Genomic DNA, 42,425 nt, shown 5'->3' with positions numbered 1-42,425 from the left:
GAATTCACCACCACTTAATTCACCCAACACTTTGGTGATCGCCGCTGTCAGCGTAGTTTTACCATGGTCAACGTGACCTATGGTGCCCACGTTGACGTGGGGTTTAGAACGTTCAAATTTTGCTTTAGACATGAGTAGTATCCCCGGCACTAAATTTTATTGAGCCAAAAAATCAAAACAGGCAGGAACCCCCTGCCTAAGACAAATTGTGGAGCCCGCAATCAGAATCGAACTGATGACCTCATCCTTACCATGGATGCGCTCTACCGACTGAGCTATGCGGGCCTAAATTCTTCCAATCAAAAATGGAGCGGGTGATGGGAATCGAACCCACGTGATCAGCTTGGAAGGCTGGAGTTCTACCATTGAACTACACCCGCAATTCAGTCATCTTGTTTATTTAATGGTGGAGGGGGAAGGATTCGAACCTTCGAAGGTAGAACCGTCAGATTTACAGTCTGATCCCTTTGGCCGCTCGGGAACCCCTCCACTAAAGACGTGGCATTTTCCGTAAAACTCACACTAATGTCAACACTTAAATCAGTAATTCTCGATTAGCTGAGGTCTGAGTGATTAGCTTGGCTAAATCTGTAGTGTGATTAACTGAAGTATGAAAGCCGTAATAGTATATTATTAGCCGATATAAATCTGTATTAATTTTTACAAAACAGGAGACATTTATGGAGCAGTACCGCGGTACGACCATCCTTTCGTATCGCCGTGACGGTCAGGTCGTCATTGGTGGTGATGGGCAAGTCAGTCTTGGCAACACAATAATGAAAGGTAATGCGCGCAAAGTCCGACGGTTATATCACGGTAAAGTCATTGCTGGTTTCGCCGGTGGCACAGCGGATGCTTTCACACTATTTGAACGGTTTGAAGCAAAATTAGAAAAGCATCAGGGCAATCTGACGCGCAGTGCGCTTGAACTTGCCAAAGATTGGCGCACAGACAGAATGATGCGTCGACTTGAAGCCTTACTTGCTGTTGCAGATAGAGAAGCTTCCCTAATTATTTCTGGTAATGGTGACGTCATTGAACCAGAGCATGGCCTTATTGCTATTGGCTCTGGTGGCCCTTTTGCTCAGGCCGCAGCAACCGCTTTGTTACAAAATACGGCTCTCAGCGCCAGAGAAATTGTGGAAAAAGGCTTGAATATTGCCGCTGACATCTGCATCTATACCAATCACAACCTTACAATCGAAACTCTGGACTCAAACTGATATCTATCATGCAATCATTAACTCCGAAACAAATTGTTAACGAACTCGATAAACGCATCATTGGACAACAGGCAGCTAAAAAAGCCGTCGCCATTGCACTCCGTAACCGCTGGCGTCGTAAGCAGCTCGATGCTGCACTTCAACATGAAGTGACTCCTAAAAATATTCTTATGATTGGTCCCACTGGCGTCGGTAAAACAGAGATCGCCCGAAGACTCGCCGCTTTAGCTAATGCGCCATTCATTAAGGTAGAAGCCACCAAATTTACTGAAGTGGGTTATGTAGGCCGTGATGTCGAATCAATCATTCGTGATCTTGCTGAAACAGCCATGAAAATGCTGCGTGAAGAGGCGATATCATCGGTAAAGAACAAAGCAGAAGATGCCGCTGAAGAACGTATTCTGAATGCCCTGCTTCGCCCTGCCCGCGATGTTGAAACAGAAGATGAATCCACCACTCGGCAACGTTTCCGCAAAATGCTGCGTGAGGGAAAACTTGACGATCGTGAGATAGAACTGGAACTGAATGCCCCTAACGTCGGCGTTGAAATCATGTCGCCTCCAGGCATGGAAGAAATGACCAGCCAGTTACAAGAAATGTTTCAGAGTATGGGCTCACAACGTAAAAGTATGCGCAAAATTACTGTCGCTCATGCCATGCGACTGCTGTCTGAAGAAGAAGCACTGAAACTTATCAATGAAGAAGAATTGAAAGCCAAAGTGTTAGACAGTGTTGAACAAAATGGCATCGTTTTTCTGGATGAAATCGATAAGATTACCGGTCGAGGTGAAAGCAGTAACAATGCAGATGTATCTCGTGCTGGTGTGCAACGTGACCTTTTACCTCTGGTAGAGGGAAGCACTGTTTCGACCAAATATGGCATGATCAAAACCGACCATATTCTGTTTATCGCATCAGGTGCATTCCACTTAAGCAAACCCTCCGACTTAATACCTGAACTGCAAGGTCGCTTACCTATTCGCGTTGAACTGGATGCGCTTTCCTCTGCCGATTTTGTTCGCATTTTGACTGAGCCTGACGCTTCTCTGACGGAGCAATATATTGCGCTTCTGGCAACAGAAGGGGTTGAGTTGAGCTTCACCGACGACGGTATTGAGCGCATTGCTGAGCTGGCATGGGAAGTCAATGAAAAGACAGAAAACATTGGTGCCCGCCGTTTACATACCATGCTAGAAAAGTTGTTAGAACAGATTTCATATGAAGCTGGCAGCGAAGAAAATCTCTCTGTCACCGTCGATAAAGACTATGTCAATGAGCAACTTTCCGTGGTTGCTGAAGACGAAGATTTATCACGTTATATCCTATAAGGCATTCTTGATGGCAGAAATACCACTACCAACAGAGATTACGTTACACAAACAATCCAAGTGTCTATCTCTGAGCTATGGTGATAAGCAGTATCGTTTGTCAGCAGAATATCTCCGTGTCCACTCACCTTCAGCAGAGGTTCGTGGGCATGGTCCCGGACAGGAAGTTTTGCAGACACATAAAGAAAACGTCGGTCTCGATAAAATAGAGCCTGTTGGTCATTATGCACTCAAATTGTTTTTTGATGACGGACATGACAGTGGTCTTTTCACATGGGACTATTTGTACGAACTTGCCATCCATCAGGATTCTTTATGGCAAGACTACCTTAACCGACTTCAGAAAGCCGGTTATCAGCGCCAACAGTAATAGGTCAAGTTATGGAAGCCAAAGACACCACCCATTTCGGTTATAAAGAAGTACCCACGGCCGAAAAAGCCAAACATGTCGCCGAGGTTTTTCACTCGGTTGCAGGTAAATATGATCTGATGAACGACTTAATGTCGCTCGGTATTCATCGCTTCTGGAAGCACTTTACCATCATGAACAGTGGTGTTCGTCGTGGGGCAACCGTATTGGATATTGCCGGCGGTACAGGCGATCTGACCCGACAGTTTTCAAAACTGGTAGGTGATACAGGCAAAGTTGTATTAGCTGATATCAATGCGTCTATGCTTAATGTTGGTCGTGACCGCCTGACGGATGACGGCATTGTTGGGAATATTGAATACGTTCAGGCCAATGCTGAAGCCCTGCCGTTTCCTGACAACAGTTTCAACTGTATTACCATTGCTTTTGGTTTACGTAATGTCACGGATAAAGATAAAGCACTGGCATCAATGTTTCGTGTACTCAAGCCAGGCGGCCAACTGATGGTCTTAGAGTTTTCCAAGCCAGCTGAGTGGATGGCACCGATTTATGATGCTTATTCATTTAAGATTCTGCCGCAGCTGGGCAAAATTTTTACTGGGGACGAAGACAGCTATCGCTATCTGGCTGAATCCATCCGTATGCATCCGGATCAGGAAACCTTAAAACAGATGATGACGGATGTCGGTTTTGAACGTTGTGAATATCACAATATGACCGCCGGTATCGTCTCACTTCATCGCGGTTATAAATTCTAGACTCATGGCCATTTTATTACGTCCAATCGAATTGGCTGTTAATCAGGCATTGAAACAGGACCCTGAAACGCGCGAACGGCTTAATACTTTTGAAAATCGTGTGATCGTGATTCATATTCAGGACTGGCAGCAATATTTACACGTCTCATTTCATCAGTCAGCAATCAAGCTGACTCATAATGATGAAGAAAATGCGGATTTATTAATCACCGCTAATGCGATAAGTCTGCTGAAGCTGGCCAAACACCCAGAGCACTTGTTCTCCAATGAGATACATATCCATGGGAATGTACAATTTGCCAAACAGTTGCAAGACGTTCTCGACGGGTTTGACTTTGACTGGGAACAGCAAATTGCCAATGTCACAGGGGACGTGATTGCTCAGCCGCTAAATTATGCCATCAAACAAGGTTTTTCATGGCTAAATGCGACCCAACGCTCCTTATCGATGTCACTTTCTGAATACCTGAGAGAAGAAGCTCACATCTTGCCAGACAAGATTCAAATCGACGATTTCATGAGTGATGTAGATAAGATCAAGGCAGATATTGATAGGCTTGAGGCACGTATAAACCGCCTGGAAACACATCATTGACGCACTTGAGCATTGACCTCAGCTATATCCATGTAAGGAGCCATTAATGAAGGCTAATCAGTTATCCAGACTGATTCAAATCAATCATGTCCTGGCAAAACATCGCCTGGACGAAGTGATAAAAGCGATTCATCTGTTACGTCCACTTCGATATTTCAGTTTTTTATCTCCTCATCGCTGGCGCAATAAACAATCGACACTTCCCAGAGGCGAAAGATTAAGACTGGCGCTACAAGACTTAGGCCCTATTTTTGTCAAATTTGGTCAGGTGCTTTCCACTCGCCGGGATCTGCTGCCACCGGATATTGCCAACTCACTGGCCAAATTACAGGATCAGGTTGCCCCCTTTCCTGCGGAACAAGCCAAACAACTCATCGATAAAGCGTATGAAGCAGAATCACTGAATGAATTATTCGCTCATATTGAACCAGAGCCTCTTGCCTCAGCCTCTATTGCACAAGTCCATGCCGCGACCTTGAAAAATGGTGAACAAGTTGTAATAAAGCTGGTACGTCCCGGCATAGAACCTATTATTAAACGTGATATTGCCTTGTTATATACTCTGGCATCCTTCGCCGAACGATATTGGTCTGAAGGCAAACGCCTACGTCCGAGAGAAATCGTTGCTGAGCTGGAAAAGAACCTGTTTGATGAACTCGACATGCTGCGTGAAGCATCCTCGGCATCACAACTACAGCGTAATTTTGAAGGCACCACTTTACTCTACGTGCCGAAGATATATTGGAAACTGACAAAACCCAATATTCTGGTTCAAGAACGTATCTATGGCACCCCTATTAGCGATACTGAAGGTTTGATTGCCAAAGGGGTGGATATGGCTAAGCTCGCAGAAATGGGCGTTGAAATATTTTTCACCCAAGTCTTCAAACATAGTTTTTTCCATGCCGATATGCATCCCGGCAATATCATGGTGGATATTCATGATCCAAAAAAACCGAAATATGTGGCTGTCGATTTCGGCATTATGGGAACCTTGTCACCAGATGATCAGCGTTATCTCGCAGAAAACTTTCTTGCCTTTTTTAATCATGATTATCGTCGTGTGGCAGAGTTACATGTGCAATCTGGTTGGGTGCCAGCTGACACACGCTTGGATGAGTTTGAAGCCGCTATACGCAGTGTTTGTGAGCCTATTTTCGCAAGGCCACTAAAAGAAATTTCTTTCGGACAGTTGTTATTAAGACTGTTTCAAACAGCGCGTCGTTTCAATATGGAAGTCCAGCCACAACTGGTTTTACTACAAAAAACCCTACTCAATATTGAAGGCTTGGGCCGTGACCTCTATCCCGATCTGGATCTCTGGAAAACAGCCAAACCGATTTTAGAAACATGGATGAAAGAAAAAATGGGCTGGCAAGCCGCTTTAAGAACATTACAACAAGAAGCGCCACATTGGGCTGAAACCTTACCTGAAATGCCACGTCTATTATATGACTTGAGCAAACGTGCTCAGGAAGGTCAATTCAACGTAAATTTAGCATCAGCCGATATTCAGCAATTACGTAAAGAAATCAAGCAAGCCAGCTACCGTAGTGCCGCTGTTACAGCCGGCGCTGCTTTCCTGGTTGGTGCCGCAGTGATTACCGGGCTTGATGGTTATGCGACGACGATGTTTGCCGGCCTCCCAATTCTCAGCTGGGTGTTTGGTTTATGGGGGCTTGGCCTCATTTATTTTAGTATTTCAAAGAAAAGTTAATCGTTATGTTTAAGTGGATAGGCCTGATTTTAGGCTTCTTATTATTAAGCACCATGAGTGTTGGTTTACTGATTCTGGGTATTTTTGGTGCCCTGATAGGGCTTATATTTGGTGGTTTTGCTGATCGTGTACGGGCTTATGGACTTGGTGGCGCGAATCCTTTTACCAACCAAACTCGTCAAGCCGTCTTCCTGGAAACAGTCTTTGTATTGATGGGGAAATTAGCAAAAGCTGATGGCCGTATCAGTCAAATTGAAATCGACCATGTTGAAGCCTTTATCAAAAAAATGGGCATGTCTGGTGAGCACAGACAAGAAGCTATTCGTCAGTTCAAACGTGGCGCTGAACCCGACTTTGATATCAACGAAACAGTGACGAAATTTAAACAGCACTGCGGCAACACCTTTAATCTAAAACAAGTCTTACTGGTCTATCTGACAGTGATGGCTTTGGCTGATGGTAAACTCGACCCACAAGAAAGACAGATTCTGGAACAGGTTTCATCACAACTGGGTTATAGCCGAGCAGAGTTTAATCGAATCCTCGATATGGTGTTAAGTCAGGCTAATTTTTCAAGCGGCTATCAACAACAATATTCATCTGGCCAGCATCGCTCGTCAGTGAATGATCTTGCGGAAGCCTATAAGGCACTGGGCGTAACAGAACAGAGTTCCAATCAGGAAATTAAACGCGCTTATCGCAAATTAATGAGCCAATACCATCCTGATAAATTAATGGGTCAAGGTGTACCTGAAGATATGATTGCTGTTGCAACTGAGCAAGCAAAAGAAATTCAGCTGGCTTATGATCTCATCAAGAAATCTCGTGGATTGAACTGATTTTCCCAAGCCAGCTTTAACCTTTAATCTACTATTATTTCTATAGTCACACGCCACAGCGGGAGCGTGTGACTTTAAATCAAGAAACTATTTATTGGGTTCTTCTCTCTTACCCCAACCTAGAACTAAATTAGAATAAGCCAACGATTGAACCGTTCTCATCAATATCAATCCGCTCTGCTGCAGGATGTTTTGGTAATCCAGGCATCGTCATCACATCACCACAAAGCACCACCAGAAAACCTGCACCGTTTGACAGACGAACATCACGAATGGTTAGCGTATGATTCTCAGCTGTGCCACGTAAGCTCGGGTCACTGCTAAAGGAATACGGTGTTTTTGCCATACAAACCGGAATATCCCCGTGCTGCTCATTCAGCATGGCGATCTTATCCATCACTTTTTTATCAGCTACGACCTGACCGGTACCATATAAACGTTTAGCGACTTCGTTGATTTTGTCCCAAAGAGGCAAGCTATCCGGGTATAACAACTGACAAGGCTTAGCATCAGCATCCAGCATTTCAACCACACGCTGTGCTAATGCTTCAGCACCAGCACCACCTTCGGCCCAATGGCGAGCAAGAATAGCCTCTGCCCCCATCTCTTTCACCGCGGTTTTAATCAATTCAATCTCAGCATCGCTATCATTGACAAAATGATTGATGGCGACAATACAACGCAAGCCGAACTCGTTTTGTAGATTGCTTAGGTGACGTTTTAAATTAGCCAATCCCGTATTCAGTGCATTAAGATTTTCAGCAGCCAGCTCTTTCAGTTCCAGACCACCGTGATATTTCAGGGCTTTTACTGTGGCGACAACCACAGCCATATCCGGTTTAATTCCCGCTTTACGGCACTTAATATTAATGAATTTTTCTGCACCTAAATCAGCACCAAACCCGGCTTCAGTGACAACATAATCACCCAGTTTTAGTGCCATCTTGGTTGAGATGACAGAATTACAGCCATGCGCGATATTGGCAAAAGGCCCGCCGTGTACAAAGGCCGGGTTATTTTCCAAAGTCTGAACCAGGTTCGGCTTAATCGCTTCTTTCAATAAAGCCGCCATCGCACCATGCGCCATAATGTCACGGGCATAACGAGGCGTCCCATCTACCGAATAAGCGATTAAAATTTCGCCAAGACGTTGCTTCAATTCCTGTAAAGAATTGGACAAACAAAAAATGGCCATCACTTCTGAGGCCACCACAATATCAAAACGCTCTTCACGTAAATAACCGTTAGCAGGGCCACCCATACCAACGACGATGTCCCGCAGCGCACGATCATTCATGTCCATCACTCGTTGCCAGACAATACGTCTAGCATCTAACTGCAGTGCATTGCCATGATGAATATGGTTATCAATCATTGCTGATAATAAATTATGCGCTGAGGCAATCGCATGTAGATCGCCGGTAAAGTGAAGATTAATATCTTCCATCGGCACGACCTGCGCATAACCGCCACCGGCGGCCCCACCTTTCATACCAAAACACGGTCCCATTGATGGTTCGCGCACGCAGACAATCGATTTTTTGCCAATTCGGTTAAGCGCATCACTCAAGCCAATGGTTGTAGTGGTTTTGCCCTCACCTGCCGGCGTCGGGCTAATGGCTGTCACTAAAATCAACTTGCCATCCGCTTTCGATGCCATATCATCCATTACTTCCAAAGAGACTTTGGCTTTGAAACGTCCATACGGGTCAATATGATGTGAGGCAAGACCAAGCTTTTCCTCAGCGAGACTAGTGACTTCCTGCATTGAAGCTTGTTGGGCAATTTCAATATCTGACATGGTTTTCCTGAGTGGCGTTAAATTTGAGCCCTATTATACGTGAGTTACGAGGGAATCCCGAATAGCACATCAGTCTCCCCAACGAGGCATCAGATTATGTTCTATTTTCGCCTGATCCAGTATCCGAGCGACAACAAAGTCGACCAATTCATTCAAGGATGTAGGATTAAAATAAAAGCCGGGATTGGGAGGTAAAATACACACGCCAAGCTTAGCAAGCTTCAGCATATTTTCCAGATGAATCACTGAAAATGGTGCTTCCCTCGGCACTACGATCAATTTGCGATCTTCTTTGAGCATGACGTCGGCAGCGCGGTTTATCAAATTATCACTCTGCCCGCAGGCGATAGCCGATAAGCTCCCCATGGTACATGGACACACAATCATGGTTGGCACGCGATGAGATCCGCTTGCCAATGGTGATGACCATTGCTGTTCACCATACACCAGTAATTGTTCAGGGTGGCAGTTAAGCTCTTGAACTAATTTCGTTTGAACATCACTCGCCCGCGCCGGTAATTTCCAATCAAGCTCATCAGCAAGCACGATTCTGCCTGCAGTGGAAATCATTAAATGCACAGTGAGACCTTGTTGTAACAGCACCTCCAGTAAACGCTTTGCATAAGGTGCACCTGAAGCGCCTGTAATGGCTAATGCGATCTGCTGCTGATCTAACATAATTAGGCAATCGCCTCTAAAATCCGCTGATGAATACCACCAAAACCACCATTACTCATCACTAAAATTTCATCACCAGACTGTGCTTCATTGCTAATTGTTTTAACAATAGCGTCGACAGAATCAAATACACTGACATGATCGCCCAGTGTTTCTGTGACTTGTTTTAGTGACCATTTCAAATCAGCATCCTGAAGCAATAACACTCTGTCTGCCTGAATTAAAGACTGAGCCAATGTCTCCTGATGCACGCCCATTTTCATGGTATTCGAGCGAGGCTCAAGCACAGCAATCAGCCGACGGTTTCCTACTTTGGCTCTTAATCCAGCAATAGTGGTGGCAATGGCTGTTGGGTGATGAGCAAAATCATCATACACTCGAATATTATTAATTTCGCCTTTCAGCTCCAGCCGTCGTTTAACACCGGCAAACACTGATAAAGCTTCACAGGCATGTTCAAGCGTGACACCCACATGATGAGCTGCCGCTATTGCCGCAAGGGCATTACTCACATTATGCTGACCGAGCATATCCCATACAACGCGGCCAGTGGCTTCACCATGGCGTACTTCAAACTCGCTACCATCATTCTTCAATAATGTCGCTTGCCAATCCCCATCAGCGCCCAGTGTTTGGCGTGGCGTCCAACAGCCCATATTGAAGACATGCTCAATTGCTTTCTCTTGTGGCGCAAGAATCAAACCTTGCTCAGGCACAGTCCGAACTAAATGATGAAACTGTTTTTGAATAGCGGCCAAATCATCAAAAATATCAGCATGGTCAAATTCAAGATTATTAATAATCAACGTTCTGGGCATGTAATGGACAAATTTAGAACGCTTATCAAAAAACGCCGTATCGTACTCATCTGCCTCAATTACAAAAAAGGGCGTTTTACCGAGTCTTGCTGTTTCCCCAAAATTATCAGGCACCCCGCCGATAAGGAAACCAGGCGCCATATCGGCATGCTCGAGAATCCAAGCTAATAAACTACTGGTGGTTGTTTTTCCATGTGTACCAGAAACAGCCAACACCCATTTCCCTTGCAGCACATGTTCATTCAGCCACTGTGGACCAGAAACATAGGGAAGACCTTTATTTAAAACATACTCTACAGCCGGATTACCTCGTGACATGGCATTGCCCATCACCACTAAGTCAGGGGCAGGCTCTAAATGTTCAGATTTGTATCCCTCCCTGACATCAATGCCTGCGGCAGCAAGCTGATCACTCATCGGTGGATACACATTGGCATCTGAACCACTCACTGTCATGCCAAGCTCTCTGGCTAAAATGGCAAGTCCACCCATAAACGTGCCACAAATCCCCAGTATATGAATATGCATTAAGCAACTCCTGAAATAGTGAGTCCAACCACAATCAACGAAGCAATGGTATAAACCGTCGTTATAACCGCTGCTAAACCGGGTCGGATATCAAGTGCATACCTGAAGATATGTGCAACAACAAATAAACTCCAGAAAATAACAATAAGTACCAGTAATAAGATAATACTGGTTAGCTGACTATGAGGCTCTACCTGTCGAAATAATACAAAGACTGGCCAGCTAATCATGCCAATTAATGCACCAGTCCCTGCCATAGCCGTTAAGGTTTGCTCGAAGCGAGAAGGCAATCCGCGGATAGATAATAAGCCTTTGGTAACGATAACCAGCATGGCAGTATCAGCCAGTGCCGCCACCAAGCTAATCGTCCAGTTGTGATCAATATGGCTAACCAGCACATCGACGATAAAATACGTGACAATGCTAAAGTTCAGTAATATTGAAGATGCCGGAATATCGGCTGGGCTTGCCTGAAATAAACAAATCTGGAAAAACCGCTGAATCACTTTAATCATCACGGCATAATAACGTGTCACTTAAACGGAACAAAGTATTTAATGATTTTTTTCGTAGAGAAATAAAAAAACCCGGCAAAATAGCCGGGTTTTTGTAGTCAACATACCAATAAAATATTAATCGTCAACAACGACACCCCATGGGAATTTGCCCACTTCGATCGTTTTAATTGTTTTATTTGTTGCTGTGTCTACTACAGAAACGGTGCTACTGACACCATCAGCTGTATATAAACGTGAGCCATCTCGCGTCATACCCAAGCCCCATACACGTTTACCAACAGGTACATTTGCTTTCATTTCCAGTGTTTTAGCATCTAAAACAGCGACGGAGTTACCACGTCCCGTTGTTACATAGATGGTTTTATCATCTGGACTAACAGCAATATCCATAGGCTTGGAGTTAGGTAAGTCGATAGAAGCCTGTTTGATAATTGACAATGATTTTGTATCAATAATCGTCACTTCATTACCTACTTCACTGGTTGAGTAAGCCAACGAGCCGTCACTGTTAAATGCCAGACCACGAGGACGGGCAGCAACTAAAATGTTTTTTACCACTTTATGTTTAGCCGTATCAATCACATGAACCATATTAGTGGATTCACTAGTAACAAGTGCCAAGCTACCATCAGGTGAAACGGCAACACCTTCGGGTTCCAAACCAACAGGAATGACTTCAATGATTTTGCCTGTTTTCGGATCAATAACACTGGCTTGAGCATCATCCTCGTTAGATATATAAATATTGCCATTCGGTGCTACATCAAATGTTTCAGGATCGTCTCCCGCTTCCAACTTTTTCACCACTTTCAGCGTATCTAAATCAACAACGGCTATCGCACCTTCTTCACTAATAGCAACGTAGAGTTGTTTTTGATCCGGTGATAAACCAATCCCTCTTGGCCGCTCCCCAATATTAATGGTGTTTATCACTTCATTGGTTTTTGTATCAATGACGCTGACCGTATTGTCTTTTTCATTAGTGACAAAAACACGGTGTGATGGCTCAGCCCAAACGGTTGTACTGGCCATAATCAATGTGGCTAATAATATATTTTTTAATTTCATCATGTTTCCTTCTTCTCTCTAATTATTTTTTACAGGTAACCATTCCAAGACTATCTAAACCACCTTTTACACCTCTCAATGGTGCTTCGGCGACAATGTTATCGTCCTTGTCAATCAGTAAAACAATCTGACGTAATTGCCCTGTTTCTCTGAATGTCGCGGTATCCCCTTTCTGCCCATCAAATGACAAGTCATTCTTGAGGTAGTTCAACATTCCTGCAGCATCAATTTTTTGCGTTCTGGCAACAGTATCTGACAACATCTTCACCGCTGCCCAACCAGCCCAAGCATCATCATCCATTTGTGTTTTGTGATTTCTGGTGAATCGTTTATTCAATTGTGAAGCAGCAAACTTAACAAAATCATGATGCCATGCATGAGCCGTCACCAATGTATCAGGATTCTTTGCCTGCCATTGAGCGAGTGCATCAGCTTTCATTTGTTTACTCAAAGGGATATTCAATAAATTCGATAAACATGCCTGACGTAATCCATCAGCATCAGAGCTCAGGTTAAACACAGGTACATGGGCTAATTTTTTCATTTTGGCAACGTCGAGAATATGTTTAGCATCTGTTCCCACCAGTACCGCCGTTATTTCAGATTCTGGCAGAGCAGCAAGTTCTTGTTCGGTGACATTTTTGACTTGATAATTTTGTCCTAAAAACTGTCCCTGCAGATTAGCCTCTGTTAGTCCTTGCTGAACCCCAGCCCAAACCTGCCCATCTGTTGGACCAATATAATGAAGAGTGACATTAATTGGGTTGGCAAAGATAATTTGTGGCCAGATAAATAAAACCATAAGGCCCAGCTTTTTTAACTTACTCATAATCTCTCCATCTTTATTTTGCTTCTTATTTTCCACCATACAGAATCAGGAAGCTGATTAAATCAGCAAATTCCTCAATCTTGTAGAGCACTTCTCATTTAGAAAGTTCAACCATCCACACTATTGTGTCAGTAAAACAGGCCGTTACACCTTAGGAGTTTTTCCTGTTTTGTTGATGGCAGCCATTATTGGTTTAAATCAACCATTCTATGAGCAAAGCTTTATATTCAAGAAATCAAAATGAAGGTCGATAGCTTGATTATCACAACAGGTTAGTTTTTTATGAATAAGCAATATCGCCTTCAGGTTCAACAAACACAGGAAAGTCTTGAAGAGTTTGTCACCTTCATGAGTTTCCGTTGTGACTGTAGTGGTGTACGAATATTGTCTATCGAGACAAAAGAGCAAGCCGCCATACGAGATGAAGCAGAACAGTCAGGAAAAGTGGTGTCCATTCAATCACGACGGCGTTCTAAATCATCCACTGTAACGATTAGCAAAGAATTACGTTTTAACGACCAAAATCTTCACTCATAAAAAAAGCCCGATTTCTCGGGCTTTTTTGTTAGACCTGACTACCGTCTTCGCCAATTTCCTGATCGCTGTCTTTCACTGGCGGAAGTAAATCCTCTTTACTCACCCCCATAAACAGTACAGCAGAACTCGCCACATAGATTGAGGAGTAGGTACCAATCATGATGCCCAGCAATAATGCCTCAGCAAATGAATGAATCACCTCACCACCCAGGATAAATAAAGCAAACACCACTAATAACGTTGTGAATGATGTCATTAAGGTTCTGCTCAACGTCTCGTTCAGAGAGGTATCAATCACTTCTTCCGATGTCGCTTTTCGGATTTTAAGGAACCCTTCACGCACCCGGTCAAAAACAACAATCGTATCATTCAATGAATAACCAATAATGGCCAGAACGGCAGCCAACACCGTCAAATCAAATTCGACATGGGTAATTGAGAAGAAACCTAAGGTGATAATGACGTCATGCACCAAGGCAGCGACTGACGCAATCGCAAAGCGATATTCAAAACGGAATGCCACATAAATCAGAATACCAATTAAGGCATATAAAACCGCTAAGCCTCCCTGTTCTGTCAGATCATCTCCGACTTGAGGCCCAACGAACTCGACACGACGAACATCGATCGGACTACCAGAATCAACTTGTAATAAGGAAACGACATTATTACTCATCTCCGCCATGTTCTCGGTTTCAACGATAGGTAAACGAACGAGAACATCATGGATTGAACCAAAATTCTGCACGACTGCTTCTGGATAACCACCATTTTGGAGACTTGAACGAATCTTATCCAAGTTAGCTGGCTCCTGATAACCCAGCTCGATCATGGTGCCGCCAGTAAAATCAATACCAAAGGTCAAACCTTGCGTCACCAATGAGCCTATAGACACAATAAGTAATATGCTTGAAAACGCTATGGCAAACCAGCGTTTGGACATGAATTTGATATGCGTTTGTTTATTAAAAAACTGCATGAACATGATTCCTAAATTGATAGCTTAGGTTTATTTTTACGACCATAGAACAAGTTAACTAAAGCACGTGTTCCCATAATGGCCGTAAACATAGAAGTGATAATGCCGAGTGATAATGTCACAGCAAAACCTTTAATCGCCCCCGTTCCGAAGCCAAATAACACAATGGCTGCAATCAAGGTGGTGATATTCGCATCAGCGATGGTAGAGAACGCTTTATCATAACCGGCGCTGATACTGGCTTGAGGGCTATTACCATTTCGTAGCTCTTCACGAATACGTTCATAAATAAGTACGTTGGCATCAACCGCCATACCCACAGTCAGCACGATACCAGCAATACCGGGCAAGGTCAGTGTTGCCTGTAATAACGAGAGTAATGCCACAATGAAAATAAGGTTCGCGGCTAAAGCGACGTTGGCAAATAAACCAAATACGCGATACCAGACAAGCATAAATACCAGCACCAGTACAAAACCAATAATGACTGACTCAAAGCCTTGTTCGATATTCTGTTGCCCCATGCTTGGTCCAACAGTCCGTTCTTCGACAATTTCAATCGGAGCCGCTAAAGCACCCGCCCGTAACAGCAGCGACAAATCACGCGCTTCTGTTGTGCTGTCTAAACCAGTAATCTGGAATTTTTTACTGAGTTGATCGCGGATGGTGGCGACATTGATAATCTCAGGCACCTGACGTCTGACAGAAACCAATTCACCATCAATCTCTTTTGTTTCCATTTTTGACTCAATGAAAACCACCGCCATTGGATTACCGATATTATCGCGGGTCACATTACTAAATGCTCTCGCACCTTTACCATCCAAGGTGACAGAAACAGCTGGGGTACCAGATTGCGGATCTAAAGTTGATGCCGCATTGATCACATGCTCACCCGTCAGCATGACGCGCTTATCCAGCAAATAAGGACGTCCATCACGGCTGTAATAAAGTTCTGAGTTCGGTGGAACGCGTCCATTCACCGCATCTTTAACATCATGCTCTGTATCAACCAGTCTGAACTCAAGGGTAGCTGTCGCTCCCAGGATCTTCTTCGCTTGCGCAGTATCCTGCACACCAGGCAGTTGAACGACGATTCGGTCATCCCCCTGCTGCTGCACCGTTGGCTCTGCCACACCCAGCTCATTAATACGATTTCTTAATGTAGTGATGTTTTGTTGTAAGGCGAGTTGTTTGGTCTCACGAATACTCTTTTCAGACATATTCATGATGATTTCAGGGCTAGCCTCATTATCAGATACTGTGACCTGAAGATCATTGAAGTTTTTCAGAATCAAAGATTCAGCTTTGTCTCTGTCTTCGGTGTTGCGTAACACCAAAATCAGTTTCTGACCTTCTACTTTGATTTGTTTATAACGAATTTTTTCTTCGCGAAGTGATAAACGAATATCACTGCCATAAGTATCAAGGCTTTGCTTCACAGCGGCGTCCATATCCACTTGCATAAGAAAGTGAACACCACCACGCAAGTCTAAGCCAAGATTCATCGGTTCTGCGCCCAGAGACGCTAACCAATGCGGTGTAGTAGAAGCCAGATTCAACGCAATAATGTAATCGCCTACTAAGGCTTTGCTTAAAGCGTCTTTAGCTTTTAATTGATTGTCTGCGGAGGTTAATCTAATAAGTAACTTGTCATCTTCAAGCTGAGCGCCTTTATATTCAATGCCAGCCGTTTTAAGTGCTTTTTCCGCTTTATCTGCTAAAGCCAAATCCACCGTGGCAGTTCTACCAGCAGAAATCTGCACTGCCGGGTCATCCCCGTATAAATTAGGGAGTGCATATAGTCCTGCGACTAATAACACAATAAGAACAAGTAAGTTTTTCCACAGTGGATATCGGTTCATAATTCATTCCTGACTTTTACTTCAAGCCATCCTTCAGATGGCAAGACCTTATAGTTTTTTCAATGTACCTTTGGGTAAAACAGCATTGACTGATTCACGACGTACTTTTACTTCAACATTTTCAGCAATTTGAACAGTGATCGCATTATCGGTAATTTCAATAATTTTCCCCATCAAACCACCGTCTGTTACCACTTCGTCGCCTTTTGATAAGGCAGATTGCATTGCTTTATGTTCTTTTGCACGTTTTTGCTGAGGTCTGATCAGCATGAAATAAAACAGCACTAACAGAATAATGGGAAAAGCAAAATCCATCAGGCCTGGAGAACCTGCTGTTGTCGTTGCTGCATCAGCAGCGGCAGCTGGAGAGATAAAAAAGTCCATCGTTAATCCTCAAAATCAACAAGAAAAAAGAAACCGATTATGCCACAGCTGACAGGGTGTTCGATAGCATTGAACCGTTTTAAACAATTTCAGTTTCTCTGAGGGCATAAAACTCCTCACGAAATTGCGTGAGTGTATTGTTTTCTATTGCCTGCCTCAGACCACTCATCAATGTCTGGTAGTAATGAAGGTTGTGAATGGTATTCAGTCTCGGCCCCAACATTTCTCCGGTTTTGTCTAAATGATGCAAATAGGCCCGGCTATAGCTCTGACAGGTGTAACAATCACAATAGGGGTCTAATGGTTTAGTGTCCGTCTTAAAGCGGCTATTACGAATCTTAATCACGCCCTGATGCACAAATAAATGACCATTGCGTGCATTACGGGTAGGCATGACACAGTCGAACATATCCACGCCCCGCATCACACCTTCCACTAAATCTTCGGGACGTCCCACGCCCATAAGGTAATGGGGTTTATCGTACGGCATCACCGGCGCCAGAAAGTCGAGTATCCGCAGCATATCTTCTTTCGGTTCACCCACTGATAAGCCACCAATGGCATAACCATCAAAACCAATCTCCATTAGTCCGTCTAAGGATATTTGACGTAATTGCTCATGCATTCCTCCCTGCACAATGCCAAATAATGCTGAAGGATTATCGCCATGCGCTTCTTTACTGCGTTTTGCCCACCGAAGTGATAACTCCATGGATTTTGCTGCGGTATCGACATCAGCAGGATACGGTGTGCATTCATCAAATATCATGACGATATCACTGCCTAAAGCGCGCTGTACCGCCATTGACTCTTCTGGTCCGAGAAAGACCTTACTGCCATTCACTGGTGAACTGAAATGCACACCTTGCTCAGTAATTTTTCGCAGCTCTCCCAGACTAAACACTTGAAAACCGCCGGAGTCAGTCAGGATAGGTCCCTGCCACTGCATAAAGTCATGTAAATCACCATGGGCTGAGATAATCTCTGTCCCAGGGCGCAGCATTAAATGAAATGTATTGCCTAATATTATTTCAGCACCAGTCGCTTTCACCTCTTCGGGTGTCATCGACTTTACTGAACCATAGGTACCAACAGGCATAAACGCAGGGGTTTCTATTGTTCCCCGTTCAAACGTTAATCGTCCCCGACGGGCAAAGCCGTCCTGCGCAAGTAAATCAAATTTCATTCATTTAATCTCAGCAAAAAACGCCAGACAGAATAACATTTTCTTGATATTAACGGCGAAACTGACGCAATTGAGGTAGGATCCCGATCATTGTCAGTTTGGAGAAATCAATGTCAGACCCGAGAATTATTGTTGCCCTTGACTATGCTACAGCCAATGATGCCCTGCAGATGGCCGATCAAATTGATCCAAAGCGTGCACGCGTAAAAGTAGGGAAAGAGTTATTTACCCGCTCTGGTCCAAGTGTAGTCACTGACCTAGTCTCCCGCGGTTTTGATGTGTTTCTTGATCTGAAATATCACGATATTCCTCATACCGTTGCCAAAGCCTGTGCAGCCGCTGCTGATCTGGGTGTCTGGATGCTCAATGTACATACTTTAGGTGGTGCAGCGATGATGGAAGCAGCCAGAGAAGCTGTTGACAGCGCTTCTACTCAACCAATTCTGATTGGTGTTACCTTGCTTACCAGTATGGATCAAACTACGTTTGAGCAAATTGGTCTCAGCGGTAAGATATCTGATACGGTAATTCGTTTGGCAAAAATGGCTAAAAGCAGCGGCTTAGATGGCGTCGTATGTTCTGCTCAGGAAGCTAGTGCGCTTCGTGAAAATCTAGGCGAGGCTTTCCAATTAATCACGCCGGGTATTCGTCCTGCAGGTAGTGATGTTGGAGATCAACATCGGATTATGACACCAAAACAAGCAATAGAAGCTGGAAGCCATTATCTGGTGATTGGCAGACCAATTACCGCGGCAAGTGATCCAATGCAGGCGTTGGCAGATATTGAAAAAAGTCTTCTCTGAATAAAAAAAGCCCGGTAAACCGGGCTTTTTTATCTCTATATTTTAAAGCACATTTATACTTTAAATTTACTTGCCGCTTCTTGTAACTGCGTCGCCAGATTACTCAATGTTTCTACTGCAATAGAAGACTCTCTCGCCCCCTCAGCGGTATGCTCAGCAACCTGACTAATATTCACAATACCACGGTTGATATCTTCAGCCACTGAAGACTGTTCATTCGCTGCACTAGAAATTTGTGCACTCATTTCATCCATGGTGGAAATCATCGCAGTGATTGAATCCAAAGCAGCACCAGCACTGGATGCTTTTTCAACACTGTGTTTTGCTCGCTCACGACCTTCGTTCATGACTTTTACCGCTACCTGAGCACCTTGCTGCAGGCGTTCAACCATCTCTTCTATTTCATGAGTAGATGATTGTGTTCTGGCAGCCAGCGTGCGGACTTCATCGGCGACCACCGCAAAGCCTCGACCGTGTTCACCTGCACGGGCAGCTTCAATAGCTGCGTTCAGTGCAAGTAAGTTGGTTTGTTCAGTAATGCCGCGAATGACATCAACGATTGCACCGATATTGCCGATATCTGATTCCAGGCTGCTCAATTGTTCTGCCGCTTTTTCAACTTCGGTAGCTAGGGAGTCAATAGCCTGCATGGTTTCCATTACCACCTGCTTACCTGCTTTAGCTTCTGTATCTGCATTTCGAGCAGCTTCTGCCGCACTGGAAGCTGTTCGAGCCACTTCTTGAACTGAAGCGGTCATTTCATTCATAGCTGTCGCCACCTGTGTCGTTTCTGACTGTTGGCGTAATACGCCATCAACCGTTTCTTTACTGATAGCTTGCATATTCTGACTAGCTGACGTGAGCTGAGTTACACCACCAACTAGAGTGTGAACCAGGTTAGCAACATTTTTTCTGGCACTGTCCAGTTCAAATGCCATCCAGCTAAAATCACTTTTTCCAGAGATAGCTACTTTATGAGTCAAATCACCTTTTTTGATGTTCTGAATTGTACCAACTAAGGTCATCGCCCGCTTGTCACCGAATCGACCGATGTAGTGTGCAATAGCCACCACTAAAATACTTGCTACCACAACATACATTGCTGCAATGTACAGTGCTTCTATTTCCTTGATACCAGAGTGATACATATAGCCTTCAAGCAGCAGCAGTCCCAATAAGGCAACCACACCAAGACCACCAATGATATACATGCGTTTTCTCAAAGAGAAATTTTCAAGTTTGAACACGTCCGTCTCTCCCGGATTGAACTTAATATTATTATTTTATGCCTCAGACGTACAAACTAAGACCACTTTCTTCTCTAGCAGAACCTAGCGTTTCCTCGGCTTCAGTCATTATATCGTCACTTTGACCACGGGCTTGAGTAAAATTCTGAGAATTCTGTGTTTGCTGTGGCTGATCTTCTCGTTGCTGTTGATGCTGTTGCTGCCCCACCTCAGCATGCGTCAGCTGAATACCATTTTCTGCAAAGCTATCTCGTAATTTTGGCAAAGCCTGTTCCAACGCATCTCTTGTTGTGGAGTGTTGTGCGAGAAAAGTTACACTGGCCTGATCATTTTGTACATGGAGTTTTACTTCAACTGGACCTAAATTAGCCGGGTTCATTTTCAACTCAGCCTGCTGAATACCTTCTTTAGCCATCCAGATGACACGGCTATTCATGACTTGTGACCATGCTGAGCTTTGTATATTCGGCTGAACGGGCAGGTTGACCACAGACGTGCTTGGTGTTGAAGTGGATCCTGTCTGTGATGATGTTGCGCTAATGTTCACAGAGGTCGCAGTAGCCGATGTACTACCTACTATCCGCTCTTGAATTGTTTTATCAGCACGAATACCAAGCAGGTCAACATCTGTTTTATCTTTGTTTTCGGCTTGTGCTGCCATCATATTCCTAACATTAGTAACCTGCTCACCATCACCTCTTTGGCGTTGTCTTTTAATAGCATCCATGATGTCGGCACGAATTTCACTGGTTTTGCCGTCAGCTTCATTCATCGACTGCAGTGCCTTAGCAAAATTGGGCACTTTTTCATCTGTCGAATTTTGAGTTTGTTTAATGACCGCTTTTTCTGTCTCCGTTACCGTAACCAGGCTGGCATCAGCTTGTTTTTTATTAAGCGCATTGGTTTCTGAGTTAGCCTCAGTAGATGATGTTGATTGTTTTTGAGGTTCTAAAGTTGATGTGACAGACGGCGCAGTCACTGATTTTTTTACGGCAGCGTCACCTTCGGCCGCGACATTAACTTCATCGTTGCTGGTTACGGGTACTTTTGTTTCTGGCGATTGGACAACGACAAAAGTTGTTTGCGAAGCTGCTATGTCAGAATCCTCGGAAGGTGATTCCGCATCATTTTTAGTATCAGTATCTTTATCACTGACCTTGTCCTCAGACGGCAATTTCTTGCCGTCATCGTTGTCGCTTTTTTCCGTCTTTTTGTCCGCTTCTGTTGTGACAGACTCATCCTTTTCCGTTTTATCGGTCGCCTTATTATCGCGGCTTTCAACTGATTTTGTTTGCGACTTATTTGACTCGGTAGACCTCTGTTCTGCTGTATTGATATGTTTATCAAGCGTTTCAGAGAAAGAGTTATCCTTCGATACTTCTTTGGTATGTGCTGGCTTAGTGCTGACAACACTATCGGTTTGTATAGAAACACTTTGTGGCATAACGCCTCTCCCTACTCTATCGTCGTTATCGACCTGTTCATGGAGTTAGCAGCAAGCAATGTGCCAGTATTTAGAAGAGTTCGATATCTCCGGCATCGACACTTTTTTGTGAGACCGATTTGTGTTTTGTTTCATCTATTTTATTCTGGAGTTCAGCTACTGTTTTTTTGACCTCTAGAAATTTCTGCTGACATGCTGCTAGATCACCATCGCTATCCGATGACAAGGGTATCTCACTAATTACATTGATAAGTGCTGACACTGTATTTAAACGCTTATCCATATGCTCGCTTAACTGATGACACATATCTTCAAACTGAAGTGATGTTACCGCCTGGTTTACCAAGCCAGATATCTGATGACTAATCTCACTCGTACCAGATATCACGGATTGCGTTTTATCATTCAGTGCTGACATGGTAGTGGTCATTTCTGCTACTTTGGCTTTACTGTTCATTACTAAATCTGTATCGGCAGAGACCAACTCAGAAATGACATCACTTGCCTCGTCAATGGTTGACTTAACCTGCATAGTGATTTTATTTATTTCATCACTAAAGTCATCAGATTTTTGTGATAGTTTTCTGACTTCATCTGCAACAACAGCAAATCCACGCCCGGCATCTCCTGCTCTTGCTGCTTCTATCGCCGCATTTAGGGCTAATAAATTTGTTTGAGATGCGATATCTTTTACGTCGTCTAGCAAAGAAATTACGCCGTCTACTCTCTGATTAATTTCATCCAGTTTATCCATTACCAAACGGCTATCATCTGAATTTTTTAGCAAGGTTTGCACAAGAAAGCTCATAACCGATTCGGTTTCTTTTATGAACTCAGATAGACCTTGCTGACCATCTCTATGATCAACCAAGCTATGAAGCATATCATCCTCATTTGAAGCTTGTTCATTCAAACCTTGGAAACTATCACCCAAAGATTGCACGGCATTTGTCAACAATGCAGAAATTTGCTCATTCTCTGCACGTATATTTTCGATCTGAAGCGTGATATCACCGACTACTTCATTTTTTAAATCATCGATATCCGCCGATGATAGCTGTGTCGTAGCAACCGCTGTCTGCATTTGAACTGACACATTCTCACGCAATAAAAAAAATACTGAAACAGAGGCAAATAGAACCAATAACGCCGCCAGCCAGTTCACGAAAAATAAGGCGGCTATAACAAACCCTATGGACGATAGGAAAGCAATAATATGTTTTTTATCAAACGGATTTTTCATCATATCGTCCTTAATTAACTCTCGCGTATGTATCGAACATTATCGACCCTGTTTCATGATCTCTTGAGCAATTTTATCCAGCGGTAGCATCAATTCCGCCGCCCCCAGCTTGTAGGCCGCGCCGGGCATACCCCAGACAACACTGCTTTTTTCATCCTGAACAATGTTACTCGCCCCATTTTCTTTCATCTCCATCATGCCCCTAGCGCCATCATCGCCCATTCCGGTCAACATAATCCCAATCGCATTTGCTCCAACATTTTGAGCAACCGAACGAAAGAGAACATCAACTGAGGGTTTATGACGTGATACTGCGGGACCATCATTCAATCGACAATAGTAACGAGCTCCACTACGCTCAACTAAAAGATGTTTGTCTCCTGGGGCAATATATACATGTCCAGGCAGTATTTGCTCACCATCTTCAGCCTGACTGACATTCAACGCCGACATTTTATTCACACGGTCCGCAAAAGGCGCACTGAAGCTCGCAGGGATATGTTGGGTAATCACAATACCTGGCGCATTGGCTGGCAATGCACACAAGACCGTCTTTATTGCTTCTGTTCCGCCAGTGGAAGCCCCGATTGCAACAATTTTTTCAGTGGTTTTTAAAGGAATATTTTTTGAACTCTTAGCAATAATCGCATCGGCTGTTAAACGCTCATCTACTTGCAGCATCGCTTTTTGGTTCAATTGTTCAGGTTGAACGCCCGCCGCTGCTTTCACTTTACTGATAATTTCATCGGAGTAGGTGGCCAGAGTTTGAGATAAATCCAATTTGGGTTTTTCTACAAAATCAAATGCGCCCAAGGCCATAGCTTCAAGGGTGATTTGTGCGCCTTTTTCTGTCAGTGTTGACACCATAACTACAGGCATTGGCCTCAACCGCATCAGATTACGTAAAAATGTCACCCCATCCATTTTTGGCATTTCAACATCCAGCGTTAACACATCTGGATTAAACTGTTTAATCTTTTCTCTAGCCTGATATGGGTCTCCAGCTGTCGCAACTACTTCCAGTTCAGGGTCGGAATTGAGGATCTCTGATAGTAGCTTTCTGACTAAAGCTGAATCATCAATGACAATAACAGAAATCTTTTTCATTCCTTCCCTACCTGTCGAATAACTCTACGCCACCACTCTGGGGCGCGGCTTTTAATTGTTCATGATACTGAGACTCCCGCTGGTAAACAGTATCATTGTGAAGTTGTTGAATACGTTTGACATACATCTGTCCGGTGCTGGGGTAATACATCAGTTTTCGAGGATGAATATCTCCAAGATCATAAGCAATCAAAGGGATGCCCTCGGTTTGAGCGAAGCTAAGAATAAAGTCACTATTTTTACGGCCAATATCATTCGATATTCCGTTTATGATGCGAGCCCCACCACAAACCTTCATCTCTAAGTTACAGCGTTCGCCACCAGCCTTTAAAATCTCATTTATCAAAGACTCCATGGCAAAACTGCCATAACGTGTTGCCATGCCTTTCCATGTTTCACTTGGCGCATTTTCTGTCCATGGCAGCATAAAGTGATTTACGCCACCAATACCTTTTATTCGATCACGAATACAAGCCGCAACGCAAGACCCCAAGGTTGTTGAAATCACCTCTTCATCACTACAACTCACATAGAGTTGTCCAGGTAGAATTTTTGCAACCCAGGCTTGAGCGTAGCTATCCCAGTAACGATTAACGTCTTCAAACCCCTTTATTGCAGCTGGTAGAACAGGAAGCAAAGCCATCATGACTGTCGTCTGTATATTGTGTTTCCAACAGAAACGAACTGTTCACTAATGTTAAATAGCGTTTCTGAGTGCCCTATAAACATATAACCACCGGGCAGTATCTTTTCAGAAAATCGATGGAATAAATCTCTTTGAGTGGCTTTGTCAAAATAAATAATGACATTTCGACAAAATATCACATCAAATGGCCCTCGCATTGGGAAGGTGTGTAACAGGTTTAATCTTTTAAAAACAATATAATTCTGTAAGAAACTCTTGACCTTCACTAAGTCAGTATTCACTTTGCCTCGGGTGAACCAAGATTTTTTTTCATTCTCTGAGAACTGGGTGAGACGTTCAATGGCATAGATACCCGACGCAGCTTGCTCTAGAACATTGGCATCTAAGTCGGTTGCCAGAACTTTTACATCCCAGTCTTTTTTGTCATTGAAAAACTCATGTAAGCATATAGCTAAACTGTAAGGCTCTTCTCCAGTCGAACATCCAGCAGACCAGATACGTATTCTTTTAGTCGTTTTATTTTTGAGCATTAGCTCTGGAAAAACATATTGTTTTAAATAATCAAAATGATGCTTTTCCCGAAAAAAAGCTGTCAGATTGGTTGTAATGGCATTGATTAATAGCTCTTTTATTTCATCATCACCATTTTCGATAGCATCGCAAAACGTGTCAAAGCTTCCCTGAAACAATTTCCGAACATGTTTCGATAACCGGCTATACACCATGTCTTTTTTTGCCGGTGGCAATAAAATTCCGGTGTGCGCGGTTACGAAAGCACTTATTTTAGAAAAATGCCTATCCGAGAACTCAAATTCCCGCGCAGTTCTATCCATGAGAATACAGCTCCAGAACCTGACCCGCTGGCCTTAAAACTCTTCCCACTCATCACTTTCTTGATGATTTGACATCACCTGACGACTTGTTGTTTTTGCTGTCGCCATCGACTCCGGCCTTGCTTTGATGGCTTTTACTTCTTTTCTTGGTGCCGCGGCATCAGCTAATACAGCACGTTGTTTGGGGGATGCCGCATCAGAATCTGTTTTGAAAAACATCATCATTTCTTCCAGATGCTTCCCTTGTTCATCTAAGGATTCACTCGCCGCCGCCGCTTGCTCTACTAGCGCTGCATTTTGCTGCGTCATTTCATCCATCTGAGTCACTGCCTGATTAACTTGCTCGATACCTGATGTTTGCTCTATACCGGCAGCGGCGATTTCAGAAATAATGTCCCCAACCTTTTTCGCTCCCTCGACAATTTCTTCTAAGGTTTTGCCAGATTCATTGACTAAAACAGAACCTTCCCTGACTTTTTCACCACTGTCATTAATCAACTCTTTAATTTCTTTTGCCGCAGCGGCTGAACGCTGTGCCAAGTTACGTACTTCTGACGCAACCACGGCAAATCCACGGCCTTGTTCACCTGCTCGAGCCGCTTCTACAGCGGCATTTAATGCGAGCAAGTTAGTTTGAAAGGCGATTTCATCAATAACACCAATAATATCTGCAACGCGCTTACTGGAAGTGCTGATTGCCGCCATCGCTTGAATGGCCTCCTGAATGACGCTTCCCCCTTTTTCAGCCTTACTCCTTGCATCCACGGCAAGCTGGTTAGCCTGACGAGCATTATCGGAGTTTTGTCTGACGGTACTGGTGAGCTCTTCCATACTCGCTGCGGTTTCTTGCAGGGAGGAAGCTTGTTCCTCTGTTCGCTGACTTAAATCAGTATTACCTTGTGAAATTTCACTCGCTGCAGAAGAAATGCTGATCGACGCTTCGATGATGTCCTGCACAATGGATGAAATTTTTGTAATTGAACCATTCACCGCTTGCTGAAGTAGCGCAAACTCGCCCTCAAACTCACCATCCATTAACTTGGTGAGGTCACCTTGCGCCAATGCATTCATCACGGTGGATGTCGCTGATAACGCTTGTTGAACGGCAAACTGCAAGTGTTTTTGATCAGTAATATCTGAAGCGTATTTAACCACTTTATAAGGCTTACCATTTAGATCAAAAATGGGGTTATAGCTGGCTTGTAACCAGATATCTTTTCCATCTTTTCCTACACGTTGATATTCCCCGGCGTCAAACTCTCCACGATTGAGTTTTGCCCAAAACTCTGCATACTCAGGACTTTTCGCTAACTCAGGTGTAGCAAACATACGGTGATGTTTACCCACAACCTCCTCACGCTGATAACCGACAGCATTGAGGAAATTATCATTCACGCTACGAATGGTGCCGTCCATATCGAAACTGATTACACCCATTGCTTTGTTAATGGCAGAAATTTGACCTTCAAAATTGGCGCGCTGCAATTTTGTTTCTGTAATTTCCGTTGCAAATTTAACGACTTTAAAAGGTTTGCCATTAATATCCAGAATAGGATTGTAACTAGCTTGTAGCCAAATATCCTTGCCACCTCTGGCAACCCGTTTATATTCACCACTATCAAATTCGCCACGGTTTAATTTTGCCCAGAACTCAGCATATTCGACGCTTTGAGCAGATTCAGGCGAAACGAACATTCGATGATGCTTCCCTACGACATCCTCACGACTATAGCCCACTACTTTGAGAAAATTATCATTCACATCGATGATGGTACCGTCCAATTCAAAACTGATGACGCCCATCACTTTATTCAAGGCATCAAACTGGCCATGAATATCAGCATTTCGCAGCTTCTCTGCAGTGACATTATGCCATTCGAGCATATTGCCAATGTAGTTGCCTTCTTCATCCATCATCGCCGTGACATTCAGTCTGAAAGCCAGTGGTCCCACTTTAATGTCAGCCTGATGTGGCAGATTATCAGGATTACTAAGCATCTGCCGTTGGTGAGCTGGATTTTTATGAAAAAGATCAATGTTGCTGCCAACCAGACCTTTGACAGAGAATCCAGGATAGACCGATTTTAGGGTTTCTTCATGCTCACCCAACATGTTTAGTGTTGATTGGTTGGCGTACGTAATAGTGAAATCTCTATCAATCATCATCACAGCCGTTACCGCATTATCAAGCGCATTGGCTCTATTTAGGATTTCTTTATCAGCTTTTTGATTAACAGCCATGTCTCTCTCCTCCACGGACTCTTCGTCCGTCGTCATTTTTTTAATAACGCTATCCAGTGTTTCATTCCAGGCTGAAGCAACAGCTTGTGACCAAGCAGATTCAGCATATTTTTCCAGCACAGTGAGCAGGCAATTTTTAACGGCTTGGTAATCCGCCTCTTTCACGCCATATGAAACATGGCGTTTACCTAATTCTGTCAAATAACTGTCCAGTAAAGCTGGATGACGCAGGTTTTGTACCAACAGTACTATCGCTGCTAATAATTTTTTCTGTTGCCCCTGTTGTGACACACCACTAAACAAGCGCTGTAACTGTGGTTGTGATGCAAAAAGTTCACTATAAAAATCAGCAACCAATAGTTCACCTTTAGCGGCGATGAAAGTAAAACTCTCCTCCACTAACTCAATAGGTGTTTTTTCAGGAAGTTCAGTCTCAGTAGATGAATCAACCTCAGCCGCCTGTTCAGTTTCATCAGCATGCACACTTTGAGTCGACGTTTGACTATCAACCGTTAACCAGGCGAGCGGGTCGTTACCCATGACGTTTTTACTCTTGGCCATCAGCCGCTCTCCTGTTTAATACATCGCTGGCCAGAGTGAAGTAATCCTCCGCACCAGCACTTTTTTTCCGATAATCAAAAATTGTTTTACCAAAACTGGGACACTCTGCTAGTGCAACGTTTTCACGAATAGGGGTAAATAACACCCTGCCTGGGAAATATTTAAGCACTCGCTTGCGGACCTCAGCAGTCAATTTCCGACGCAATTGCATACGGGTCGAAACCAGCCAAAGTCGAATGCGATGTCCTGAAATTTCCTCTGACCGTTTTAAAATTTGCATCATACGAGATAAGCCTTGTAGTGACAGGTAATCCCCTGACACTGGAACGATAAGTTCGCTGGAAGCAAACATGGCATTGACACCAAGTAACCCTGAAGAGGGTGGGCAATCTATTAAGACAAAATCATAAGCCGATAACGAGGACTCTTCGATTGCTTTTCGTAGTCGGTGACCACGTTCAACACCACCCTCGTTGATATGTTCGAACTCATTCAAGCGCGGTCCCGCTGGTACTAGATCCAACTTATCTCGTGCCTGGTGCTTGACGACATCAATCGCTTCACCCTCAAGTAAAACAACATCAATTCCTAATTGCTGATTATCCAGGCCCAGGCTTGTCGCCACTTGTCCCTGAGGATCCATATCGATCAACGCCACTTGTTTGCCTTGCAAAGCAAGTGCGTGCCCAAGATTAACGGTGGTAGTGGTTTTCCCCACCCCGCCTTTTTGGTTCATAATGGCAATTACACGAACATGGCCAGTAGTCATCAGCCTACCTGCTCTACACTGAGTAATTTATCGATATCCAATAACATCAGCATATATTCATCGTTACTGGTGATGCCTTTTATAAAACTGGTGTCGACGACAGTGCCTAAGTCAGGTGCGTTTGAAATCATTTGAGGATCCACGTTCTGCGCCTCTGATACCGCATCAACCACAATACCGACAACACGATCAGTGATACCTTCTACTTTCAAAACGACAACCACTGTTGTTTTTGTGTATGGATTAAAAGGCATTTGGAATAACAATCTCAGATCAACAATTGGCACAATCACGCCACGAAGATTCAACACTCCGCAAACATGAGCAGGCGTATTTGGAATCGGCGTCACATTATCCCAGCCTTTAATTTCCTGAACCCGTAGAATTTCAACGCCATAGTGCTCATCTGCAAGTTCAAATGTGAGGTATTGCTGCGCACCATCATCGACACTATCAACAACATCAAGAATATCGAGTATTTCGTTTTCTGTAGTGATTTCAGACATCGCTCAAGCCACCTTTCCTGATGAGTTCTTTTTGACCTGAGAAGGCTCTCTATGCATTGCCATTAATCCTGGAATATCCAGAATCAAAGCGACGGCACCATCGCCTAGAATCGTTGCACCAGCGATACCTTTAACTTTGCGGAAATTGGTCTCCAGGCTTTTGATAACCACTTGCTGCTGTGCCAACAACTCGTCGACAAATAACCCCACCTTATAATCTTCACAGTCAACAATCACCAGTAAGCCAGCCTGCAAATCCTCTATGCCACCCTCTACATTGAAAACATTCGTCAGCCTGATTATTGGCACATACTCATCACGTATTTTATAGAGCTCGCCTTTACCCGTTACTCTGTTGACTCTACCCGCTTCGACTTCAACTGACTCAATAATCGAAATCAATGGAATAATGTACCGTTGATCGGCAACTTGGATAATTTGACCATCCATAATGGCTAAGGTTAATGGCAATCGAATAGTAAATGTAGAACCAATACCAGATTCTGACTTGACCTCAACAGCACCACCTAAGCTATTAATATTTTTTCTAACCACATCCATTCCAACCCCACGACCAGATAAGTCGCTAACTTGGTCTGCTGTAGAAAATCCTGGTAAGAAAATGAGTTCGTGTATTTTTTCTGGGGGGAGTGTTTCGTTCGGATTAACTAAACCTTTCTCGATCGCTTTATTTAAAATTTTGTCTTCGTTTAGACCGGCCCCATCATCACTTATTTCAATGACAATATTGCCACCCTGATGATAGGCATTAAGTTTTAGCGTGCCGGTTTCAGATTTATTAGCAGCTCGACGTTTTTCGGGTGTCTCCAAGCCGTGATCTAATGAATTACGCACCAGATGAACCAAAGGATCACCTATTTTCTCCATCACTGTTTTATCAAGTTCAGTTTGCTCTCCGCTCAGAACTAACTCGACTTGTTTTCCCAACTTACTGGTCATATCGTGCACCAGCCGAGGGAAACGGTTAAAGACAAAACTAATAGGCAACATGCGAATTCGCATGATACTTTCTTGTAGCTCACGGGTATTACGTTCTAACTGTTCAAGACCATCAATCAACTGAGGTAGCATGTTGATATCAAAATTCTCACCAATCTGCCCCAGCATTGACTGAGTAATCACTAACTCACCAACAAGATTAACCAGTGAGTCAACTTTATCTGTGCCAACACGAATAGAAGCATCCGGAGTCACGGCTTTCTTTTTAGGCGAAACTTCATTTTTTTTCGGTGTGAGATGATCAATCTTAGCTGATGTTTTGAGTTGGGCTTCAGTTGCACTTGGCGATGGAACTTCGGGTTCGACTGTTTCACCCTCCGTCAGTGAACTAGGAGGAATCATGGGCTCATGGATATCAATCTGTTCAGATTCATGTGCCGACAGAGCAGGCTCGATATCAGGCACATTTTGTTCAAGCCGCTCAATACTGAGCTCACAATCACCATCCACCCACTCAAAGACTTCGTTTATCGCTGCTTCATCAACGTCACCCGATAAAGTCAGTTGCCAACTCAAATAACAGATTTCAGGATCAAGATCGGTAAACGGAGGTAGCTCCTCCTCATTCACCTCAACAGATAACGCCCCCAACTCCGCTAATTCACGGAACATCCGAATAGGTTCATTTCCCGTCTGGAGCATATGAGATAGAGGTTTGAACTTAATCAGCCACGTTTGAGTTAATGGCTCTGATGCGCTCACATCCGCATCAGAAACCTCATCCATTACCTTGTCGACATCATCAGACGTTGAACCTAGTAAAATTTGCTCAAGCGCCTTCGATACTTGTTTGACTTTTTCTGTATCTACCTCTGAACTATCTTGAACAGCTGTTAACATTTCACGTAGTGTATCTACAGCTGAAAGTAATGTTTCAATCACATCATCCGTTGCTTCGCGTTCGCCATTACGAATTTGATCAAGGAGGGTCTCTAATCCATGTGTAAACTCAGAAATATTGCTAAAGCCAAAGGTGCCAGCCCCTCCTTTGATGGAATGTGCGGCACGAAAGATACCATTGACCGTATCATCATCGATTTCTCCCTGCGACATGCTAAGCAAGCCACTTTCCATAATATCGAGACCTTCGAAGCTTTCTTCGAAGAATATGCTATGAAACTGGGAGACGTCGATGCTCATATGATTAACCCAAGACTTTTTTCACCGTTGCTAACAGCTGTTCAGGATTAAACGGTTTAATCAGCCAGCCTGTTGCACCAGCAGCACGTCCCTCTTGTTTCTTTTCTGGTCCGGCTTCAGTTGTTAGTACGAGTATAGGAATAAACTTAAACGTGGATAATTGGCGTAATTGACGGGTTAAAGTCAAGCCATCCATTACCGGCATATTGACGTCAGTAATGACCAAATCAAAAGACTGTTTTTGAGCTATATCCAGGGCCTGTTTACCATCATCTGCTACGGTGACTTTATGTCCGGCACCTTGCAAAGTGAAGGTGACCATTTGCCGCATTGAGGCAGAATCATCGACTGCGAGAATATTAGCCATAACAAAAAAGCTCCTTCTTTAATATTAGTTTTTTATATTTTATTGTGCGTAAAATGCTTTGATACCCAATCTATCGACAGCATCACAAAAAAGTTGACTGGGATTTGACCAAATGACAACCAGCCCCTGAAGTTGAGCATCACGATAGAACGCATAGAAAAGTTGAATGACCGCTGTATCGATACGTTCAATTTGACCTAAATTAATTTGAATAGCCTGGCCTTCAGCCATCGCCATTAACAGCTGCGCATATATATCTGCAACCTGTGCGATCGTGACCGATTCAGCACAGTTTATTTCGGAAATCGAGTCAGCCATTTTTCTATTCCTTCTATTTCCCTCGGCTATAGCGTCTCAGCTTTATCTTGGCTGATTCATCTTCACTATGCCTTTTACATGTTTTACTGGTATCGGCCTCTTTTCAAAAAAAATTATCTTAATTTTGCAACTATTGAAAATTAGGTATTCATTTTATTTATTTCGGTTTCTCAGCCATACACCGTTTGTATGCTCATCCGTTTCGACTTGTTCTCTTTTTAATTGTTTTTTGAGCTCTGTGGCTTCATACCGTGCCATTAAGGCATCAATAGCCTGCTCCTTATTTCTGGCCTGCAACCACATTTTTTGCTGACGCTGGACTTTTTCATTGGCTGATTTGACTTGTGATTCCTGACTAAGAATAGCTTGGTCTAATTTAGCTAAAAAGCTTCTCAGATCGAGTGCTTTTTTTGCAGTCATCACCATGGGATCTGCTTGTCGAAAGCGCGAGAGATACTCGGCCCGATATTGAAGGAGATCATCCAACTGGAATTGCTCCTGTTGAAGTAAGGCATTTTGTTGACCAAGTTTTTGTAACTCGGACTCTGTTGCTTTCCGAGCCATTTCGATAACAGGATCAAGTTTTCGACTACGACTCATTTATCAACTCCACGCTGAGCAATAATATTAAAAACGGCGAGTATTACCATCCATTAGCATCGGTGTCTGTGCCACATTCTGCTGTTGGTTTTGTAATTGATTTCTTAACTCAAGTACTTGCTTCAATCGCTGATCACTTTGTTGCCAGTTAACCGCTTCATTCATGCCTTGTCTCAACAATTGCCTTAACGCTGGGAACATGGCAATGGATTCATCAATGGCAGGATCACTACCCTTACTATAGGCGCCTACACTAATAAGATCTTGGTTTTGTCTATAAGTTGAGTAAATCTGCTTGAATTGCTGTGCTTGTTTTAAGTGTTCTTCACTTACAATATGAGGCATGACACGACTTATTGATGCTTCTACGTCAATCGCTGGGTAGTGCCCAGACTCGGCTAGCTGCCTAGATAAAACAATATGCCCATCTAATATGGCCCGAGCCGCGTCTGCCACAGGATCCTGCTGATCGTCACCTTCCGTTAATACCGTATAGATAGCCGTAATAGCTCCACCGTCAACAGCTCCATTGCCAGCGCGTTCAACCAATTGTGGTAATAATGAGAATACTGATGGTGGATAGCCTTTCGTTGCGGGTGGCTCACCAATCGCCAAGGCAATTTCACGCTGCGCCTGAGCAAAACGAGTCAAGGAATCCATTAATAATAAAACCTGTTTACCTTGATCCCGGAAGTATTCAGCAATGCTGGTTGCCAGCATGGCACCATGCAGTCGCATTAAGGGGGAATGGTCAGCGGGTGAAGCGACAACAACGGATCTTGCCATGCCTTGTTCACCGAGAATATCTTCAATAAACTCTTTTACTTCTCGGCCACGTTCACCAATCAAGCCAACTACGATAACATCGGCCTCAGTAAATCGTGTCATCATACCTAACAACACACTTTTACCAACACCACTCCCTGCAAACAGCCCCATACGTTGACCTCGGCCAATACTAAGCAAGGCATTAATACTCTGTACCCCAACATCGAGGTGTTGACGAATAGGCGATCGCGCCAACGGATTAACCGGTTCACCGTGTAAAGGCACCTTGTCATGAACTCTTAAAGGACCTTTACCATCGAGTGGTTTACCTGCACCATCCACTACCCGGCCCAGCATGGCTTCACCTACAGGTACTTGTGAATCACTTCGTACAGGTCTGACTTTAGCGTTAGGCACTAATCCACGCATATCGCCTGTGGGCATCAAAAAGGTCGTTTCACCTGAAAATCCGACCACTTCTGCTTCGATGGGCTTTTGTCCTTTGCCAATAATCTCACAGCGGCTGCCAATGGGCACCTGAAAGCCAACGGCTTCGAGCGTTAATCCAACCATCCTGGTCAAACGTCCTTCAATTAAAACACTCTGCTCATCATCCGAATCCAATCGTTGTTGATATTGCATCAACTTATTTTGTAATCGGGACTGACGCTCAATATTGCTCATTGTCAGCATCTCTTTCATCACCAAGCACTTTATTGATGATGCTGTTCAGCCTGGACTCAACCGTGGCGTCGACGCTGGTATCAGGGGTTTCTAAGCGCAGACCACCACGAGTGAGTAAAGGATCTTCTATCCATTGGTATTTGTCTGAATCGTGTTCTAAAGATAACCCTTTCTGGATGATATGCAGATCGTCAGGATGAACATAAATTTTGAGTTGACGATCACTGATCGGTAAGGCTTCAAGCGCCGCTCGCATTGCGCCAATAACGTGTTCTGGTTGATGCTTTAACTCCCGGCGAACTAGCTGCCGCGTCATGGTAATAGCCAGGTTAACTAAATCTTTTTCCAGAATCTCATCCAATTCTGTCAGTGGCTGTTGTAAGGTATTAAGCATCTGCTGAAGCTTTTCGACTTGCAACTGAATATCTTTCAGTCCTGCTTGCTGACCATCGGCAAAACCAGCCTGGTGGCCTTCTTCATAGCCAACTTTGTAGCCTTCTTCCTGTGCTTGTTGTTGTAATGCCTCAATGGCTTTCACATCAAGCACTTGCGGAGCATCCTTATCATCCACATCCGTGACCGCCACCATTCTTGGCGCTTCCCAGCGTTTTATAGCATCAGCAATTTCATCCGCAGATAAGACATCAGCTTGTTTGGTAACAAGCGTGTCATCAGACGAAGTCATCACCTGCACCTCCGCCTAGCATAATTTCGCCTTTATCAGACAAGCTTCGTGCTGTAGCAAGAATGGCTTTTTGCGCTGCTTCTACATCGCTTAAACGAACAGGCCCCATCGCTTCTAAATCATCACGCATCATTTCACCTGCACGTTGTGACATATTGCGTAGGAATTTCTCTTTCAATGCGTCATCAGCACCTTTTAGTGCCAGCTGCAATTGATCAGTCTGAATTTCACGCATCAATGTTTGCATGCCACGATCATCGACATCGATAAGATTTTCAAAGACAAACATAAGATCTTCGATGTTTTGTCCAAGATCGGGCTCGCTCTCTTTGATTTTTTCCATGATGGCCGCTTCAGAAGTACCATCAACAAAGTTAAGGATATCTGCCGCTGTTTTCAGACCTCCCACCATCGTTGATTGTGCGCCTGCTGCACCACTGAATTGTTTTTCCAGAATCTCATTGAGCTCTGTCAACGCAGAAGGCTGAACACCATCAAGCGTGGCAATACGCAATATCACATTCGCCTGATCCCTTGCAGGAAATAAAGACAAGACACCCGCTGCCTGATCCGCATCCAGAAAAGAACATACAATGGCAATGATCTGCGGATGCTCAAGACGAATGATTTCATAAATCCCTCTGGCATCCATCCATTTGAGCTGTTCCAGACCATTGGTGTTACTGCCAGATAAAATACGATCTAATAAACTGCCAGCACGGTCTTCACCTAATGCACCCACCAGCATTTTACGAACATAATCATGAGAACCAATACCAAGGCCAGTTTCTTGTTCGACAGTGGTCACAAAACTGTTTAAGACTGATTGGACTTCTTCGCGCGTCACGTTTTGTAACGTCGCCATGGCCTGACCGACTTTCTGTACCTCTTTCGGCCCCATATGCTTGAGTATTGCTGCCGCTTCCTCTTCACCTATAGAGCGAAGAAAAACAGCTGCTTTTTCCGTGCCTGTTAGTTTTCTGACTTCTTCTGCCATTAGGCATCACCCGCCGTCCAGTTTTTGACTACTTGCGCTACGAGCGCAGGGTCTTGTTGCACTAAACTTCGGACATTAGATAGTTGTTCTTCCATCTTCTCCGAACCAGTGGTCAGTTTAGCAATCTCTTCACCACTCTTGCTACTTCTGGCTAAAACTTCTTCCGGCGATAAGTTTTCGTCATCATTTTCAGAGACAGGCACTTTGGTCATATCTCTGAATGCAGGACGGATCACACCAAAGATAAGGAACAGAACCACCAGTGCACCACCGACTTGTTTTGCTAAATTCCAAACCCAAGGTTCTTCCCAGATAGGTTTTTCTGGCAAGGCTTCAACCGCTTCAGGAGCCATGAATGGGGCATTCACTACATTTAAACTGTCGCCACGTGCTTTACTAAACCCAATGGCATCCATCACCAGCGCGTTAATGCGTGTCATTTCTGACTCTGACAGCGGCTGAGAGGTCACATTGCCTTCCGCATCAACGCTGCGTTTTTCATCAACGAGTACAGCCACGCTTAACTTTCTAACATTGCCCGGCGCCATGCGGGTATGGCTGATCGTTCTGTCTAGTTCAAAATTACGTGTTGTACTTTTTCTGCTTGAACCAGGTGTTGTGGTTGTCGTTGTTGCCTCTTCACCATTTGCCGCATTATCTGGGGCCGTTTGTTCCGGTGCAACACCACCACCAGGTGGTTGATTACTGAGCGCTCCTGGCACACCAAACGGGCCACCATTGCCAACACGTTCTTCTTCCTGAAGCTGTTCACTTCTGACGGCTGTCATATCTGGATTATAACTTTCATGCGTTTGTTCAGACATTGTAAAGTCAATATCTGCAACGACTTGAGCACGAACACCGCTCATCCCGACAATGGGAGACAGAATATTCTCGATACGGTCAATATAGATCTGCTCAACTTTACGGGTATATTCAAGCTGAGTATCACTCATCGCAACACCGGCAGCCCGTTCTGGTTGCGTTAACAAATTACCGCGCTGGTCAACAATCGTCACATCGGCATTTTTCATATCTGGCACACTGGATGCGACCATATGTGTGATGGCAGCGACCTGAGATTGATCCAGTGTTCTGCCTGCATATAGATGTACTACAACGGAGGCGGTGGGATCTTTACGATCACGCACAAAAACAGACTGTTTGGGAATCGCTAAATGCACACGCGCACTTCTGACATTATTCAGTTCAGCGATAGAGCGGGATAACTCTTCTTCCATGGCACGTTGATAACGAGCCCGCTCAATAAACTGGCTGGTACCAAAACCCTGATCCTGATTAAGCATTTCCATGCCTAATGCCGCACTTCTGGGCAACCCTTCTGCAGCCAACTTCATACGCAACGTCTGCAGGTCAGCCGCCGGTACTAACACCGCCCCGGTGGTTGGATCTAATTTGTAATCCACATTCATTTGCTGCAAAACATCGACAACTTCAGAAGACTCCGCCGGCGCCATATTGCCAAACAGCACTTGATAAGACGGCGTTTGTGACCACATCAGCACATAACCACCGACAGCAATACTGGCAGCAATAGCTAATAAAAATAGAACCTGCTTAACTACAGGTTGTCGTGAAATATTAGCTTGCATGGCGCCCAAAGCCGTCGTTGGTCGGGCTGCCGGCATATTAGCTTGAGGGCCGGTAGTAGCAGGTGCGTTTTCCATATATTGTCTCTACTCAGAAATGTTCGCCGACTAAATCGACATACGCATAACTTCTTGATAAGCCTCAATCAGCTTGTTTCTGACTTGTAAGGTAGCTTCAAAAGCCACACTGGCTTTTTCTGATGCAATCATGACGTCAGCCAGGTTGACATTCGGATCGCCAAGTTCAAACGACGTTTTTAAGTCGCCGGATGTTTTTTGTAAATTATTGACTTCACCTATCGCTTGTTTCATCACATTGCCAAAATCAACCCGACCATTGCTTTCAGCATTATCGGCAGAAAGTGGTTGAGTTGCAGGTGATGCCTGGGCTTGCAAAGCTCGCATTTGGGTAAGTAATTGATTCGGATCGATAGCTTTGATCATGATTCTCTGAACTCCGCTTAAAAAATGACGCTGTTAGTTGCTCTATGCAGACTTCTTGCCAAGTTTTTCCGGGATTTCCACCCCCTGCTCACGGAATTTGGCAATCTTATAGCGTAAAGTCCGTTCACTGATTCCCAGCTCTTTAGCTGTAAGTCTTCGGCTACCTTGATATTTTTCCAGCATGTCGAGAATATGACGCTGCTCCTGTGAACGAAGATCATAACCTTCTAGCACGGGCTTATTATCTCCCTGAACAGGCAAAACGTCTGATTCCACCGTAGTATGATCCAACTCCTGACCAGAGACTGCCTCGAAGATAATATCTTTCGCCGTAATTGACTGGCCTGATTGCAGTATTAAGGCACGCTGAAGCACATTATCCAATTCACGGACATTGCCTGGCCATGAGTGAGACAACAATCGGGATTGTGCTGCCTCGTCCAACAAGGGCGCTACGCGTCGACTGTGACTGGCATGGCGAGCCAGTAATCGATTAGATAGTGGCAAAATGTCATCTATACGTTTTCTAAGTGGTGAAATTTCAAGTGGGAACACATTAAGACGATAAAATAAGTCTTCTCGAAAACGACCCGCTTTTACCTCATCGCGTAATGTTCTGTTGGTAGTGGCGAGTACCCGGACATCAAGTGGGATAACTTTTCTACCACCAATCCGTTCAACTTCACGTTCCTGTAATACACGCAATAACTTCGCTTGCAGAGATAAATCCATTTCTGAAATTTCATCTAACAAAATCGTGCCATGGTTTGCTTGCTCAAATTTACCAGCATAGGCTTGACTGGCACCGGTAAAGGCCCCTTTTTCATAACCAAACAAGGTGGCTTCCAGCATATTTTCAGGGATAGCGGCGCAGTTGATGGCAACAAAGGGGGCAGAAGCTCTTGCTGAATGTATATGAAGATAACGGGCTAGTACTTCTTTACCTGTGCCACTTTCCCCGTTAATTAAGACCGTAGCATCACTGTCCGCCACCCGTTTGGCGATAGCTTGCAGCTCTTTAGATGCCTGAGCGTGAGCCACCATATCATCTTCTTCTGTTCCAAGATCACTAATATAGCGTTGCACCCGCTGCAATAACTCATCTGCTTCGAATGGCTTTAATAGATAGTCAGAAGCGCCTTGATGCATAGCATCTACTGCACTTTGTACGGTGCCATAAGCTGTCATCATGACCACGGGTAAATCCGGCATCATGGCTTTTGCCCGCTTTAATAAGGTATGCCCATCCATAGGTGACATTTGCAAGTCGCTTAACAATAAACCGACAGGTTCACTGGCGATTTTATCTAATGCTGATTGCCCATGCTCCATTCCGGTCACACGGTATCCTGCTAACTCAAGTGTGTCACATAATGCTCTACGAAGATTCGCATCGTCCTCAACCACTAAAATATTAGATGGATTCATAACGCAACCTCCTGCGTGACTTCATCTGATGATGAACTTGATGATGTATAAAGAGGGAAAAACATGGTCACCGAACTGCCTTTTTTAGGCTCGCTTTCAATTGTTAAGTGACCTCTATGGGCCTTCACTATTGACTGAACGACAGCCAAACCGAGGCCTGTGCCATTCGAACGAGTGGTATAAAAGGGAGTCAGTACCTGGTTCAGCACTGAAGCAGACATGCCCTCACCATTATCATTAACGCTAATGCTGATACATTGCTCATCGTCTTCGTTGATGGCGTAATCTGCTTTTACTTCAATATGTCCATGCGGCTCACATGCCTGACGTGCATTGTTAAGAAGATTAGTAATTGCACTAATTAATGCAGATTGGCTGCCATAGATATAGCCATCATTAACATGATTCGAAATGGTCAGTCTGACATCACTGCTTTCCACATCATTTTGAGCGGAGAACTGCTGCTCAAGTTGGCTCAATAACTCTTGCAGAGCTACTGGTGAGGGGGCAGCCATATTTCCACGTGAAAAAGATAAGAGATCACGAATCAATTGCTCCATATGAGAGAGGCTCTCTTTCACCCGTGATGCAAACCGCTGTTTTACTTGTTCGTCAGCCCCTTCTTTGAGTAATGGAGACAGATAAAGCATCGCAGAAGATAATGGCGTTCTGATTTGATGAGCAAGTCTTGCAGTGACTTCGCCAATGGTGGATAGTCGCTGTAAATGTGACACTTTGCTTTGTAAAGTTCGAGTATCAGTCACATCCTGCAATAAAATGATTTGTCCCGGTTCATGACCCAGCGGGTTGGTTGAGATATGAACTAAACGGCCATCTTTCAGTGAAACATCGTGACCATCGCTGGGCTTGGGATCAAAAGTGCGTTCAATCACATTGACCCAGCGTTCACCTGAGAGCGGTTCGCCTAGTAAGGATACAGCCGCTTCGTTCGCTTCCTGAATAAAGCCAGAGCCATCCAATACAACGACACCAGCAGGAAGAACCGCGAGTAAACGACTATGGCGATTTGCTAATTGGTCAGCCTGAGATGAGACTTTTTTAGTCTGTTCAGCCGATATATGGCTGACATTAGAAATAGTGCTGAGATCAATGTCTCTTGAAAAGGGTTGTTTTTGGTAATGCGATTTTTGTAAATCATCACCCACCGATAATTTCAGATTCATGTTTCTTGCTCCTACATGCACTATTGCATCGTATTAGAGCTTGAGCAATTACCATGCCCAAATTAAATCTAATTAATTATCAATAAGTTAAACAAATAAACGTCAAAAGTCCGACATTCAGCAATAACACTATTCCGTATCTCTCTGGATACCGTATTTACGCATTTTTTCTACCAAGGTAGTTCTTCGCATTTTTAATTTATTAGCCGCGTGGGCAACCACACCTTCAGCATCATCTATCGCTTGTTTAATCAATAAATACTCGAGGTTTGCCAGGTGCTCTTTCAGGTCAATCCCATCCTCTGGCAGCACCATGTCATCTGAGAGGCTATGCAGGCTATCTGTTTGAGAAGATAGCTTAGACGGCTGTTTATCCTCAATACTGACCTCAGGCATATTTCTTGGTATATCTTGTTTCGGACTAGCGGTGATGATCGCTGTGATTTCTTCTGGGAGGTCATCCCCTTCCAACCGGTATTTATCAGGTAGATCATCAAAATCCACCGTCCCATAAGGATAGAGAATAACTAAACGTTCAACGACATTGGCTAATTCACGTACATTGCCAGGCCAGGGATAGCGACACAAGGAGGTAATGGCAGCAGGAGTAAGATGGATTGTACCTCTGTTCTCATGCTCAATACGTTTAATCAATTCATTGATAAGTAAAGGTATATCCTCGGGCCTATCGCGTAATGCCGGCATTTCAATCGGGAAAACATTGAGACGATAAAATAAATCTTCACGGAAACGCCCATCAGCAATATGCTCTTCAAGATTACGATGTGTTGCAGCGATCACACGCACGTTGGCTGTTTGTGTTTTATTGCTTCCCACTTTTTCATAGGTTCGCTCTTGTAACACACGAAGCAGCTTTACCTGCATAGGTAATGGCATATCACCTATTTCATCCAGAAATAAGGTGCCGCCCTCAGCCATTTCAAAGCGCCCTTTTCTTGATGTTATTGCCCCGGTAAAGGCGCCTTTCTCATGACCGAATAACTCACTCTCTAATAATTCTCCAGGGATCGCGCCACAGTTTACCGGCACAAAAGGTTTGTCTCTTCTGGATGAAAAGTGATGCAAATTACGAGCAACGACTTCTTTACCAGTTCCAGACTCACCAAGAATTAATACATTTGCTTCCGAATCTGACACTTGGTCAATCATCCGCTGTACATTCTTGATCATACGGCTATTGCCAACAAGTGATCTGAACAAATTTGTACCAGCTGTCGCTTCAGTCGTCAGCCCACGGTAAATGGTGGCCTGTTGCAGAGCATTGCTTAATTGAGGGTATTTTATCGGATAACGAATAGAACCGATTGTACCGGGAAAGCTTATTGATTCACCCTCAACAGACTCAAGAGTGAAGACTGGTACACGGGCTTGATGATTAACGAGTTCTCTCAGTAACTGTTTAGTTTGATTCTGACCACCGCAGTCTCCGACAATGGCCATGACCACATCATCCAACGCATCGGCATGTTCAAACCATAGTTCAGGTTCACGAATTACAACAGGTTGGCAATTTATAAACTCGATGAGTGTGCTTAACATCTCGCATCGGTCATTATCACTTTCTACGACCAATACATTATTTACACTCATATCAACTCCATCTTGTCACTTTGTTTTGAACTGGCTATAAACCATAGATAACTGGAGTTAATCATTTTCTGGGAGTCATTGTCAAAAATATGACGGTAGAAAAATCATACACGTTACAAATCAATTAACTCGATTGGTAAGCTGCTGC

General features: G+C 44.0%; 42 protein-coding genes and 3 tRNA genes (1 of these 45 running past the window's edge). 9 read left to right on the top strand and 36 right to left on the bottom strand.

What is annotated here, in order from left to right; translation table 11 throughout:
- The 4 genes from QQL60_RS15240 to QQL60_RS15225 all read right to left on the bottom strand — a co-directional run.
- The coding region (locus tag QQL60_RS15240) for a GTP-binding protein (RefSeq protein WP_284723781.1) at positions 1–132 on the bottom strand (132 nt) is incomplete at its 3' end.
- 77 nt (positions 133–209) lie between these two features.
- Positions 210–285: transfer RNA gene (locus tag QQL60_RS15235), tRNA-Thr, on the bottom strand.
- A gap of 21 nt (positions 286–306) precedes the next feature.
- Positions 307–380: transfer RNA gene (locus QQL60_RS15230), tRNA-Gly, on the bottom strand.
- 24 nt (positions 381–404) lie between these two features.
- Positions 405–489, bottom strand: a tRNA-Tyr gene (locus QQL60_RS15225).
- Positions 490–680: 191 nt separating this feature from the next.
- Here QQL60_RS15225 and hslV point away from each other — a divergent pair.
- The 7 genes from hslV to djlA are packed head-to-tail and all read left to right on the top strand — an operon-like array spanning position 681 to position 6,830.
- Positions 681–1,223 carry an ATP-dependent protease subunit HslV gene (gene hslV / locus QQL60_RS15220; RefSeq protein WP_007144658.1) on the top strand — a complete coding sequence of 181 codons (543 nt, stop codon included), beginning with the start codon at positions 681–683 and terminating at the stop codon, positions 1,221–1,223.
- Positions 1,224–1,231: 8 nt separating this feature from the next.
- Complete coding sequence (hslU, locus tag QQL60_RS15215; protein WP_007144657.1) at positions 1,232–2,551, top strand: ATP-dependent protease ATPase subunit HslU; 1,320 nt, start codon at positions 1,232–1,234, stop codon at positions 2,549–2,551.
- Between the two features lie 10 nt (positions 2,552–2,561).
- Positions 2,562–2,921: a gamma-butyrobetaine hydroxylase family protein gene (locus QQL60_RS15210; RefSeq protein ID WP_192807080.1), complete on the top strand. Its 360-nt coding sequence runs from the start codon at positions 2,562–2,564 to the stop codon at positions 2,919–2,921.
- 11 nt (positions 2,922–2,932) lie between these two features.
- The gene (gene ubiE, locus QQL60_RS15205) at positions 2,933–3,679 is read left to right on the top strand and encodes a bifunctional demethylmenaquinone methyltransferase/2-methoxy-6-polyprenyl-1,4-benzoquinol methylase UbiE (protein WP_007144655.1); all 747 of its coding nucleotides are present in this window, start codon (positions 2,933–2,935) and stop codon (positions 3,677–3,679) included.
- A gap of 4 nt (positions 3,680–3,683) precedes the next feature.
- A complete protein-coding gene (locus QQL60_RS15200; protein ID WP_007144654.1) occupies positions 3,684–4,274 on the top strand; it encodes a ubiquinone biosynthesis accessory factor UbiJ in 591 nt (196 codons plus the stop codon).
- A 46-nt stretch (positions 4,275–4,320) separates the two neighbouring features.
- Positions 4,321–5,991, top strand: a complete 1,671-nt coding sequence (gene ubiB, locus QQL60_RS15195; protein WP_007144653.1) for a ubiquinone biosynthesis regulatory protein kinase UbiB — start codon at positions 4,321–4,323, stop codon at positions 5,989–5,991.
- Positions 5,992–5,996: 5 nt separating this feature from the next.
- The gene (gene djlA, locus QQL60_RS15190) at positions 5,997–6,830 is read left to right on the top strand and encodes a co-chaperone DjlA (protein WP_007144652.1); all 834 of its coding nucleotides are present in this window, start codon (positions 5,997–5,999) and stop codon (positions 6,828–6,830) included.
- Positions 6,831–6,960: 130 nt separating this feature from the next.
- Here the strand turns inward: djlA and QQL60_RS15185 are convergent, their stop codons facing one another.
- From QQL60_RS15185 to QQL60_RS15160, 6 genes are all read right to left on the bottom strand, one after another.
- Positions 6,961–8,631, bottom strand: a complete 1,671-nt coding sequence (locus QQL60_RS15185) for a formate--tetrahydrofolate ligase (protein WP_284723775.1) — start codon at positions 8,629–8,631, stop codon at positions 6,961–6,963.
- Between the two features lie 69 nt (positions 8,632–8,700).
- Positions 8,701–9,309, bottom strand: a complete 609-nt coding sequence (locus QQL60_RS15180; RefSeq protein ID WP_284723774.1) for a UbiX family flavin prenyltransferase — start codon at positions 9,307–9,309, stop codon at positions 8,701–8,703.
- 2 nt (positions 9,310–9,311) lie between these two features.
- Complete coding sequence (gene mpl / locus QQL60_RS15175; RefSeq protein ID WP_284723773.1) at positions 9,312–10,655, bottom strand: UDP-N-acetylmuramate:L-alanyl-gamma-D-glutamyl-meso-diaminopimelate ligase; 1,344 nt, start codon at positions 10,653–10,655, stop codon at positions 9,312–9,314.
- Positions 10,655–11,191: a hypothetical protein gene (locus QQL60_RS15170; protein WP_284723772.1), complete on the bottom strand. Its 537-nt coding sequence runs from the start codon at positions 11,189–11,191 to the stop codon at positions 10,655–10,657. The genes mpl and QQL60_RS15170 overlap by 1 nt, the downstream gene beginning before the upstream one ends.
- Before the next feature lie 96 nt (positions 11,192–11,287).
- Positions 11,288–12,244 carry a glutaminyl-peptide cyclotransferase gene (locus QQL60_RS15165; protein ID WP_284723771.1) on the bottom strand — a complete coding sequence of 319 codons (957 nt, stop codon included), beginning with the start codon at positions 12,242–12,244 and terminating at the stop codon, positions 11,288–11,290.
- A gap of 19 nt (positions 12,245–12,263) precedes the next feature.
- Positions 12,264–13,070 (bottom strand): ABC transporter substrate-binding protein, encoded by an 807-nt coding sequence (locus QQL60_RS15160; protein WP_273178812.1) that lies wholly within the window; start codon positions 13,068–13,070, stop codon positions 12,264–12,266.
- 282 nt (positions 13,071–13,352) lie between these two features.
- On the opposite strand from QQL60_RS15160, the gene QQL60_RS15155 reads away from it, so the two are divergent.
- A complete protein-coding gene (locus tag QQL60_RS15155) occupies positions 13,353–13,607 on the top strand; it encodes a hypothetical protein (RefSeq protein ID WP_007144645.1) in 255 nt (84 codons plus the stop codon).
- A gap of 28 nt (positions 13,608–13,635) precedes the next feature.
- Here QQL60_RS15155 and secF read toward each other — a convergent pair whose 3' ends face one another.
- From secF to tgt, 4 genes are all read right to left on the bottom strand, one after another.
- Positions 13,636–14,586: a protein translocase subunit SecF gene (secF, locus tag QQL60_RS15150; RefSeq protein ID WP_273178816.1), complete on the bottom strand. Its 951-nt coding sequence runs from the start codon at positions 14,584–14,586 to the stop codon at positions 13,636–13,638.
- 11 nt (positions 14,587–14,597) lie between these two features.
- Positions 14,598–16,451, bottom strand: a complete 1,854-nt coding sequence (gene secD, locus QQL60_RS15145; protein WP_284723770.1) for a protein translocase subunit SecD — start codon at positions 16,449–16,451, stop codon at positions 14,598–14,600.
- A gap of 48 nt (positions 16,452–16,499) precedes the next feature.
- Positions 16,500–16,835, bottom strand: a complete 336-nt coding sequence (gene yajC / locus QQL60_RS15140) for a preprotein translocase subunit YajC (RefSeq protein WP_007144642.1) — start codon at positions 16,833–16,835, stop codon at positions 16,500–16,502.
- A 79-nt stretch (positions 16,836–16,914) separates the two neighbouring features.
- On the bottom strand, positions 16,915–18,021 hold the full coding sequence (gene tgt, locus QQL60_RS15135) for a tRNA guanosine(34) transglycosylase Tgt (RefSeq protein WP_284723769.1): 1,107 nt from the start codon (positions 18,019–18,021) through the stop codon (positions 16,915–16,917).
- 110 nt (positions 18,022–18,131) lie between these two features.
- Here tgt and pyrF point away from each other — a divergent pair, with 110 nt between their 5' ends.
- A complete protein-coding gene (gene pyrF, locus QQL60_RS15130) occupies positions 18,132–18,824 on the top strand; it encodes an orotidine-5'-phosphate decarboxylase (protein WP_284723768.1) in 693 nt (230 codons plus the stop codon).
- A 53-nt stretch (positions 18,825–18,877) separates the two neighbouring features.
- Here the strand turns inward: pyrF and QQL60_RS15125 are convergent, their stop codons facing one another.
- The 22 genes from QQL60_RS15125 to QQL60_RS15020 all read right to left on the bottom strand — a co-directional run.
- Entirely contained in the window at positions 18,878–20,035 is a 1,158-nt protein-coding gene (locus tag QQL60_RS15125) for a methyl-accepting chemotaxis protein (protein ID WP_284723767.1), read from the bottom strand.
- 79 nt (positions 20,036–20,114) lie between these two features.
- Positions 20,115–21,515, bottom strand: a complete 1,401-nt coding sequence (locus QQL60_RS15120) for a flagellar hook-length control protein FliK (protein WP_284723766.1) — start codon at positions 21,513–21,515, stop codon at positions 20,115–20,117.
- Between the two features lie 70 nt (positions 21,516–21,585).
- Positions 21,586–22,758 carry a methyl-accepting chemotaxis protein gene (locus QQL60_RS15115; RefSeq protein WP_284723765.1) on the bottom strand — a complete coding sequence of 391 codons (1,173 nt, stop codon included), beginning with the start codon at positions 22,756–22,758 and terminating at the stop codon, positions 21,586–21,588.
- 39 nt (positions 22,759–22,797) lie between these two features.
- Entirely contained in the window at positions 22,798–23,865 is a 1,068-nt protein-coding gene (locus tag QQL60_RS15110; protein ID WP_284723764.1) for a protein-glutamate methylesterase/protein-glutamine glutaminase, read from the bottom strand.
- Positions 23,866–23,872: 7 nt separating this feature from the next.
- Positions 23,873–24,511, bottom strand: a complete 639-nt coding sequence (gene cheD / locus QQL60_RS15105; RefSeq protein WP_284723763.1) for a chemoreceptor glutamine deamidase CheD — start codon at positions 24,509–24,511, stop codon at positions 23,873–23,875.
- On the bottom strand, positions 24,508–25,344 hold the full coding sequence (locus QQL60_RS15100; RefSeq protein ID WP_284723762.1) for a CheR family methyltransferase: 837 nt from the start codon (positions 25,342–25,344) through the stop codon (positions 24,508–24,510). Before QQL60_RS15100 ends, cheD begins: the two co-directional genes overlap by 4 nt.
- A gap of 33 nt (positions 25,345–25,377) precedes the next feature.
- On the bottom strand, positions 25,378–28,146 hold the full coding sequence (locus QQL60_RS15095; protein ID WP_284450545.1) for a methyl-accepting chemotaxis protein: 2,769 nt from the start codon (positions 28,144–28,146) through the stop codon (positions 25,378–25,380).
- On the bottom strand, positions 28,133–28,915 hold the full coding sequence (locus tag QQL60_RS15090; protein WP_284450546.1) for a ParA family protein: 783 nt from the start codon (positions 28,913–28,915) through the stop codon (positions 28,133–28,135). The genes QQL60_RS15095 and QQL60_RS15090 overlap by 14 nt, the downstream gene beginning before the upstream one ends.
- Complete coding sequence (locus QQL60_RS15085) at positions 28,915–29,421, bottom strand: chemotaxis protein CheW (RefSeq protein WP_007144631.1); 507 nt, start codon at positions 29,419–29,421, stop codon at positions 28,915–28,917. Before QQL60_RS15085 ends, QQL60_RS15090 begins: the two co-directional genes overlap by 1 nt.
- A 3-nt stretch (positions 29,422–29,424) precedes the next feature.
- Positions 29,425–31,581 (bottom strand): chemotaxis protein CheA, encoded by a 2,157-nt coding sequence (locus QQL60_RS15080; protein ID WP_284723761.1) that lies wholly within the window; start codon positions 31,579–31,581, stop codon positions 29,425–29,427.
- A gap of 4 nt (positions 31,582–31,585) precedes the next feature.
- Positions 31,586–31,948, bottom strand: coding sequence for a response regulator (locus tag QQL60_RS15075; protein ID WP_007144629.1), 363 nt, complete (start codon positions 31,946–31,948; stop codon positions 31,586–31,588).
- 39 nt (positions 31,949–31,987) lie between these two features.
- A complete protein-coding gene (locus QQL60_RS15070) occupies positions 31,988–32,266 on the bottom strand; it encodes an STAS domain-containing protein (protein ID WP_007144628.1) in 279 nt (92 codons plus the stop codon).
- Between the two features lie 153 nt (positions 32,267–32,419).
- Positions 32,420–32,866 carry a flagellar export protein FliJ gene (fliJ, locus tag QQL60_RS15065; protein ID WP_284450548.1) on the bottom strand — a complete coding sequence of 149 codons (447 nt, stop codon included), beginning with the start codon at positions 32,864–32,866 and terminating at the stop codon, positions 32,420–32,422.
- Positions 32,867–32,893: 27 nt separating this feature from the next.
- On the bottom strand, positions 32,894–34,318 hold the full coding sequence (gene fliI, locus QQL60_RS15060) for a flagellar protein export ATPase FliI (RefSeq protein WP_007144626.1): 1,425 nt from the start codon (positions 34,316–34,318) through the stop codon (positions 32,894–32,896).
- Positions 34,305–35,003, bottom strand: a complete 699-nt coding sequence (locus tag QQL60_RS15055) for a flagellar assembly protein FliH (protein WP_284723760.1) — start codon at positions 35,001–35,003, stop codon at positions 34,305–34,307. Before QQL60_RS15055 ends, fliI begins: the two co-directional genes overlap by 14 nt.
- On the bottom strand, positions 34,990–36,000 hold the full coding sequence (gene fliG / locus QQL60_RS15050) for a flagellar motor switch protein FliG (protein WP_007144624.1): 1,011 nt from the start codon (positions 35,998–36,000) through the stop codon (positions 34,990–34,992). The genes QQL60_RS15055 and fliG overlap by 14 nt, the downstream gene beginning before the upstream one ends.
- Entirely contained in the window at positions 36,000–37,688 is a 1,689-nt protein-coding gene (fliF, locus tag QQL60_RS15045; protein WP_007144623.1) for a flagellar basal-body MS-ring/collar protein FliF, read from the bottom strand. The genes fliG and fliF overlap by 1 nt, the downstream gene beginning before the upstream one ends.
- Before the next feature lie 30 nt (positions 37,689–37,718).
- The gene (gene fliE, locus QQL60_RS15040; RefSeq protein ID WP_007144622.1) at positions 37,719–38,054 is read right to left on the bottom strand and encodes a flagellar hook-basal body complex protein FliE; all 336 of its coding nucleotides are present in this window, start codon (positions 38,052–38,054) and stop codon (positions 37,719–37,721) included.
- Positions 38,055–38,096: 42 nt separating this feature from the next.
- Positions 38,097–39,482, bottom strand: coding sequence for a sigma-54-dependent transcriptional regulator (locus tag QQL60_RS15035; RefSeq protein WP_007144621.1), 1,386 nt, complete (start codon positions 39,480–39,482; stop codon positions 38,097–38,099).
- Positions 39,479–40,666 (bottom strand): sensor histidine kinase, encoded by a 1,188-nt coding sequence (locus QQL60_RS15030; protein WP_007144620.1) that lies wholly within the window; start codon positions 40,664–40,666, stop codon positions 39,479–39,481. Before QQL60_RS15030 ends, QQL60_RS15035 begins: the two co-directional genes overlap by 4 nt.
- 129 nt (positions 40,667–40,795) lie before the next feature.
- Complete coding sequence (locus tag QQL60_RS15025) at positions 40,796–42,277, bottom strand: sigma-54 dependent transcriptional regulator (protein ID WP_284723759.1); 1,482 nt, start codon at positions 42,275–42,277, stop codon at positions 40,796–40,798.
- A gap of 124 nt (positions 42,278–42,401) precedes the next feature.
- A protein-coding gene (locus QQL60_RS15020) for a flagellar protein FliT (RefSeq protein ID WP_284723758.1) crosses the window boundary here: on the bottom strand, positions 42,402–42,425 show its 3' end. 279 nt of this gene lie beyond the right edge of the window; only the last 24 of its 303 coding nucleotides appear in the window; the start codon falls outside the window, past its right edge; its stop codon occupies positions 42,402–42,404.

This window comes from Methylophaga thalassica, assembly GCF_030159795.1.
GTDB classification, from domain to species: domain Bacteria; phylum Pseudomonadota; class Gammaproteobacteria; order Nitrosococcales; family Methylophagaceae; genus Methylophaga; species Methylophaga thalassica.
The sequence above is the reverse complement of the archived record's forward strand: the minus strand, read 5'-3'. Positions and strand labels throughout refer to the sequence as shown.

Coding starts and splice junctions, on each gene's coding strand:
- QQL60_RS15095 (WP_284450545.1), bottom strand. CDS start 28,146: ATGGCCAAGAGTAAAAACGTCATGGGTAACGACCCGCTCGCCTGGTTA.
- QQL60_RS15075 (WP_007144629.1), bottom strand. CDS start 31,948: ATGGCTAATATTCTCGCAGTCGATGATTCTGCCTCAATGCGGCAAATG.
- QQL60_RS15090 (WP_284450546.1), bottom strand. CDS start 28,915: ATGACTACTGGCCATGTTCGTGTAATTGCCATTATGAACCAAAAAGGC.
- ubiB (WP_007144653.1), top strand. CDS start 4,321: ATGAAGGCTAATCAGTTATCCAGACTGATTCAAATCAATCATGTCCTG.
- yajC (WP_007144642.1), bottom strand. CDS start 16,835: ATGGACTTTTTTATCTCTCCAGCTGCCGCTGCTGATGCAGCAACGACA.
- ubiE (WP_007144655.1), top strand. CDS start 2,933: ATGGAAGCCAAAGACACCACCCATTTCGGTTATAAAGAAGTACCCACG.
- QQL60_RS15165 (WP_284723771.1), bottom strand. CDS start 12,244: ATGATGAAATTAAAAAATATATTATTAGCCACATTGATTATGGCCAGT.
- fliF (WP_007144623.1), bottom strand. CDS start 37,688: ATGGAAAACGCACCTGCTACTACCGGCCCTCAAGCTAATATGCCGGCA.
- QQL60_RS15055 (WP_284723760.1), bottom strand. CDS start 35,003: ATGACTTCGTCTGATGACACGCTTGTTACCAAACAAGCTGATGTCTTA.
- fliE (WP_007144622.1), bottom strand. CDS start 38,054: ATGATCAAAGCTATCGATCCGAATCAATTACTTACCCAAATGCGAGCT.
- tgt (WP_284723769.1), bottom strand. CDS start 18,021: ATGAAATTTGATTTACTTGCGCAGGACGGCTTTGCCCGTCGGGGACGA.
- pyrF (WP_284723768.1), top strand. CDS start 18,132: ATGTCAGACCCGAGAATTATTGTTGCCCTTGACTATGCTACAGCCAAT.
- fliI (WP_007144626.1), bottom strand. CDS start 34,318: ATGAGCAATATTGAGCGTCAGTCCCGATTACAAAATAAGTTGATGCAA.
- QQL60_RS15120 (WP_284723766.1), bottom strand. CDS start 21,515: ATGCCACAAAGTGTTTCTATACAAACCGATAGTGTTGTCAGCACTAAG.
- cheD (WP_284723763.1), bottom strand. CDS start 24,511: ATGATGGCTTTGCTTCCTGTTCTACCAGCTGCAATAAAGGGGTTTGAA.
- djlA (WP_007144652.1), top strand. CDS start 5,997: ATGTTTAAGTGGATAGGCCTGATTTTAGGCTTCTTATTATTAAGCACC.
- secD (WP_284723770.1), bottom strand. CDS start 16,451: ATGAACCGATATCCACTGTGGAAAAACTTACTTGTTCTTATTGTGTTA.
- fliG (WP_007144624.1), bottom strand. CDS start 36,000: ATGGCAGAAGAAGTCAGAAAACTAACAGGCACGGAAAAAGCAGCTGTT.
- QQL60_RS15115 (WP_284723765.1), bottom strand. CDS start 22,758: ATGAAAAATCCGTTTGATAAAAAACATATTATTGCTTTCCTATCGTCC.
- hslU (WP_007144657.1), top strand. CDS start 1,232: ATGCAATCATTAACTCCGAAACAAATTGTTAACGAACTCGATAAACGC.
- QQL60_RS15155 (WP_007144645.1), top strand. CDS start 13,353: ATGAATAAGCAATATCGCCTTCAGGTTCAACAAACACAGGAAAGTCTT.
- QQL60_RS15210 (WP_192807080.1), top strand. CDS start 2,562: ATGGCAGAAATACCACTACCAACAGAGATTACGTTACACAAACAATCC.
- QQL60_RS15030 (WP_007144620.1), bottom strand. CDS start 40,666: ATGAATCTGAAATTATCGGTGGGTGATGATTTACAAAAATCGCATTAC.
- QQL60_RS15070 (WP_007144628.1), bottom strand. CDS start 32,266: ATGGCTGACTCGATTTCCGAAATAAACTGTGCTGAATCGGTCACGATC.
- hslV (WP_007144658.1), top strand. CDS start 681: ATGGAGCAGTACCGCGGTACGACCATCCTTTCGTATCGCCGTGACGGT.
- QQL60_RS15200 (WP_007144654.1), top strand. CDS start 3,684: ATGGCCATTTTATTACGTCCAATCGAATTGGCTGTTAATCAGGCATTG.
- mpl (WP_284723773.1), bottom strand. CDS start 10,655: ATGCATATTCATATACTGGGGATTTGTGGCACGTTTATGGGTGGACTT.
- QQL60_RS15035 (WP_007144621.1), bottom strand. CDS start 39,482: ATGAATCCATCTAATATTTTAGTGGTTGAGGACGATGCGAATCTTCGT.
- secF (WP_273178816.1), bottom strand. CDS start 14,586: ATGCAGTTTTTTAATAAACAAACGCATATCAAATTCATGTCCAAACGC.
- QQL60_RS15085 (WP_007144631.1), bottom strand. CDS start 29,421: ATGTCTGAAATCACTACAGAAAACGAAATACTCGATATTCTTGATGTT.
- QQL60_RS15125 (WP_284723767.1), bottom strand. CDS start 20,035: ATGTATATCATTGGTGGTCTTGGTGTGGTTGCCTTATTGGGACTGCTG.
- QQL60_RS15180 (WP_284723774.1), bottom strand. CDS start 9,309: ATGTTAGATCAGCAGCAGATCGCATTAGCCATTACAGGCGCTTCAGGT.
- QQL60_RS15185 (WP_284723775.1), bottom strand. CDS start 8,631: ATGTCAGATATTGAAATTGCCCAACAAGCTTCAATGCAGGAAGTCACT.
- QQL60_RS15080 (WP_284723761.1), bottom strand. CDS start 31,581: ATGAGCATCGACGTCTCCCAGTTTCATAGCATATTCTTCGAAGAAAGC.
- QQL60_RS15110 (WP_284723764.1), bottom strand. CDS start 23,865: ATGAAAAAGATTTCTGTTATTGTCATTGATGATTCAGCTTTAGTCAGA.
- QQL60_RS15160 (WP_273178812.1), bottom strand. CDS start 13,070: ATGAGTAAGTTAAAAAAGCTGGGCCTTATGGTTTTATTTATCTGGCCA.
- fliJ (WP_284450548.1), bottom strand. CDS start 32,866: ATGAGTCGTAGTCGAAAACTTGATCCTGTTATCGAAATGGCTCGGAAA.
- QQL60_RS15025 (WP_284723759.1), bottom strand. CDS start 42,277: ATGAGTGTAAATAATGTATTGGTCGTAGAAAGTGATAATGACCGATGC.
- QQL60_RS15100 (WP_284723762.1), bottom strand. CDS start 25,344: ATGGATAGAACTGCGCGGGAATTTGAGTTCTCGGATAGGCATTTTTCT.